35 protein-coding genes are annotated in these 42,780 nt (G+C 71.7%); 21 read left to right on the forward strand and 14 right to left on the reverse strand.

Going from position 1 to position 42,780, the window contains the following annotated elements; genetic code table 11:
* Positions 1–45: 45 nt before the first annotated feature.
* Positions 46–723: a TetR/AcrR family transcriptional regulator gene (locus QYS60_RS15725; protein WP_003939139.1), complete on the reverse strand. Its 678-nt coding sequence runs from the start codon at positions 721–723 to the stop codon at positions 46–48.
* 273 nt (positions 724–996) lie between these two features.
* Between QYS60_RS15725 and QYS60_RS15730 the strand changes: the two genes are divergently transcribed.
* The 3 genes from QYS60_RS15730 (at position 997) to QYS60_RS15740 (ending at position 4,269) form a co-directional block, all read left to right on the forward strand.
* The gene (locus QYS60_RS15730) at positions 997–1,995 is read left to right on the forward strand and encodes a DUF3152 domain-containing protein (protein ID WP_371383630.1); all 999 of its coding nucleotides are present in this window, start codon (positions 997–999) and stop codon (positions 1,993–1,995) included.
* Positions 1,996–2,139: 144 nt separating this feature from the next.
* Positions 2,140–3,321: an adenylyltransferase/sulfurtransferase MoeZ gene (moeZ, locus tag QYS60_RS15735; RefSeq protein WP_040784276.1), complete on the forward strand. Its 1,182-nt coding sequence runs from the start codon at positions 2,140–2,142 to the stop codon at positions 3,319–3,321.
* A 93-nt stretch (positions 3,322–3,414) separates the two neighbouring features.
* On the forward strand, positions 3,415–4,269 hold the full coding sequence (locus QYS60_RS15740) for a TIGR02569 family protein (RefSeq protein ID WP_371383613.1): 855 nt from the start codon (positions 3,415–3,417) through the stop codon (positions 4,267–4,269).
* 11 nt (positions 4,270–4,280) lie between these two features.
* On the opposite strand, the gene QYS60_RS15745 is transcribed toward QYS60_RS15740, so the two are convergent.
* The gene (locus tag QYS60_RS15745) at positions 4,281–4,946 is read right to left on the reverse strand and encodes a FadR/GntR family transcriptional regulator (protein ID WP_371383614.1); all 666 of its coding nucleotides are present in this window, start codon (positions 4,944–4,946) and stop codon (positions 4,281–4,283) included.
* A 56-nt stretch (positions 4,947–5,002) separates the two neighbouring features.
* On the opposite strand from QYS60_RS15745, the gene QYS60_RS15750 reads away from it, so the two are divergent.
* The 7 genes from QYS60_RS15750 to QYS60_RS15780 all read left to right on the forward strand — a co-directional run bounded on the left by QYS60_RS15750 (position 5,003) and on the right by QYS60_RS15780 (position 14,460).
* Positions 5,003–6,304, forward strand: coding sequence for an MFS transporter (locus QYS60_RS15750; protein WP_371383615.1), 1,302 nt, complete (start codon positions 5,003–5,005; stop codon positions 6,302–6,304).
* 96 nt (positions 6,305–6,400) lie between these two features.
* Positions 6,401–7,861 (forward strand): MFS transporter, encoded by a 1,461-nt coding sequence (locus QYS60_RS15755; RefSeq protein ID WP_371383616.1) that lies wholly within the window; start codon positions 6,401–6,403, stop codon positions 7,859–7,861.
* 44 nt (positions 7,862–7,905) lie between these two features.
* Complete coding sequence (nirB, locus tag QYS60_RS15760; RefSeq protein WP_371383617.1) at positions 7,906–10,419, forward strand: nitrite reductase large subunit NirB; 2,514 nt, start codon at positions 7,906–7,908, stop codon at positions 10,417–10,419.
* A 56-nt stretch (positions 10,420–10,475) separates the two neighbouring features.
* A complete protein-coding gene (nirD, locus tag QYS60_RS15765) occupies positions 10,476–10,898 on the forward strand; it encodes a nitrite reductase small subunit NirD (RefSeq protein WP_289377653.1) in 423 nt (140 codons plus the stop codon).
* The gene (locus QYS60_RS15770; protein WP_371383618.1) at positions 10,895–12,052 is read left to right on the forward strand and encodes a uroporphyrinogen-III synthase; all 1,158 of its coding nucleotides are present in this window, start codon (positions 10,895–10,897) and stop codon (positions 12,050–12,052) included. The genes nirD and QYS60_RS15770 overlap by 4 nt, the downstream gene beginning before the upstream one ends.
* Positions 12,053–12,097: 45 nt before the next feature.
* Positions 12,098–12,802 (forward strand): sirohydrochlorin chelatase, encoded by a 705-nt coding sequence (locus QYS60_RS15775; protein WP_371383619.1) that lies wholly within the window; start codon positions 12,098–12,100, stop codon positions 12,800–12,802.
* Between the two features lie 101 nt (positions 12,803–12,903).
* Positions 12,904–14,460 carry an FUSC family protein gene (locus tag QYS60_RS15780; RefSeq protein ID WP_371383620.1) on the forward strand — a complete coding sequence of 519 codons (1,557 nt, stop codon included), beginning with the start codon at positions 12,904–12,906 and terminating at the stop codon, positions 14,458–14,460.
* A 10-nt stretch (positions 14,461–14,470) separates the two neighbouring features.
* Here QYS60_RS15780 and QYS60_RS15785 read toward each other — a convergent pair whose 3' ends face one another.
* Both QYS60_RS15785 and QYS60_RS15790 read right to left on the reverse strand, forming a co-directional pair.
* On the reverse strand, positions 14,471–16,207 hold the full coding sequence (locus QYS60_RS15785) for an NTP transferase domain-containing protein (RefSeq protein ID WP_371383621.1): 1,737 nt from the start codon (positions 16,205–16,207) through the stop codon (positions 14,471–14,473).
* 45 nt (positions 16,208–16,252) lie between these two features.
* Positions 16,253–16,381: a hypothetical protein gene (locus QYS60_RS15790; RefSeq protein ID WP_006942753.1), complete on the reverse strand. Its 129-nt coding sequence runs from the start codon at positions 16,379–16,381 to the stop codon at positions 16,253–16,255.
* 61 nt (positions 16,382–16,442) lie between these two features.
* Between QYS60_RS15790 and QYS60_RS15795 the strand changes: the two genes are divergently transcribed.
* Positions 16,443–17,879 (forward strand): PLP-dependent aminotransferase family protein, encoded by a 1,437-nt coding sequence (locus QYS60_RS15795; RefSeq protein WP_371383622.1) that lies wholly within the window; start codon positions 16,443–16,445, stop codon positions 17,877–17,879.
* 6 nt (positions 17,880–17,885) lie between these two features.
* On the opposite strand, the gene QYS60_RS15800 is transcribed toward QYS60_RS15795, so the two are convergent.
* The 3 genes from QYS60_RS15800 to QYS60_RS15810 are packed head-to-tail and all read right to left on the reverse strand — an operon-like array spanning position 17,886 to position 19,507.
* Positions 17,886–18,182: an MGMT family protein gene (locus tag QYS60_RS15800; RefSeq protein WP_003937346.1), complete on the reverse strand. Its 297-nt coding sequence runs from the start codon at positions 18,180–18,182 to the stop codon at positions 17,886–17,888.
* Positions 18,183–18,959: an alpha/beta fold hydrolase gene (locus QYS60_RS15805; protein WP_371383623.1), complete on the reverse strand. Its 777-nt coding sequence runs from the start codon at positions 18,957–18,959 to the stop codon at positions 18,183–18,185. It abuts the gene before it with no gap.
* Positions 18,956–19,507: a winged helix-turn-helix transcriptional regulator gene (locus QYS60_RS15810; protein WP_371383624.1), complete on the reverse strand. Its 552-nt coding sequence runs from the start codon at positions 19,505–19,507 to the stop codon at positions 18,956–18,958. Before QYS60_RS15810 ends, QYS60_RS15805 begins: the two co-directional genes overlap by 4 nt.
* A 52-nt stretch (positions 19,508–19,559) precedes the next feature.
* Between QYS60_RS15810 and QYS60_RS15815 the strand changes: the two genes are divergently transcribed.
* From QYS60_RS15815 to QYS60_RS15825, 3 genes are all read left to right on the forward strand, one after another.
* Positions 19,560–19,970: a PaaI family thioesterase gene (locus QYS60_RS15815; protein WP_289377646.1), complete on the forward strand. Its 411-nt coding sequence runs from the start codon at positions 19,560–19,562 to the stop codon at positions 19,968–19,970.
* A gap of 94 nt (positions 19,971–20,064) precedes the next feature.
* Positions 20,065–23,388: an ATP-dependent DNA helicase gene (locus QYS60_RS15820; RefSeq protein ID WP_289377645.1), complete on the forward strand. Its 3,324-nt coding sequence runs from the start codon at positions 20,065–20,067 to the stop codon at positions 23,386–23,388.
* Positions 23,385–26,750 carry an ATP-dependent helicase gene (locus QYS60_RS15825; protein WP_371383625.1) on the forward strand — a complete coding sequence of 1,122 codons (3,366 nt, stop codon included), beginning with the start codon at positions 23,385–23,387 and terminating at the stop codon, positions 26,748–26,750. Before QYS60_RS15820 ends, QYS60_RS15825 begins: the two co-directional genes overlap by 4 nt.
* A gap of 9 nt (positions 26,751–26,759) precedes the next feature.
* On the opposite strand, the gene QYS60_RS15830 is transcribed toward QYS60_RS15825, so the two are convergent.
* Positions 26,760–27,152 (reverse strand): hypothetical protein, encoded by a 393-nt coding sequence (locus tag QYS60_RS15830; protein ID WP_289377643.1) that lies wholly within the window; start codon positions 27,150–27,152, stop codon positions 26,760–26,762.
* A gap of 103 nt (positions 27,153–27,255) precedes the next feature.
* Between QYS60_RS15830 and QYS60_RS15835 the strand changes: the two genes are divergently transcribed.
* Together QYS60_RS15835 and nudC are read left to right on the forward strand one after the other, a co-directional pair.
* Positions 27,256–28,323 carry a TrkA family potassium uptake protein gene (locus QYS60_RS15835; protein WP_289377642.1) on the forward strand — a complete coding sequence of 356 codons (1,068 nt, stop codon included), beginning with the start codon at positions 27,256–27,258 and terminating at the stop codon, positions 28,321–28,323.
* 26 nt (positions 28,324–28,349) lie between these two features.
* Complete coding sequence (gene nudC, locus QYS60_RS15840; protein WP_289377641.1) at positions 28,350–29,252, forward strand: NAD(+) diphosphatase; 903 nt, start codon at positions 28,350–28,352, stop codon at positions 29,250–29,252.
* A 5-nt stretch (positions 29,253–29,257) separates the two neighbouring features.
* Here nudC and QYS60_RS15845 read toward each other — a convergent pair whose 3' ends face one another.
* On the reverse strand, positions 29,258–29,869 hold the full coding sequence (locus tag QYS60_RS15845; protein WP_371383631.1) for a TetR/AcrR family transcriptional regulator: 612 nt from the start codon (positions 29,867–29,869) through the stop codon (positions 29,258–29,260).
* A 103-nt stretch (positions 29,870–29,972) separates the two neighbouring features.
* Here QYS60_RS15845 and QYS60_RS15850 point away from each other — a divergent pair, with 103 nt between their 5' ends.
* Complete coding sequence (locus QYS60_RS15850) at positions 29,973–30,815, forward strand: SDR family NAD(P)-dependent oxidoreductase (RefSeq protein ID WP_371383626.1); 843 nt, start codon at positions 29,973–29,975, stop codon at positions 30,813–30,815.
* Between the two features lie 36 nt (positions 30,816–30,851).
* Here QYS60_RS15850 and QYS60_RS15855 read toward each other — a convergent pair whose 3' ends face one another.
* Complete coding sequence (locus tag QYS60_RS15855; RefSeq protein ID WP_040782890.1) at positions 30,852–31,106, reverse strand: mycoredoxin; 255 nt, start codon at positions 31,104–31,106, stop codon at positions 30,852–30,854.
* Between the two features lie 114 nt (positions 31,107–31,220).
* Here QYS60_RS15855 and QYS60_RS15860 point away from each other — a divergent pair, with 114 nt between their 5' ends.
* Positions 31,221–33,353 (forward strand): ATP-dependent DNA helicase UvrD2, encoded by a 2,133-nt coding sequence (locus QYS60_RS15860; protein ID WP_371383627.1) that lies wholly within the window; start codon positions 31,221–31,223, stop codon positions 33,351–33,353.
* 384 nt (positions 33,354–33,737) lie between these two features.
* Positions 33,738–34,016: a WhiB family transcriptional regulator gene (locus QYS60_RS15865; RefSeq protein WP_003937333.1), complete on the forward strand. Its 279-nt coding sequence runs from the start codon at positions 33,738–33,740 to the stop codon at positions 34,014–34,016.
* 16 nt (positions 34,017–34,032) lie between these two features.
* On the opposite strand, the gene QYS60_RS15870 is transcribed toward QYS60_RS15865, so the two are convergent.
* The 3 genes from QYS60_RS15870 to QYS60_RS15880 all read right to left on the reverse strand — a co-directional run bounded on the left by QYS60_RS15870 (position 34,033) and on the right by QYS60_RS15880 (position 37,851).
* Positions 34,033–35,364, reverse strand: a complete 1,332-nt coding sequence (locus tag QYS60_RS15870; RefSeq protein WP_003937332.1) for an AarF/ABC1/UbiB kinase family protein — start codon at positions 35,362–35,364, stop codon at positions 34,033–34,035.
* Between the two features lie 46 nt (positions 35,365–35,410).
* The gene (locus tag QYS60_RS15875) at positions 35,411–36,259 is read right to left on the reverse strand and encodes a TOMM precursor leader peptide-binding protein (protein WP_371383628.1); all 849 of its coding nucleotides are present in this window, start codon (positions 36,257–36,259) and stop codon (positions 35,411–35,413) included.
* A gap of 95 nt (positions 36,260–36,354) precedes the next feature.
* Positions 36,355–37,851: a zinc-dependent metalloprotease gene (locus tag QYS60_RS15880; RefSeq protein WP_371383629.1), complete on the reverse strand. Its 1,497-nt coding sequence runs from the start codon at positions 37,849–37,851 to the stop codon at positions 36,355–36,357.
* Between the two features lie 88 nt (positions 37,852–37,939).
* On the opposite strand from QYS60_RS15880, the gene QYS60_RS15885 reads away from it, so the two are divergent.
* Positions 37,940–38,965 (forward strand): PDZ domain-containing protein, encoded by a 1,026-nt coding sequence (locus QYS60_RS15885; protein ID WP_040782872.1) that lies wholly within the window; start codon positions 37,940–37,942, stop codon positions 38,963–38,965.
* Positions 38,966–38,974: 9 nt separating this feature from the next.
* Here the strand turns inward: QYS60_RS15885 and QYS60_RS15890 are convergent, their stop codons facing one another.
* Positions 38,975–39,580 carry a PPA1309 family protein gene (locus QYS60_RS15890; protein WP_040782869.1) on the reverse strand — a complete coding sequence of 202 codons (606 nt, stop codon included), beginning with the start codon at positions 39,578–39,580 and terminating at the stop codon, positions 38,975–38,977.
* Positions 39,581–39,736: 156 nt separating this feature from the next.
* On the opposite strand from QYS60_RS15890, the gene QYS60_RS15895 reads away from it, so the two are divergent.
* The gene (locus QYS60_RS15895) at positions 39,737–42,733 is read left to right on the forward strand and encodes a UPF0182 family protein (RefSeq protein WP_289377636.1); all 2,997 of its coding nucleotides are present in this window, start codon (positions 39,737–39,739) and stop codon (positions 42,731–42,733) included.
* The last annotated feature ends 47 nt before the right edge of the window (positions 42,734–42,780 follow it).

Raw genomic sequence — 42,780 nt, forward strand, 5'->3', positions numbered from 1 at the left:
GGCCCTTCCGTCGTTTGCGGGCGCGACCTCGGTCGGCGCCGTCGGTCATCGCCGGCGCAGCTCCGGCTGCAGCGGCACGTGTGAGAGACCACCCCAGGCGAGCGCGACCGTGGTGTCGACGGCGTCCTCCTTGGGGATCGGCCGGGCGGCCTCGAGCCAGTAGCGGGCCGTGAACTGGCTGGTGCCGACGAGGCCGACCGCCAGGATGCGCGCCCGGTACGGGTCGAGTCCGGAGTCGTGGCTCACCAGGTCGAACACCGCGTCGACGCACGCCTCGGTGGCCTGCTCCACGCGGTTCGCCACCTGCGGTTCGCCCATCAGGTCCGACTCGAACACGAGCCGGAAACCCTGCGAGTCGTTGTCGACGAAGTCGAAGAACGCCTGCACCGCAGCGCGGACACGCTGCCTGTTGTCGGTGGTCGACCGGAGGGCCTGGCGGACACCGGAGATCAGGCTGTCGACATAGCTCTGCAGCACCGCGCAGTACAGCTCGAGCTTGCCGGGGAAGTGCTGATACAGCACCGGCTTGCTGACCCCGGCACACTCGGCGATCTCGTCCATGCCGGCCGCGTGGTACCCGCGGGTGACGAAGACTTCGCTGGCTGCAGCGAGGAGCTGGACCCGGCGCTCGTCTCGGGGCATCCGGGCGCCGCGTCGAGTGCCGGTGCCGTTGCCCGAGGTGGTGGCGCGGCCGGACGATGTCCGGGCTGCGAGTTCGGTCATGTCGCTCCCAATCCGAGATATTCGTCGAAGTGATGCCTACCACTACGACGTGCAATCGTCTCTGCACGTTACAGGCCGGGGGGCCCCGAGGTGCCGCGCACCCCTACCCACGAGTATCCCAGCCGAAGCGCTATTGTGCGCGGCGTCACAGCGGCGCGGCGGCGTCGTGCGCCGCTCTTCGCGACTCGGCACGCCCGGCGACGGCCGTGTGAGATTCTGGCTCCCGTGACCGAGCGAGCAGGAGCCGACGTGGCGGACACACCGCGCCGCCCGGTGCGCAGGCCGCACCGGACACCCGAGGACCGGCCGTCCGACCGGCGCCGCACCCGCGCCCCTTCCCACCAGCCCCTGCGAGCCCAGTGGGATCCCGTCTCGGGGGAGGACACCCGCCCGCGCGCACCGCGCCCGGATCGCGGGGTGCGCCGGCAGAGCCGGCTCGGGCGATTCGTCGCGACCTACGGGTGGCGGGCCTACGCCGTTCCCGTCCTCGCGATCCTCACGGTGATCGTCGTGGTGGATGCCCTGCGCACCGGCGGCGATCCGCCCGAGGCCGCGGCAACCGGGGACACGGTGGCCGAATCCGGCGCCGTGGTGGGCGTGCCCGCACCGGTCGCCGACGGCACGTTCCCCGCCGATCTGCCGTCCGGTGCGCTCCCGGAAGGGGGGCCGTTCACGGCGGCCGGAACCGGCGCCTGGCGGGTGGTGCCGGGAACCAGCGGTCAGGTCGGCACCGGCCGCGTCTACACCTACACGGTGGAGATCGAGGACGGCGTCGACACCACCGGCTACGGCGGCGACGCGGCATTCGCGCGGATGGTCGACGAGACCCTGGCCAACCCGAAGAGCTGGATCCAAGACCCGGCGTTCGCATTCCGGCGCGTCGATCAGGGTGAACCCGATTTCCGGGTGTCGCTGACCTCCCAGATGACGATCCGGCAGGGCTGCGGGTACGACATCGAATTGGAGGTCTCGTGCTTCAATCCCGGTCTGGGCCGGGTCCTGCTCAACGAGCCCCGCTGGGTGCGCGGTGCCGTCGCTTTCCAGGGTGACATCGGCTCCTACCGGCAGTACCTGATCAACCACGAGATCGGGCATGCCATCGGCTTCGCCGCCCACGAAGGGTGCGGTAGCGACGGAGGCTTGGCACCGATCATGATGCAGCAGTCGTTCGGCACCGCCAACGACGACATCGCCGGGCTCGACCCCGAGGGCGTCGTCCCCCGCGACGGTCTGACGTGCAGGTTCAATCCGTGGCCGTATCCGCGAGCGTGAGGATGGGCCATCCGTGAGCATGAGGATGGGACAATCGGGGAACCGCCCGATCGAGCCGGCCGAGGAGCTGTCGTGACGTCACTGCCACCTCTGGTGGAATCTGCTGCACTGCCACCTCTGGTGGAATCTGCTGCACTGCCACCTCTGGTGGAATCTGCTGCACTGCCACCTCTCGTGGAACCTGGTGCGGACCTCACTCGCGAGGAGGTGGCCCGCTACAGCCGGCACCTGATCATTCCCGACGTGGGCGTCACGGGGCAGCGGCGGCTGAAGAACGCGAGGGTGCTGTGCATCGGTGCCGGCGGCCTCGGTTCGCCGGTGCTGCTCTACCTCGCCGCGGCCGGGGTCGGCACTCTCGGAATCGTCGAGTTCGACGACGTCGAATCGTCCAACCTGCAGCGGCAGGTGATCCACGGGGTCGCCGACGTGGGCCGGCCGAAAGGGGAGAGCGCCCGCGACACGATCCGGAGGATCAACGACAACGTGGCGGTGCGGCTGCACCCGGTCCGGCTCGACCGCACCAACGCCGTCGAGCTGTTCGAGCAGTACGACCTGATTCTCGACGGCACCGACAACTTCGCGACCCGCTACCTCGTCAACGATGCGGCGATTCTCGCCGGCAAGCCGTACGTATGGGGTTCGATCTTCCGGTTCGAGGGACAGGTGTCGGTGTTCTGGGAGGCCGCGCCGGGCGGGCGGGGACTGAACTACCGGGACCTGTACCCGGAGGCGCCTCCGCCGGGAATGGTCCCCTCCTGTGCGGAGGGCGGCGTCCTCGGGGTGCTCTGTGCGTCCGTCGGCTCGATCATGGCCACCGAGGCGATCAAGCTGATCACCGGCATCGGCGAATCGCTGCTCGGACGTCTGATGATCTACGACGCTCTCGCGATGAGTTACCGGACGGTGACGTTGCGCCGCGATCCGGGACGGGTGCCGGTGACGGAGTTGGTCGACTACGAGTCCTTCTGCGGTGTGGTGCCGGACGATGCCGATGCCGTCGCCGAGTCGACGATCACCCCGACCGAACTGCACCGGCTGCTCGAGTCGGATCGGGAGATCGAACTGATCGACGTGCGCGAGCCGGTCGAGTGGGACATCGTCCACATCGACGGGGCGCGGCTGATCCCGAAGGACCGCATCCTCTCCGGCGAGGCGCTGGCGGAGCTGCCGCAGCACAAGCCGATCGTGCTGCACTGCAAGACCGGGATTCGCTCGGCCGAAGCGCTCGCCGTGCTGAAGAAGGCCGGCTTCGCGGACGCCACGCACCTGCAGGGCGGCGTGCTCGCGTGGGCGCAGCAGGTGGACCCGTCACTGCCCGTGTACTGAGGGAACACGGCGAGATAACGATGCGGGAATGCTGTCCCGAGGTAACGGAGTGCCTTCCCTGAACGCGGCGGCGCCGACTGTACGGTGTGCCCCGTGAGCCCCCTCGAACCCCCGCAGCACGTGCGCTCGACCTTCGGCCTCCGCGACGTCGAACCGGTCCCGCTCGGGGCGGACTGGGACGGTGGCTGGCGCTGTGGCGACGTCGTGCTCTCGCCGGTCGCCGACCATGCCCGTGCAGCGTGGTCGGCGAAGGTGCGCGAGAACCTCGACGTCGATGGGGTCCGACTGGCGCGGCCCGTCCGCTCCACCGACGGCCGCTACGTCGTCTCCGGCTGGCGCGCCGACACCTACATCGTGGGCACGTCCGAACCGCGGCACGACGAGGTGGTGGCGCTGTCGCTCCGGTTGCACGCCGCCACCGCGCAGCTAGAGCGACCACGTTTCCTCATGCAGCCACCCGTGGAGCCGTGGGAGGACGTGGACGTGTTCGTCGCCGCCGACCGTGCGGCATGGGAGGCGGTACCGCTGCGCACTGCCCGCGCCGCCGGCGCCCCCGAAACCGTCACCCCCGACGGACGCAAGAGCATCGATCTGATCAACCAGCTCGCGACGTTGCGCAAGCCGGTCCACCTGCCCGATCAGCTCGTGCACGGCGACCTGTTCGGCACCGTGCTGTTCGCCGGTAGCGCCGCACCCGGCCTGACCGACATCACCCCCTACTGGCGGCCCGCGTCCTGGGCGGCCGGCGTGGCCGTCGTCGATGCGCTGTCGTGGGGCGGGGCCGACGACGAGCTCATCGGGCGCTGGGAGGACCTGCCGGAGTGGCCGCAGATGCTGCTGCGCGCGGTGATGTTCCGGCTCGCCGTGCACGCGCTGCATCCGCGTTCGACGGAGGAGGCGTTCCCGGGACTGGCGCACACGTCGGATCTGGTGCGCCTGCTCCTCTGAGCCTTCCTCCCCTAGGCGTCACCGCCGCGCAGCTCCCCGAACATCGCGAGGGCGGCGGCCGTGGCGCGGCCCGGGTCTCCTGCGACGACGGCGAGCACCAGTTCGCGGTGTTCGTCGTGGAAGCCTGCGCCGGTCTCTTCGACGCGACGGCGGATCGTCTCCTCGATGACGGGTATCAGTGAGTCGTAGAACTCGAGATACACGGTGTTGTGGCTGGCCGCGACGATCGCGCGGTGCAGGGCGACGTCGGCGGCGAGGGCGGCGGCCGAACGCGGGTCCGCCCACGCGCGCATCCGCGCGTCGAACAGTTCGGTCAGGTGCGCGGCGTCCGCCTGGGTGCGGCGCTGCGCGGCGAGGGCCGCGGCGGTGACGTCGAGCGCCTGCCGTAGTTCGAGCACGTCCTGTTCGTGGGCGTCGGCGAAGTAGCTGCCGAGTGCACTGCCTACTTCCGAGGTGGCGACGACGTAGGTGCCCGAACCCTGCCGTCGCTCGAGCAGACCCGAATGCACGAGTGCCTGGACGGCCTCGCGCACGGTGTTGCGGCCCGTGCCGGTCAGCTCGGCCAGGGTGGGTTCGGTGGGGATGCGGGTGCCCACTGCCCAGGCGCCGGTGCGGATGTGGTCGCGTAGCTGCTCGGTGACCTGGGCGACGAGACCGGTGCGTCGCACGGTGCGCATGGGGGCTCCTTCCTGCATCCGGAAATTGCCTTCGACGATATACATCGGGTCATCCTATGATTTGCCCCGTGGTTGTCACCGGTGCCGGATCCTCGTCCACGTCCCTGCTGCGGGGACGTCTCCTCGTCTTCGTCGCGATCGTGATGTCCGCCCTCACGCTGCGCCTCGCCGTGACCTCGTTCAGTCCCCTCGCCGAACAGATCCGCGCCGAAATCGGCTTCGCACCCGCCGTGGTGGGCGTCTTCGGCATGGTGCCGACCGCGATGTTCGCGGCGTTCGGTCTCCTCACCCCGGCCATCGCACGGCGGGCCGGACTCGAGGCGACGGCCCTGATCGCGATGCTGGCCGCCGGAGTCGGCATGGCAGCCCGCGCGCTGACCCACGAGACGTGGACACTGCTCGCGTTCTCCGCGCTCGCCCTCGCCGGGATGGGCGTCGGCAACGTGGTGATCCCGCCGCTGGTCAAGCGGTACTTCTCCGATCGGCTCGCCGTCGTGAGCACCGTCTACATCGTGGGCGTCCAGATCGGCACCGCACTACCCGCCCTGGCCGCGGTCCCCGTCGCGGAAGCCGCGGGGTGGCGCTGGTCGATCGGTCTGTGGGCGGTGTGGGCGTTCGCCGCGGCGGTTCCGTGGATCGTCGTCCTCCACCGGGCCCGGGGTTCGAAGCCGGTCACCCGCGACGCGGCCCCTTCCGACCCTGCACCCGGCCGGGTGTGGCGCTCGCCCGTTGCGTGGGGGATGGCCGGCATGTTCGGCATGACCTCGCTGATCACCTACTCGATGTTCACCTGGATTCCCGCCGTACTGCTCGACGCCGGAGGCAGCGAAGCACTCGGTGGCGCGATGACCGCGCTGTTCTCCTTCGTCGGTCTGGCGGCCTCGTTCGTCGCTCCCGCCGCATGCGCCCGCATGCGGGATCCGTTCCCGCTGGTCCTCGTGTGCGTGGTGAGCTACGCGGTGGGTTTCACCGGTCTGCTGCTCGCACCGCTCACGGCCACCGCCCTGTGGGTGCTGGCGATCGGCGTCGGGCCGACCACCTTCCCCATGGCACTGACTCTGATCAACCTGCGCACCCGCACCCATGCGGCGTCGGCGGCGCTGTCCGGGTTCACGCAGGGCCTCGGGTACACCGTCGCCTGCGCCGGACCGGTCCTGGTGGGGGTGCTGCGCGCGACCACCGGCGGCTGGACGGTTCCGTTCGCGTTCCTCGGCGGCGCCGCGCTCGTGGTCCTGATCGCCGGCCGGGTGGCCTGCCGGCCCCGGTACGTCGAGGACTCCTGGGGCGGCTCCGGCGCCGAGCCGTACCCCGCGCCTACCCGTGGCGACGACCTCACGGAGCCCTCCTGCCGCAGGTGAGCATCTCTTGACGCGGCAGTCACCGAGGGCAGCACCGCGGCAACACCCGTTTCCTAACTTGGGTCCATCGATACCGACCCGAGGAAGGGGCATGGGGTGGCCGCAACGACCGGAATATCACCGACCGAAGGCCTGCGTGCAAAGTTCGCCCGCAAGCACCGCATCGAACACTGGGACGCCGAGGACACGGCGGCGTGGGACGCCGGCGGCAAGGAGATCGCGAAGCGGAACCTGATCTGGTCCGTCCTGGCCGAGCACGTCGGCTTCTCCGTCTGGTCCATCTGGTCCGTGATGGTGCTGTTCATGCCGACCGACGTCTACGGCATCGATGCCGCCGGCAAGTTCTTCCTCGTCGCCGTGCCGACCCTGGTCGGTTCGCTGCTGCGCATCCCCTACACGGTCGCCACCGCCCGGTTCGGCGGTCGCAACTGGACGGTGTTCAGCGCGCTGGTGCTGCTGATCCCCACCGTCGCGACCCTGTACCTCATGCTCAACCCCGGCTTCTCGTACACCACCTTCCTGGTGGTGGCCGCGATCGCCGGCCTCGGCGGCGGCAACTTCGCGTCGTCGATGACCAATATCAACGCCTTCTATCCGCAACGGCTCAAAGGCTGGGCGCTGGGCCTGAACGCGGGCGGCGGCAACATCGGCGTGCCGGTGGTGCAGCTCGTCGGACTGCTCGTCATCGCCACCGTGGGCAACACCGAACCGTGGATCGTGTGCGCCGTCTACCTGGTGCTGTGTGCCTTCGCCGCCCTCGGCGCGGCCCTGTTCATGGACAACCTCGGTGATCAGCGCGCCGACCTGCGCGCGATGGGGGAATCCCTGCGGTACCGCGACTCGTGGATCCTGAGCTTCCTCTACATCGGCACCTTCGGCTCCTTCATCGGTTTCAGCTTCGCGTTCGGGCAGGTGCTGCAGATCAACTTCCTCGCCGGGGGCGCGACCGCTGCCGAGGCCGCTCTGCACGCAGCGCAGATCGCGTTCGTCGGTCCGCTGCTCGGATCGATCGCCCGGCCGCTCGGCGGCAAGCTGGCCGACCGCATCGGCGGAGGCCGGATCACGCTGTACACGTTCGCGGCGATGGCCCTCGCGGCCGGACTGCTCGTCACCGCCGGCACCCTCGACGACGCCACCGCCGGCGCCGCCACCGGCGGCATCATGGTGGCCTTCGTCCTCGGATTCATCGCCCTGTTCCTGCTCTCGGGCATCGGCAACGGCTCCGTCTACAAGATGATCCCCTCCGTCTTCGAAGCCAAGGCACAGAGCCTCGACTCGCTCGACAGGGCCGGGAAGGCCGCGTGGGCGCGCAGCATGTCCGGTGCCCTGATCGGCTTCGCCGGCGCCATCGGCGGTCTCGGCGGCGTCGGGATCAACCTGGTGCTACGCGCCTCCTACAGCAGCGAAGCCAAGTCGGCGACCATGGCGTTCTGGGTGTTCCTCGCCTTCTACCTGGTCTGCATCGTCGTCACCTGGGCCGTGTTCCTGCGCCGCCCCAGCGCTCCCACCGGGCCGACGCCCGAGCGCGACGTCACCACCGTGGCCGTTCGCGCCTGACCGCGCCCCGGCCGCACCCGCACCCCAAGGAAGAAGGAAACGGTATGAGCCACAAGTCTGTCGTCGTCGTCGGGCACGGCATGGTGGGCCACCGATTCGTCGAAGCGCTGCGCACCCGTGACGAGAACGACCTCTGGTCGGTGACGGTCCTGTGCGAGGAGCCGCTGCCCGCATACGACCGCGTGGGACTGTCCTCGTACGTCGGTTCATGGGATTCGAAGGAACTCGCCCTCGCCGGCAACGAGTACGAGGGCGACGACCTGGTCGATCTGAGGATCGGCACCCGGGCCGCGGCCGTCGACCGCGCCGGGCGCACCGTCACCACCGACACCGGCGAGGTGATCGGGTACGACGCGCTCGTCCTGGCCACCGGCTCGTACCCCTTCGTCCCGCCGATTCCCGGCAAGGACCTGGCCGGGTGCTTCGTCTACCGCACCCTCGACGACCTCGACGGCATCCGGGCCGGCGCGCAGCAGGCCGCGCCGGGCGCGGTCGGCGTCGTCGTCGGTGGCGGACTCCTCGGGCTCGAGGCGGCCAACGCGCTGCGGATGCTCGGCCTGACGCCGCACGTCGTCGAGTTCGCGCCACGGCTCATGCCGCTGCAGGTCGACGAGGGCGGCGGTGCCCTCCTCGCCCGCCTCGTCACCGACCTCGGCCTGACGGTGCACACGGGCGTCGGCACCGCCGGGATCACCGAAGGTCCCGACGGGTTGCGGGTGGAACTGTCCGACGGATCGGTGATCGACGCGGCGCTGCTGGTGTTCTCCGCCGGGGTGCGCCCCCGGGACGAGCTGGCCCGGGACGCGGGGCTCGAGCTGGGACCCCGCGGCGGCATCCGCACCGATCTCGGCTGCCGCAGCACGACCGACGATGCGATCTTCGCCGTCGGCGAGTGCGCCGCCGTCGACGGCACCTGCTACGGACTCGTCGCGCCCGGCTACAGCACGGCCGAGGTGGTGGCCGACCGGCTCCTCGGCGGCGGCGCCGAGTTCCCCGGAGCAGACCTGTCGACCAAACTGAAGCTGCTGGGGGTCGACGTCGCGAGCTTCGGCGACGCGCACGCCGAAACCCCGGGCGCCCTCGAGGTCGTGCTGTCGGACGCCGCCAAGGGCACCTACGCCAAGCTGGTCGTCTCGGACGACGCGAAGACACTGCTCGGCGGCATCCTCGTCGGCGACGCCTCCGCATACGGGTCGCTGCGGCCGCTCGTCGGCCGGGAGCTGCCCGGCGACCCGGCGGCGCTGATCTCGCCGGCGGGGGAGAAGCCGGGCGCCGGGTCGCTGCCCGACGACGCCGAGGTGTGCTCGTGCAACGGAGTCACCAAGGGGGCGATCTGCGGCGCCATCGCGGACGGCGCGTGCGACATCGCCCAGGTCAAGGCCTGCACGGGCGCCGGCACCACATGCGGCGGCTGCCTGCCCACCGTCAAGCAGCTCCTCGCAGCGTCCGGTGTGGTCATGTCGAAGGCACTGTGCGAGCACTTCGATCAGTCCCGGGCCGAGCTGTTCCAGATCGTGCAGGCCACCGACACCCGCACGTTCTCGGCGCTGATCGCCAAGTACGGGCGGGGGACCGGCTGCGACATCTGCAAACCCGTCGTCGCCTCGATCCTCGCCTCGACCGATTCGGATCACATCCTGGGCCGGCAGCAGGCGGCGCTGCAGGACACCAACGACCACTTTCTGGCCAACATCCAGAAGAACGGTACCTACTCGGTGGTGCCGCGGATGCCCGGCGGTGAGTGCACCCCCGAGCAGCTCATCGTCATCGGCGAGGTCGCCCGCGACTTCGGGCTGTACGTCAAGATGACCGGAGGACAGCGCATCGACCTGTTCGGCGCGCGGGTCGAGCAGTTGCCGCTCATCTGGAAGCGCCTCGTCGACGCCGGCATGGAGTCCGGCCAGGCCTACGGCAAGTCGTTGCGCACCGTCAAGAGCTGTGTGGGATCCACATGGTGCCGGTACGGCGTGCAGGACTCGGTCGGCATGGCCGTCGACCTGGAGCTGCGCTACCGCGGCTTGCGCTCCCCGCACAAGCTCAAGTTCGGTGTCTCCGGGTGCGCACGCGAGTGCGCCGAGGCCCGCGGCAAGGACGTCGGGGTGATCGCGACCGAGAGTGGCTGGAACCTGTACGTGTGCGGCAACGGCGGCCAGTCGCCCAAGCATGCGCAGCTGCTCGCCGGTGGTCTCGACGACGAGACGCTCGTGAAGTACATCGACCGGTTCCTGATGTTCTACGTGCGCACCGCCGACCGGCTGCAGCGCACCGCGCCCTGGCTCGAGGCCCTCGACGGCGGTCTCGAGCACCTGAAGGCGGTGGTGTGCGAGGACAGCCTCGGCATCGCGGACGAGCTCGAGGCGGCGATGGCCAGGCACGTCGCCGGATACCGTGACGAATGGGCCGGCGTCCTGGAAGACCCCGAGAAGCTGTCCCGGTTCGTGTCGTTCGTCAACGCCCCGGACGTGGCCGACCCGACCGTACGGTTCGACGACTCGGGCAAGCGGAAGGTGCCGGTACTGGTCGGAATGCCCTCTTACCGCGAGGGAATCTCGGGTTAACCCCCGAGAAACACCGGCCCCGGAGAATTCCGTCCGTAGTTCCAAGGAGGACATTCATGACCGTCATCGAGACGCACACACCCGAACGCGCGTCGCGCGCCACCGTGTACGACGGGCGTCTGGAGTGGACGTCGGCCTGCCCGCTCAGTCACCTCATCCCCGGTCGCGGCGTCGCCGTGCTGCTGCGCGGCGGCGAGCAGGTCGCGCTGTTCCTGCTCGACGACGGCACGTTGCGGGCAGTGGGCAATTTCGACCCGTTCGGCCGGGCCGCGGTGATGTCGCGCGGGATCGTCGGTGACCGCAGCGGCGAGCCGACCGTCGCCTCGCCCCTGCTCAAGCAGGTTTTCTCACTGGACGACGGACGCTGCCTCGACGACCCGTCGGTCCGCCTGCCCGTGTACGACGTGCGGGTGTGGGCCGGTGTCGTCCAGATCCACAGCCTCGTGCCCGTGCACCGCGGTTACGGCGAGCGTTCGTGAGCGAGGACACCGCGCCGCTGCACGGCTTCACAATCGCCATCACCGCGGCCCGCCGTGCCGACGAGTTCGCCACCCTGCTCACCCGGCGCGGGGCGGAGATCGTCCATGCGCCCGCCATCCGCATCATCCCGCTGGCGGACGACACCGAACTCGAGCGGGTGACGCGCGACATCCTTCGCACCCCGCCGGACATCACCGTGGCCACCACGGCGATCGGCTTCCGCGGCTGGATGGGGGCCGCGGACGGCTGGGGCCTCGCCGAGGAGCTCGGCGAGGCCCTGGGCGGCAGCCGCATTCTCGCCCGCGGCCCGAAGGTCACCGGCGCGATCCGCGCAGCCGACCTGCGGGAGGAGTGGTCCCCGGCGTCCGAGTCCTCCGCCGAGGTGCTCGAGCACCTGCTGGCCGAGGGCGTGGAGGGAGTGCGGGTCGCGGTGCAGCTGCACGGCGCCCGGACCGAATGGGAGCCCGGTGCGGATCTGTGCGAGGTGCTGCGCGACGCCGGTGCCGATGTGGTGGCGGTGCCGGTGTACCGGTGGACCCCGCCCGACGATCCCACGGCGATGGACCGGCTCATCGAGCAGATCGCCGACCACAGCATCGACGCGGTGAGCTTCACCAGCGCACCTGCCGTCGCATCGTTGCTGCAGCGTTCCAAGGCCACCGGCATGCTCGAGGCCATGCTGCGCGCTCTGCGCACCGGCGTCACCGCGGTGTGCGTGGGTCCCGTGACGGCCGCACCCCTGGTCGAGCTGGAGGTACCGGTCTCGGCGCCGGGCCGGGCACGGCTCGGATCCCTCGCCCGCCACCTCGCCGAGGAGTTGCCGCGGCGCGCCCACCGCATCGAGGCGGGCGGGCACGTGCTCAGCGTCCGCGGCCGCTGCGTCGTGGTCGACGGGGAGATCCGCTGTCTGGCGCCCGCCGCGATGGCGTTGATGCGGACCCTGGCCGCCCGCCCCGGCCGGGTCGTCTCACGCGAGGAACTGCTCGCTGCGCTGCCCGGGGGCGGGGGCGACACCCACGCGGTGGAAACCGCGGTGGCGCGGCTGCGGTCCGCGCTCGGCGCTCCCGCGATCGTGCAGACCGTCGTCAAGCGCGGCTACCGGCTCGCGGTGGATCCCGCCGGCTGCGCCGACAAGGAATATCCGATCGGCTAGGGACCTCGTCTCCGGCCGACCCGTTCCCGACCAGGAGTTGTGACCATGACCGACCCGGCTCTGCTGCTCGTCGCCCACGGCACACGCAATCCGCGCGGCGTCGAGACGATCGCGGCCGTCGCCGATGCCGTCTCCCGCGAGGTGGGCACCACCCGCGTCGCCTTCGTCGACGTCCTCGGACCTTCCCCCGCGGAGGTGCTGCGCGGCTCGGGGCGACCCACCGTGCTGGTGCCCGCCTTCCTCGCCTCCGGCTACCACGTGCACGCCGACGTGCCCCGAGAGGTCGCCGAGAGCGGACATCCCGCCGTGGCGGTCACCCGCGCACTCGGACCCGACCCCGTACTCGCCCGCGTGCAACTGCAGCGGCTCGCCGCGGCCGGCTGGAGACCCGGGGACGCCGTGGTGCTCGCCGCGGCCGGCTCCTCCGACCCCCGGGCCCGCCGGGACGTGCGCCGGGCCGCGGAGATGGTCTCGTCCCTCGCGGGCGTCGCGGTGCGCGTCGGGTACGTCGCCACCGGAGCCCCGCGTGTGCCGGACGTCGTCGCCGAACTGCGCGCCGCGGGTGCGCGGCGGGTGTTCGTCGCGTCGTACCTGCTCGCCGACGGACTGTTCCATGCCCGCCTCGCCGACGCGGGTGCCGACGGCGTGGCGGCACCGCTCGGGGTACACGAGGCCGTGGTGCGCCTGGTGGCACAGCGGTACCGGTCCGCGGCCGCGGCGTTGCTCCCCGAGGAGCCGCTGCGCGGGTGAGCTTGCCGACACGGCGCCGTCGACGAGGGCTGCGCCCCGTATCGTCGATCCTCGTGTCCGAAGCAGTGACAGAGGCAGGAGCAGGGTCCGGAAAGGGTGCCGTGTGTGCTCCTCCGATCCCGGCGCCGGGACCGGCCCGGACCCTTCTCCTCGGTGTGCCGCGGCGGGGCCGGCGGTGGCCCGGTGCCCTGCGCGCTGCCGCCGCGGTGGCGCTACCCGGCCTCGCGGGTCTCGCTCTCGGGCACGGTCCCGTCGCCGCGACCGTCGCCCTCGGGGCGTTCGCCGTCGTGTACGGCGAGGGCCGCGCCTACCGCGCGCGGTGGAAGGTGGTGCTGTTCGTCGCGGCGGCACTCGTCGCGCTGGCCGGTGTGGGCGCCGGGGTCGGTGTGCTCGTGCAGACGGGTGCGCCGGAAACGTGGCTCCTGCTCGTGGCGGTCATGACCGCCGTCGTCGCGGTGGGTGCCTTCCTGGTCGACGCGTTGCGGTTCGGTGCCCCCGGTGCGTTCCTGCCGCTGCTCACCCTGGAGATCGCGGCGGCGCTGCCGAGCGCCGGCGTTCCGGTCGTCGCGGTCGTGTCGTGGACCGCGGTCGGTGCGGGCACGGCGGTTCTCGTGTCGATGTCCGGCGTGGTGCTCAGGCCCCGCACGCCCGAGCGTGTCGCGGTGGCGGCGGCGGTGTCGGCCGTCGACACCTGCTTGCGCGCGCCGGCGGCGCTCGGCCCGCGGCACGAAGCGGTCCGGGCACTGCACGCCGCGTGGATGTGCCTGCATGACGGGCGGATCGGCGAGAGCGATCATCCGCTGGCCCGGACGCTCCGAGCGGCGCACCTGCGGCTCGCGACCCTCGTCGCGGGCGCCGACGAGGGCGCCGCCTCCGAGACCGACGACCTGCGGCCGCAACCGCCGCTGCCGCGTCCGTCGGTGCGATACCGGCTCGCGCGGGCAGCTCGGCCCGGCAGCCGATCCTGGACCATCGTCGTGCGCCTTGCCGTGGCCGGTCCCGTCGCGGGCGCACTGGCGCTCGCCGGCGGTGTCGGACGACCGGACTGGGCGGTGATCACGGCGGCGATGGTGCTGCATCAGGGACCCGACCGGGTGCTGGGCAGCTACCGGGGTCTGCACCGGTTCGCCGGCACCGTCGTGGGCCTCGGCGTGCTGGCCGCGGTCGTGTGGGCCGCGCCGACGGCCGTGGGGGTCGTCGTCGTGGTGGCGGTGCTGCTGGCCGGAACCGAGGAATACCTCGTCCGCAACTACGGCGTGGCGATGGTGTTCATCACGCCGCTCGCGCTGCTGCTCGGGAGCGGTGGGGTGCCGCACAACTTCACCGTGGTGGCTCGCGACCGGTTGCTCGAGACGGTGATCGGTGTGTTCGTCGCTGTCGCGGTGCTGTGGTTCGTGCTGCCGTCCGCGCATCGCCGCGTGCTGCGCTTCGCCGACGCGCGGGTCGCCGAGACGGTCGCCACCATCGTGCACGCACGCGCGGCGGGGGAGCGGACGGCACTGCCGGAACTGTGCCGCGACCTGGAGTTCGATCTGCACGCCGCGACGACCGCGGCGATCGTCGCGGCCCACTCCGAACCTGCCTGGACCCGCGACCGGTGGCCGGAGCACCGGCGGCTCCACGAGACCGGATACCGGGTCCTCACACATCCGGGCTGACCGGTGCCGGTCACTGCGGCAGCGGCACCAGCTCCACCCGATCGCCGTCCGCCGCGCCGGGTGGCACGAGCGCGATAGCCCGCCGCCCGATCAGCCCCGCCAGGTGTGCGGTGCGGATCGCGTTGTCGCACAACCACAGTCCGTTGCCGGTCTGTCTCGCCGGGAGCAGTCGGGTGATGTCGCCGCTCACCTGTGAGGCATTCGCCAGCGGCGCGGTCCACGGTGGCTGCGGCCGGCGACCGGTCAGACCGTCGACGACGGCGGGCAGCATCACCAGCAGCGTCGCGACGGCCGCGACCGGATTGCCCGGCAGGCCGAGCACCACGCGGCCGTCCGGCAGCACGGCTGTCACCTGGGATCCTCCCGGCTTGCACCGGACCCGCTCGACGACGAGCGACGCGCCGGCCCGCGCCAGCGCAGACCGCAACTGATCCGCGGCCCCGCCGCCGGTCGCCCCGGCCACGACGATCACGTCGACGCCGGTGGCCTCGCCGAGCAACCGGTCGAACCCGTCGCCGGTGTCGCGCAGGTGGGCCTCCCCGGCGACGACAGCCCCGCACCACTGCACGAACGCCGGCAGGACGGGACCGAGCGAATCTCGGGTCTGACCCTCGCGCAGCGGCCCGTCGCGGCGGATCTCGTCGCCGGTGACGACCACGTGGACCCGCACCGGGCCGCGGACCTGCACGGCGGTCACCTCGCCGCTCAGCGCAGCGGAGATCACCGCCGGGCCCAGAGCGACACCCGCCGCGGCGAGTTCGACGCCGGGCGCCCAGTCCTCCCCGCGCCGGCGCGCGTCGTCGCGCACCGGGGCACCAGGTATCCGGGTGACGGTGCCGGCGGTCACCTCGACGTGTTCGTCGCGCACCACCGTCGTCGCGCCGGGCGGCAGGTAGGCGCCGGTGGCGATCCGCGCGGCCTGGCCGTCGTGCAGACCGAGCGGCTGCGTCGCGCCGGCCCGATGGACCTCGGTGCGCAGCAGCCACGGGCCGTCGCCCGCGACGGCGTATCCGTCCATCGCCGACACCGCGGCGCGCGGCAGCGCCTCGGCGGCGACGAGCGGTGCGGCGAGGGTCGCGCCCGCCGCCTCCTGCGGCGCGCGGGTGCGGACCGGCAACCGCGGCAGCGACTTCCGGATCTCCGCGCGCGCGGCGTCGGGGTCGGCCGCGACCAGCCCGGAACGGGCGGCGCGGGCCTGCGCGAGCTCCTGCGGTGTGTCGCAGTCCGCGGTCCCCGCCACCGGGACCGTGACGTAGCGCTCCGGCAGCAGGGCCTTCATCGGCTGATTGGCCGGATCCGACCCCAGCGCGGCGAGGTGTCCGGCGAGCGCGGGACCACGCCACGCGGCGAGCAGGAACTGGATCCGCCCCGAGTTGTCGATCGCGAACGCCGCGTCGGATCCTGTGTTGCCGCGCAAGGCCTCGACGAGTGCGGTGACCGTGTCCGCGGTGAGGAACGGCAGGTCGGCGGCGAGGGTCAACACCACCGACTCGTGGACACCCGCGGCGGCGAGCGCGGCAACCGGCCCGGCCCCGGCGGGCCGCTCCTGCACCTGGATCACCGCGGGGTCGAGATCGTCGCGCCGTGGTCCGACGACGGTGACCCGCCGGCACCCGGCCACCGCGGCCAGGGCGATGTCGAGCAGTCGCCGGCCCCCTACGACGAGTGCGGGCTTGTCGACACCGCCCATGCGGGTCGCGCGCCCACCCGCGACGATGACGGCCTCGACGTCGGTCAGCGAACTCATGAACTCATGCTGCCCGACGCCGGTCGGCGGGATGTGCCGGGGCGGTCAGTCGGGCGTGTGGTGACTGCGCGGCGGACCGCCGATCCCGCACCGGCCGCCCTGCGCGGTGTCCAGCACTGTCCAGGTGGCCGCCGCCAGGCTGAGCGCGGTGAGGAGAACGACCAGGAAGATCATGGTCCTATTCTCTCGGTTCGGTGGACCGGAGAGTTCGGTCCACCGTGCGAAAGTGGACTGCATGAAGGACGTGTCCGCCACCCCGTCCGCGGCGCGGGTCGCGGCGCTGCTCGGCGAGCTCGGAGCCGACCGCGGTCCGCTGTACCGAGCCGTCGCCGCCGCGCTGCGCCGGCGCATCGCCGACGGCCGGCTCCCGGTCGGCACGCGCCTGCCCGCCGAGCGGGCGCTGGCCGACGCGCTCGGCGTCAGCCGCGTCACGGTGGCCGCCGCCTACGGCGACCTCCGCGACGACGGCTGGGCGCGCACCCGGCACGGGGCTGGGACATTCGTCGCCGCACCCGACGGCCGGACGCCGTGGGGCTCCGCGCTCGGCGCCCCTGTGCCCGGCGTACTCGACCTCGGCAACGCCGCCCCGGAGGCGTCGTCCCTGCTGACTGCGGCCTACGCCGCCGCCCAGCGTCGGCTGCCCGACCTGCTGGCCGGTCACGGGTACGCACCGACCGGCCTGCCCGAGCTGCGTGCCGCCGTCGCGGCGCGGTACACCGCCCGCGGACTGCCCACCGACCCCGAGCAGGTGCTGATCACCGCCGCCGCGGCGGACGGGCTGGACGCCGTCCTGCACACCGTCGTCGGGGCGGGCAGGCGGGTGCTGCACCAGCATCCGAGCCACCCCGGCGCTCTCGAGACGATCGCGGCGACCGGTGCCCAGTCCGTCGCCGTGCCCGTCGACGTCGACGATCCCGACATGATCGTCGTCGAAGCCGATCGCGCCGCGCGTCAGCATGCACCCACCGTCGCGTACCTGATGCCCGACCATGCCAATCCGACCGGGGCGAGCCTGAGTGTCGCTGCGCGGCGGTCCCTTTCCGCGACCCTGTGGCGGCACCGCGTCCTGACCGTCGTCGACGAGGTCGCCGCGGAGCTGTCGTTCGCCGGCGATGACATCGAGCCGTTCGGGGCGCCGGTCCCGGACGCGGCCACCGTGCACGTCGGCTCGTTGAGCAAGGTGGTCTGGGGCGGCATCCGGATCGGCTGGGTGCGCGGCGACCGGGCGACCGTCGCGCGCGTGCGGGAAGTGCTGCTGCGGCGCCAGCTCGGGGTGTCGATCCTCGATCAGCTCGCGGCCGTGGAGTTGTTCGCGCGGTGGGAACGGATCCTCGACGAGCGTCGCGCCGGGCTGCGCGCCCGTCAGGAGGCGCTCGCCGCGGCCGTCGCCGCACGCCTGCCCGGGTGGCGGTTCGTGCCGCCCACGGGTGGGTTGTCGCTGTGGTGCCGGCTGCCGGACGGCATCGGTTCCACCCGCCTCGTCGCCGCCGCGGAACGGCAGGGACTGGTCCTGCTGCCGGGCACCCGATTCGGCACCGGCCACGCGTTCGACGACCATCAGCGCCTGCCGTTCACCCGGCCGGTCCCGGAACTGCTCGCCGCGGTCGAGATGCTGGCCGGGCTCGGCGCGGCCGTCCTCGAGCCCCGGCGCGGGGTACCACCGCTGGTGTGAGCCGGTTCAGAAGCGGTGTCGCGCCGCCGCGAGATCGACCCGGCCGTCGCGGATCGGCACTCCCTCCTGGCTGAGCCGGGCGAGCTGCCGATGGGCCAGGTGCGCGGCCGGACGCCCGGAGGCCGGGACCACCCGGTGCCACGGCAGGTCCGCGCTGTCGGTCCGCATGATCCAGCCCACGGTGCGCGGGCTGGACAGGCCGGCCGCCGCCGCGACGTCGCCGTAGGTGGTCACCCGGCCCTCGGGAACGGAGGCCACCAGCTCCCGGACGCGTTCGACGTCGGCCTCGCTCGTCGCCGGCATCTACAGGAGCTTCCGGACGAGGGTCGCGGTCTCCTCCGGGCGCGCCTGTTCGATCATGTGGTCGCAGTCGAGCTCGAGTGTCGTGAGGTTCGTGTCGAGCCGGTCGGCGAGGGCGGCCCGGAACTCGGCGGTGACATACGGCGGCTGCACCTTCGCGGCCCGCGCGACGATCGTGGGCAGGTGCGCCGGTGGTAGGACGAACTCGCGGGCCAGCTCACTCCACGACGCCACGAGGGCGGGAACGCACAGCCGCCAGTTGACCCGGCCGGAATCGAGGGTGATCAGGTGCTCGGCGAGTTCGGCGTCGAGCCGTGCGGGATCGACCTCACCCCAGGAACCGTTCGTCTTGTCGGCGCGGGCCTCGGCCGCGTCGGTGTAGTCGGGGTGCTGCACCGTCAGCTCCGCGATCTCGAGCATGCGCTCCGGCGGCAGCCCGATCGCCGGATCCAGCAGTACCAGTCCACGTACCCGCTCGGGCGCAGCCGCCGCCAGATGCACGGCGAGGGCACCGCCGAAGGAATGCCCGACCACCAGCACCGGACCCGAGGCGTGGGCATCGAGGACGGCGAGCAGGTCCCGCACGTGCGTCTCGAAGTTCCACGGCGGCGTCCACGGGGAGCGGCCGTGTCCCCGCAGGTCCGGCGCGATGACCCGGGCCTGGGGCAGGTGCTCCGACGCGAGGTGCTCCCAGCGCCGGCCGTGACCGGTGAGGCCGTGCAGGGCGAGCAGCTGCGGACCGTCGACCGGACCGAACAGGTGGGTGTGCAGTTCGTTCACCCGTCGATTGTGTCAGGGTCGCGGCCGGTTCCGATGGCAGCCGATGCGCTCGCGCGGGACCGGTGCGGCGGTGCCGGCCGGTCGGCGGGGACGGGCCGGGCTCCCGGACCCGGGGTCGGTTCGGTCTCGCGGGCGGTCAGTCCGGCCGTGCCGGCGGGAACGACCACCGCGGCGACGGGCCGGCCGCTCACCCGGTCCCGAACCACCACGGGGGGTCCGTCCTCGTCGGCGCAGTAGCGGTCGCCCCACTGGAGCAGGGCGACGAGGACGGGAAAGAGGTCCATACCCTTGTCGGTGAGCCGGTACTCGTTGCGGGTGCGGTGTCCGGCCTCTCGGTACGGCACCGGACGCAGGATTTCCGCGGCCACCAGTTTGCGCAGGCGGTCGGCCAGGATCGGCTCGGACATCCCGACGTGCCGCCGCATGTCGTCGAACCGGCGCACGCCGTTGAACGCCTCCCGCAGGACGAGCAGGGTCCACTTCTCGCCGATCACGTCCAGTGTCCGCTGCACGGAACAGTTCGCCGTGTCCGTCTCCAACCAGCGCATGCATCGAGGCTAGACCCTTGCTAACTGTAATTTCAGAAGTTAGCGTGGCGTGATGGACACCACCTCTACCGATCTCCCCACCGGCAACGCTTTCCTGCAGGCCGCGGGCCTCGTGCTCGACGAGGTCTCCGGCACCCGGGTCACCGGACACATCGATCTGAGCCGAGACCATCACACTCCGTGGGGCGTCGTGCACGGCGGTGTCTACACCACCGCCGTCGAATCCGCGGCCAGCGTCGGGGCCAGCGCCGCTGTCCAGGACCGCGGCCAGTTCGCGGTCGGGGTGCACAACAGCACCGACTTCCTGCGCTCGAGCACGGGTGAGCGCGTCGACGTCGTCGCCGAGCCACTTCAGCAAGGCCGCGTCCAGCAGCTGTGGCTCGTCACCGTCACCGCCACCGAGAGCGGCAGGACCCTGGCGCGCGGTCAGGTCCGGCTGCAGAACGTTCCGTTGCCCGGCTGACTCGCTGCCGCGGCGGTGCAGGAGTCGCCGCTGCGCGGCGGGGCAGCAGTCGCCGCTGCGCGGCGGTGTCGGTCCCGTCTGCTGGAATGGCCGCATGACCGACGCCGACCTCCGCCCCGACGCCCGGCCGCAGCAGGTCGAGGTGCGCCTGGTGCCGAGGCCGGACGAGGCGCCGCCGCAGCGACAGTGGCCCGAGGACGTGCAGCGGGTGTTCGCGGACTCGCCGCCCCTGCCGCAGTGGCGGCCGTGGCAGGTGCTGGGCGGTCCCGGGACGGGAAAGACGTCGCTGCTCGTGGACCTGGCCGTGGCCCGCATCGTCGCCGGCGCCGACCCGGAATCGGTGCTGGTGCTCACCCATTCGCGACGCGCCGCGACCGAGGTCCGCGAAGCGATCACCGCCGGGTTGCTGCACGCGGGGATGGCTGCCGGCGGTCCCCGTGCCACGAGGGAACCGCTGGTGCGCACCGTCCACTCGTACGCGTTCGCGGTGCTGCGGCTGCAGGCGTCCACACACGGCAACCCGCCGCCGCGCCTGATCACCGGCGCCGAGCAGGATGCGGTCCTGCGCGAGTTGTTGCGCGGAGACCTCGACGACGGCGCGGGAATGTGGCCCGAGCGGCTGCGGCCCGCGCTCGGCATGACCGGCTTCGCGGTGGAACTGCGGGACCTGATGCTGCGCGCCAACGAACGCGGTCTCGGCCCCGAGGACCTGATCGACCTCGGGCAGCAGCGGTCCCGACCGGAATGGGTCGCCGTCGGCGAGTTCGCGGCCCGGTACGAGCAGATCATGCTGCTGCGCGGTGCCGTCGGCATCGAGGCACCCGAGGCCACCGCGCCCGCGCTCGACGCTGCCGAACTCGTCGGTGCCGCCCTCGCCGCGTTCGTCACCGATCCGGACCTGCTCGCGCGGGAACGCGCCCGGATCCGGCACCTGCTCGTCGACGACGCGCAGCATCTCGATCCGCAGGCCGCCCAGCTGGTGCGCGTCGTGGGCCTCGGCACCCGCACCACCACCATCGCCGGTGACCCGGACCAGGCGGTCTTCACCTTCCGCGGTGCCGACCCGGCCTTTCTCACCTCGCTCGCCGACGACGACCCGAGCCGCCGCGTGGTGCTGGGAACCAACCATCGCGCCGCCCCGGACGTGGCGGAACTCGTCGGGCGGATCACCCGACGGCTCTCCGGCCTGCCGCCCCACCGCGGCGCACCCGCCGTCCCGACGGACGATCCGGGAAGCGTGCGGGTCCGGGTGCTGTCGACGCCGGCGAAGGAGGCCGCGCTCGTCGCAGACACGCTGCGCCGCGCCCACCTCGTCGACGGGGTGCCGTGGTCCCGCATGGCCGTCGTGGTGCGGTCGGTGCCGCGTTCGCTCGCTCCGCTGCGGCGGGCCCTGCTGGCGGCCGGGGTGCCGGTGACCACAGCGGCATCCGAGCTGCCGCTGGCCCGTCAGCACGGAGTCGCCGGTCTGCTGCTCGTGCTGCGGGCGCTGTCCGGGCTGCCGTTCGGCGGGGAGGAGGCGCTCGCCCTGCTGTCCGGTCCCGTCGGCGGAGCGGAACCGGTCGCGCTGCGCCGCCTGCGCCGGGGTCTGCGCCGGGTCGAACTCGCCGCCGGTAGCGACCGTGACTCGGCCGAACTGCTGCGGCTGTTGCTCGTCGACGACGAGAGCGAGGACGCCGAACGGCTCGTGCGCGGCCTCACCGATGTCGAAGCGGCACCGCTGAGGAAGGCGCAGTCCGTGCTGCGCAAGGCACGGGATGCCGCGCGCCGCGGCGGCGGGATCGAGGACGTGCTGTGGGAGGCGTGGCAGGCCACCGGTCTCGAACGCAAGTGGACCGCGGCATCCGAACGCGGCGGGCCTGTCGGCGCGCAGGCAGACCGCGACCTCGACGGCATCGTGGCGCTGTTCGACGCCGCCGCCGACTACGTCGACCGGCTGCCGCGCGCCCAGCTCGCCGGATTCGTCGACTATCTCACCGAGCAGGAGATCCCGGGTTCCGTCCGCGCCCGCCTCGTCGCGCAGGCCGAGGCGGTCACCGTCGTCAGCGCGCACTCGGCGGCCGGCCGGGAATGGGACGTCGTGGCGGTCGCAGGCGTGCAGGAGGGACTCTGGCCGAGCCTGCGGGCCCGTGGCACCCTGCTCGGTATCGAGACGCTGATCGACGCGGTCTCCGGGGCCGACGGCGGCGACGGCGCGACGCGGCTCTCGCGCACCGCGCCGCTGCTGGCCGACGAGCGCCGTCTGTTCCTCGTGGCGTGCAGCCGCGCGCGACGCACCCTCCTCGTCACCGCCGTGGAATCGGTCGGCGGCGACACCGACATGGTGCGGTCCCGGTTCGTCGACGAGCTGGTGGGTGCGGCCTCCGACGACGAGGTCGACGAGCCGGGGGAGGACGTCTCGGTACTGCCGGAGGAGACCCGCACCCGCGTGCTCGCGCTGCCGACCCTCGTCGCCGAACTGCGCAGCGTCGTGTGCGACCCCGTGGTGGCCCGCGACGATCCGGAGCGGCAGCGCCGGGCGGCGGCGCAGCTCGCGCGGCTCGCCCGGGCCCGGGTGCGGGGCGCGCACCCGGACCAGTGGTACGGCACCGCCGAGCCCAGCACGCAGCAGGAACTGTGGGACCCCGGAGCCGACGCGGTGCCGCTGTCGCCGTCGACGGTCGAACAGCTCACCACCTGCCCGCTGCGATGGATGTTCGAGCGGCACGGCGGCTCCGACGGCGACAACACCCACGCTGTCGCGGGGAGCCTGGTGCACACGCTGGTGCAGGCACTCGCCGGACGGATCCCGCCCGACCAGGTGGAGCGGGCGCTCGAACGGGCTTGGGACTCGGTCGATCTCGGCTCGCAGTGGTACGCCCGCCGCGAACTCGAGCGCACCCGCGCCATGCTGGACACGTTCTCGGCGTGGCTGCGCGGTACCCGTGGCGAGCTCACCGAGGTCGGTGTCGAGATCGCCGTCGACGGCATCCTCGAACCCCGGACCGAGGACGAGCCGCGGGTGCGGCTGCGCGGCCGGATCGACCGGCTCGAGCGGGACCCCGACGGGCGGCCGGTGATCATCGATGTCAAGACCGCGCGCCATCCCGTCACCAAGGAGGCGGCGCAGGATCACGCGCAGCTGGCGGCCTACCAGGTCGCCGCCGCGGCCGGCGCGATCGACGGGCAGCCCGCCGCCGACCCCGGCGGGGCACGGCTGGTGTTCGTCGCCAAACCGCACAACAAGGAGGGCGCCACCCAGCGGGTGCAACCTCCGCTGGACGGCGAGACACTCGACCGTTGGCGTGACGTGATCCACGAAGCAGCCGCGGCCACCCGGGGACCGCAGTTCCTGGCCCGGGTCAACGACGGGTGCCGGCACTGCCCGGTTCTGTCGAGCTGCCCGGCGCACGACGAGGGCAGGCAGGTGACGGGACAGTGACACCACCGACGGTGACCGCGGCCGAGCTGGCCGCCGCGCTCGGGCAGTTCCCGCCGACCGACGAGCAGGCCGCGGTGATAGAGGCGCCGCTGCGGCCCACGCTCGTCGTCGCCGGTGCCGGGGCCGGCAAGACCGAGACGATGGCGGCGCGCGTCGTCTGGCTCGTCGCGAACGGTTTCGTCGACCCGGAACAGGTGTTGGGCCTGACGTTCACCCGCAAGGCCGCCCAGCAGCTCACCACCCGGATCCGCCGGCGGCTGGCGAAGCTCGCCGGTTCGCCGCTCGTGCGCGATCTCGATCCCACCGGCGGGCTACGGGCCCGCATCCTCGCCGGCGAGCCGGAGGTGGGCACCTATCACGCGTACGCCGGGCGACTGCTCGGTGAGCACGGGCTGCTCTTGCCCATCGAACCGTCGGCGACGCTGCTGTCCGAGACCGAACTGTGGCAACTCGCGTACCGCGTGGTCAGCGCCTGGGACGGCGACCTCGACACCGACCGCGACCCCGCCTCGGTCACCGAGTGCGTGCTGGCGCTGGCGGGGCAGCTCGCCGAGCACCTCGTCGAGCCGGACGACCTGCGCGTCGCGCACACCGAGCTGGACAAGCTCGTGCACACCCTGCCCGCCGGTCCCAGGCAGCGCGGGGGGCCGTCGAAGACCCTGCTGAACATCCTCGAGGTGCAGCAGTCGCGGATCGAACTGCTGCCCCTGGTCGAACGATTGGCGCAGACGCTGCGCCGCGAGGGCGCGCTGGACTTCGGCAGCCAGATGTCGCTCGCGGCCCGGATGGCGCGCGACCACCCGGAGGTGGGCCGTGCCGAACGGGCCCGGTTCCGCGTGGTGCTGCTCGACGAGTACCAGGACACCGGCCATGCCCAGCGCGTCCTGTTGTCGTCGCTGTTCGGCGGTTCGCCGTCCGGCAGGGTCGAGGATCCGATGCCCGCCGTCACCGCGGTGGGTGATCCGATGCAGTCGATCTACGGATGGCGTGGCGCGTCCGCGGCGAATCTGCCCCGGTTCTCGACGGACTTCCCGCTGGCGGACGGCAGCCCCGCACCACGGCTCGAGCTGCTCACCAGCTGGCGCAACCCTCCCGAGGCCCTGGAACTGGCGAACCTGGCATCGGAGCCGTTGCGGCACAAGGGAGTCCAGGTAAGCGTGCTGCGGGCCAAGCCCGAACCCGTCACCGGTGACGTCCGGCTCGCCCTGCACGCCGACGTCGAGGCGGAACGGGAATGGGTGGCGGAGCGGATCGCCGCCGAGTACGCGGCCGCCCGGGAGGCCGGGGCGTCGCCGCCCACCGCGGCGGTACTGGTGCGCCGCAACGCCGACGCCGCGCCGATCGCCGAGGCGCTGCGCGCCCGCGGGCTGCCCGTCGAGGTCGTCGGTCTCGGCGGCCTGCTGCACACGCCCGAGGTCGCCGACGTGATCGCGATGCTGCGGTTGGCCGCGGACCCGGCGGCCGGCAGCGCGGCCGTGCGGGTGTTGACCGGGGCCCGCTGGCAGCTCGGCGCCGCCGACCTGCAGGCGCTCTGGCGGCGGGCCGGTGAACTCGCCATCGGTGGCCGTTTCGGCGTCGGCGGCTCGGTCACCGACTCGGCCGCGCTCGCCGAGGCGCTCGACAGCGCACTGCCGGGTGAGCAGTCCGAGCAGGCCGGGATCGCCGACGCACTCTCCGATCCCGGACCACCGCAACGTTATTCGGAGTTCGGATACGCGCGTATCGTCGCGCTCGGCAAGGAACTGGCGTCCCTGCGGGAGCGGCTGGGCCAGCCGCTGACGGAACTCGTCGCGGAGATGGAACGGGTCCTGGGCATCGGCATCGAGGCGCAGGCCAGGGCCGGCAGCGACGGCGGAGTCGGCCGGGAGAACCTCGACGCCTTCGCCGACGTGGTCGCCGGGTATGCGAGCCGGGGTTCGGCGACGCTGACCGGACTGCTCGCCTATCTCTCCGCCGCGGAGGAGATCGAGGGCGGACTCGCCCCGGGCGAGGTGCAGGTCGCCACCGAGCGGGTGCAGGTGCTCACCGTGCACTCGGCCAAGGGCCTCGAATGGGAGGTGGTGGCGGTTCCGCACCTGACGGCGGGGGTGTTCCCCTCGTCGACGGCGGGCAGCACATGGCTCGGCGCCCTCGGCGAACTGCCGCCGTCGCTGCGCGGCGACCGGGCACTGCCGGACGAGAACAGCGAAGGTGTCCCCGTCCTCGATCTCGACGACGTCTACGACCGAAAGTCGCTCGAGGACCGCATCGACACCCACAAGGACGCCCTCAAGCACCGGAAGCTGGACGAGGACCGGCGTCTGTTCTACGTCGCGCTCACCCGCACGGAACGAAGCCTGTTCGTCTCCGGTCACCACTGGGCCGAGTCCGGAACGGAGCCGAAAGGACCGTCCCCGTTCCTGTCCGAACTGCACGAACTGGTAACGGAGCGACCCGGACTCGGGAGTATCGAGATCTGGGCTCCGGCGCCGGAAGCCGGCACCGAGAACCCGATGACCGCGGATCCGCACACGGCCGTGTGGCCGCGCGACCCTCTCGGGCTCCGGCGTCCCTTCGTCGAGCAGGGCGCGGCCCTGGTCCTCACGGCGCTCGAAGAGCCCGAACCGGCGTCTCCGGCGAACCCGGACGACGACCCCGACGACTGGGCCGCGGACGTCGACGCGCTGCTCGCCGAACGGGCCCGGCGTGCCGAGCAGCGTGCCGAGGTGACGCTGCCCGCGCAGATGTCGGTCAGCCAGTTGGTGGATCTGGCTGCGGACCCGGCCGCCCTGGCCGCGCGACTGCGCCGCCCGTTGCCGTTCCGGCCGAACCCGCTGGCGCGGCGCGGCACCGCCTTCCATGCCTGGCTCGAACGCCGGTACGGCGCCACACGCCTGCTCGATCTCGACGAGCTGCCCGGCGCGGACGACGCCGGCGGCGACGAAACCGAACTCGACCGGCTCCAGGAGGCGTTCCTGCGGTCGCGGTGGGCTCAGCGCAGCCCGGTGGAGGTGGAGGTCCCGTTCGAGACCTCGCTGGCCGGGGTGGTGATCCGCGGCCGGATCGACGCCGTGTTCGAGGACCGGGACGGCGGCTGGACGGTCATCGACTGGAAGACCGGCGCCGAACCCGACGAGGACCGGCTCGAGGCGGTGGCGATGCAGCTGGCCGCGTACCGCCTGGCCTGGGCGCAGCTGATGGCAGCCCGCACGTTCCGCGCGACCGGCCGGCCGGCCGAGCCGCCGCTCGGCAAGGTCCGGGCCGCCTTCCACTACGTACGCTCGGGACGGACCATCGCACCCGAGGACCTGCCCGGAGCCGAACGGCTGGACCGGCTGGTGCGCAGCGCCGGTGCCGACCGCCCCTCGGCCGGCGAACGGTAGCGGCCGAGGTCAGCGGCGCGGCGCGTTGCGCCGGGCCGTGAACGCCTGGGCGATCAGGGGCAGCTGCAGAGGCAGCCGGGCCACCGCGATCGCCTTCGCGGCCGGGGAGAGCCGCTCGCTCCGCAGCCATGTCACGGCCATCTGCACGTTGGCGGGGAACACCGCCACCAGCAGTGCCGCGGCCAACGCCCCGCCGAGCCGGCGGGTCCGCGGAATCGCAAGTGCCGTCCCCACGGTCAGCTCGGCGACTCCGGATGCGTACGTGTAGGTCCGCGGCGAACCCGGCAGCGCTGTCGGCACGATCCGGTCGAAGGGTCGAGGGGAGGCGAAATGCGCGGTGCCCGCGCCGAGGAGGAGCGCGGACAGCCGCAGCGCCGCGCGCTGGGACGGGTGTGTGGACATGCGCGCCACACTAGCGGCCGACGCGTAGGCTGCGAGCCGATGTCAGCAACGAGAACGTCGGTGACCGCATCGACGGAGCCGAGAACACCGCGGGAGAGCCGCCATGCCGGGTAGGTTACGGGGCCGCTTCAGCCGTTCCGACGTGCTCACCGAACGCCCGGACTTCGCACTGGTGGGCATCCTGCGGGTGCCGCAGTTGCAGACCAGTCCGAGCCGGGCCATCACCCGCCGCGTCGGATATGCGGTGGCAGCACTGGCGTTCGCCGTGCTGGTGGTCTATCTGGACCGGGACGGCTATCGCGACGCCCAGGGTGATGCGCTGTCGCTGCTGGACTGCGTCTACTACGCAACCGTCTCGCTGTCGACCACCGGGTACGGTGACATCACCCCGATCACTCCCGAGGCGAGACTGATCAACGTTCTGGTCATCACGCCGCTACGGATTTTCTTCCTCATCGTCCTGGTCGGTACGACGCTCTCGGCACTGACCGAGAGTTCCCGTCAGGCGTTCAAGATTCAGCGTTGGAGGCGCCGCGTGCGTAATCACACCGTCGTCGTCGGATACGGCACCAAGGGCCGCACCGCCGTGGATGCGATGCTGGGCGACGGGGTTCCGCCGTCGGAGATCGTCGTCGTCGACACGGATCCGGTGGTACTCGAAACCGCCGCGGGACAGGGCCTGGTGACCGTGCAGGGTTCGGCGACGAAGTCGGATGTGCTGCGCCTGGCCGGGGTTCAGCATGCGGCCGCGATCATCGTCGCCGCCAACCGGGACGACACCGCGGTGCTCGTCACGCTCAGCGCGCGCGAGATCGCTCCGAGGGCGAAGATCGTCGCGGCCATCCGCGAATCGGAGAACACGCATCTGCTGCGTCAATCGGGCGCGGACTCGGTGGTCATCTCGTCGGAGACTGCGGGCCGGTTGCTCGGCATCGCCACCACGACGCCGAGCGTTGTGGAGATGATCGAGGATCTGCTCACCCCGGAGGCGGGATTCGCGATCGCCGAACGCGACGTCGAACCGAACGAAGTGGGCGGCTCGCCCCGCCACCTGTCCGACATCGTGCTCGGCGTCGTGCGCGACGGCCGCCTGCTGCGCGTGGGGTCCCCCGAGGTCGACGCCGTGGAGGCGGACGACAAGCTGCTCTACATCCGGCGGGTGTCGGGCTGAGCCCGCGCCGCCGCTAGGGTGCAGTCGTGAGCCGTTTCCAGCTGTCCGACACCCCCTTGCTCTCCCGTGCGGTCGTCGACCGCGCCGAGGAACTGCGGGGCGACGCCGCGGCCCTGCACGACGGTTGGTCCCGGGCCCAACTGCTCCGGGTCGATCGTCGCGGGCAGGTGCCGGTGGACGGCGACGCCTTGGTGTTCGCCGCGGCGGTGGAGCTGGGACCCGAGCCGGTTCCCGGCGCGGTGTTCCTCGGTGTGCGCGGCGACCGGCACGTGTGGGCGGTCCGGGTGCTCGCGCAGACCGGAACGGTCGCCGATCTGCGCCGGGTCGGGGAGCGGCTCGACGACGCCGACGCGGGTCTGATGGTGACTGCGGTGGCCCTGCTCAACTGGCACGACAGCGCGGGCTTCAGTTCACTGGACGGAGCGCCGACCGAGCCGACCCTGTCCGGCTGGTCGAGAATCAGCACCAGCACCGGTCACGAGGAGTTCCCGCGTACCGACCCGGCAATCATCTGTCTCGTGCACGACGGCGCGGACCGGGTCCTGCTGGCGCGACAGCCGGTGTGGCCGGAGCGACGGTTCTCCGTGCTCGCCGGGTTCGTCGAGGCGGGGGAGTCGCTCGAGTCCTGCGTCGTGCGGGAGATCCGCGAGGAGGTCGGCGTCGAGGTGCGAGACGTGCGGTACCTCGGCAGCCAGCCGTGGCCGTTCCCGCGGTCGGTGATGATCGGGTTCTCCGCCGTCGCCGATCCGGAGCATCCGCTGGCCTTCCTCGACGGGGAGATCGCCGAGGCCCGCTGGTTCAGCCGCGACGAGGTGGGGGCCGCGCTCGCGCTCGGCGACTGGGCTTCCCCGGCCGACGCCCCGTTGTTGCTGCCGGGATCGATCTCGATCGCCCGGGGCATGCTGGAGGGTTGGGTCCGGGGGACCTGAACCGGTCAGGACCCCGGCCTCGGCAGGTCGGTGAGCACGGTCTCGACGAGGTGATCGGTGTATTCGTAGGTCAGCGGACCGGAGCGCAGCAGCCAGCGCTGGGCGACGGGGGCGAAGAGGGTGTCGACGACGGCGTCGAGATCCACATCGGGGGACAGCTGACCCTGTCGCTGCGCCGCGCGCAGCCGCTCCTTCTTCATCTGCCGCATCGGCTCGTCGAGACGACGGGAGTATTCGGCGGCCAGGGACTCGTCCTCGAGTACGGCGACGGTCAGCGCGCGCAACGGCCGTTCGAACCGGGGATCGTTCAGTTCGTCGACGGTGGCGCGCAGCACCGCCCTCATGTCGGCGACGAGATCGCCCGTGTTCGGTAGGCCCTGCGGGTCCTCCGGTTCGCCGCCCACGTTTGCGTTGAGGTAGGCGTCGAGCAGCACCGATCCTTTCGACGACCACCACCGGTAGATGGTCTGTTTCCCGACGCCGGCTCGGGTAGCGATCGCCTCGATGCTCGACTTGCTGTAGCCCACTTCACCGACCAACTCCACCGCGGCGGTCAGGATCGCTGTCCGGGCGGCGTCGCTGCGGCGGGTGCTTCTCGGCGGCATGGAACACAGCATAGCCATACCGAGACGAGACGGACCGTCTTGACTAGGGGGAACGAGGGTCGCATACTCACATGACGAGACGATCCGTCTCGTCTAGATTTGAGGAGGCGCCCGCATGGTCGAGCAGCGGATATGGCTGGTCACGGGGGCAAGCCGAGGGCTTGGCCGAGCGTTCACCCGGGAGGCGCTCACCGCAGGAGACCGGGTGGCCGCCCTTGCCCGCACCGCAACCGCCGTGCCCGAGTTCCGGGACGACGAGCGGGTGCTCACCGTCGACGTCGACGTGACCGACCGGTCGGCGGTGTTCGCGGCGGTCGATCGGGTTGTCGACCACTTCGGGCGCCTCGATGTCGTCGTCAACAACGCCGGGACGATGTGGACGGGCTTCGTCGAGGAGTTCACCGAGGAGCAGGCACGCGCTCAGATGGAGACCAACTTCTTCGGAGCGCTGTGGGTCACGCAGGCGGTGTTGCCGGCGCTACGCCGGCGCCGGGGCCGGCTGCTGCAGATCTCCAGTATTGCGGGGATCGCGGCATTTCCCACCACCGGGTTGTACAGCGCGAGCAAGTTCGCACTGGAAGGACTGAGCGAGGCGGTCGCTGCCGAGGCCGCACACTTCGGGGTCGCCGTGACGATCGTCGAACCCGGCGGATACTGGACGGACCTGTACAAGGACATGCCCGCCACTGCTCCGCTCGACGACTATGCGGCGCTGCGCGCCGAGATGGCAGCGACGTCGGCCGCCGGCGGCGTCGACAGCGAGCCGGCGCTCGCCGCGGCCGCGGTCCGGGCAGCCGTGGACAGCGACGCCCCGCCGAGACGGTTGATCCTCGGCAGCGTCGTCTACGACGCCGCGGTCGGACTCGCGCAGGACCGCATCCGGGACTGGGCGGCATGGGAGAAGGTCAGCCGGGCAGCCGAACACGCCGTGCCGGCCCCGCCGGGATACACCACCTGAGCTCCTCGGTGCTCCCGGCGGATGCGGTGCCGTCGGCTAGAGACCGAGCGCCTGCTTGACCGCGGACAGCGGGGGATTGGTCGCGGTGCTGCCGTCGGCGTACTGGACGGTGGGAACGACGTGGTTTCCGTTGTTGACGCTGCCGACGAACTCGGCGGCCGCCGGGTCGGCTTCGATGTCGATCTCGGCGTATCCGATGCCGTGCTCGTCGAGCTGGAGCTTGAGGCGACGGCAGTAGCCGCACCAGTCGGTGGTGTAGAGCGTCAGGGCAGGAGCGTCGGTCGTAGTCACGGTGCGCACAACAACCACCGTCTGCGCGCTGTTCCGTCCCCCGGCGAAATGTGTTCTCCGCCACAGGCGGTGTGGGCCGGATGCCTGTCACCACGTCCTGCCATGATGGAGCCCATGCGCGCAGAGACATCGGTGGAGGGGCTCGATCCCCAGCAGGCCGCGGCGGTCCTCGCGCCGCGGGGCCCGGTGTGTGTCCTCGCAGGCGCAGGTACCGGGAAGACCCGGACGATCACCCGCCGCATCGCGCACCTGGTGTCCCGCGGGCACGTCGCGGCCGGCCAGGTCCTCGCAGTCACGTTCACCGCGCGCGCCGCCGGAGAGATGCGCGGTCGTCTGCGCGAACTCGGCGTGGGCGGCACGGGCCCGCAGGTGCAGGCGCGCACCTTCCACGCCGCCGCTCTGCGGCAGCTGCGCTACTTCTGGCCGCAGGTGGTCGGCGACACGCCGTGGCAGCTGCTCGACCGCAAGTTCGCGGTCGTCTCCCAGGCCGCGCACCGGGCCGGGTTCGCCACCGACACCGACACCGTGCGCGACCTGCTCTCGGAGATCGAGTGGGCCAAAGGATCGCTCGTCGCGCCGGAGGACTATCCGGCCGTGGCGGCCCGCGCCCGGCGGGAACCTCCCGCCGACGCTGGGCGGGTCGCCGCCGTCTACGCCGGCTACGAGTCGCTCAAGGTGCGCGACGACGGCATCTACCTCGATTTCGACGACCTGCTGCTGCACACGGCCGCCGCGCTCGAGGAACACACCGCCGTCGCCGAGGAGTTCCGCGACCGCTACCGCTGTTTCGTCGTCGACGAGTACCAGGACGTCACGCCCCTGCAGCAGCGAGTGCTCGACGCGTGGCTCGGCGACCGCGACGACCTCACCGTCGTCGGTGACGCGAACCAGACGATCTACTCGTTCACCGGTGCCACCCCGCAGTACCTTCTCGACTTCTCCCGCCGGTTCCCGGACGCGACCGTGGTCCGGCTCGAACGTGACTACCGTTCCACCCCGCAGGTCGTGTCCCTTGCCAACCGGGTCATCGGCGCGGCGCGCGGGCGCATCGCCGGGACCCGGCTCCAGCTCGTCGGCCAGCGCCCGCCCGGACCGGAGCCGGCGTTCGCCGAGTACGACGACGAACCCGCCGAGGCGCGGGCCGTCGCCAAGGCGATCGCCGAACTGCTGGGTTCGGGGGTACCGGCCGCCGAGATCGCCGTGCTCTACCGCATCAACGCTCAGTCCGAGGCCTACGAGCAGGCGTTCACCGAAGCCGGTATCCCGTACCAGGTCCGCGGCGGCGAGGGCTTCTTCACCCGGGCAGAGGTGCGGCAGGCGGTCGGGGCGCTGCGTCAGGCGCAGGCCCGAGACGACCTGCCCGAGGGCGCCGATCGCGGTGCCGCCCTGGTCACGCTGGTGCGGGCGGTGCTCGCCCCGCTCGGGCTGAGCGACACCGAACCTGCCGGTGCGCAGGCGCGTGAACGCTGGGAATCGCTGCGGGCGCTGGTGCAGCTCACCGAGGAACTCCTCGGGCACGAGCCCGACCTCGATCTCGACGGCCTGCTGCGCGACCTCGCGGCGCGGGCGGAGGCGCGGCACCCACCGACGGTGCAGGGCGTCACACTTGCGTCGCTGCACGCGGCCAAAGGCCTGGAATGGGACGCAGTCTTCCTCGTCGGGCTCACCGACGGGACACTGCCCATCGTGCACGTCGTCGGTGACAGCTCCACACCGCCCGACGAAGCCGGGATCGAGGAGGAGCGCCGACTGCTGTACGTCGGGGTGACCCGCGCCCGCGTGCACCTGCACCTGTCGTGGGCGCTCTCGCGTACCGAGGGCGGTCGCCGGTCGCGGCGGCGATCACGGTTCCTGCACGGTCTGATCCCCGACGATTCGCCGGCCTCCCGGATTGCGGTTCCCGCGTCGCCGAAGCGGAAGCGGCCGCAGTGCCGCGTGTGCGGCAAGCCCCTCATGGGATCGTCCGCGACCATGCTCGGACGCTGCGAGGGTTGCCCGTCGAACCTGGACGAATCGCTGCTGGTGGCCTTGAAGGACTGGCGCCGGGAGCGGTCCAAGGAGATGAAGGTCCCCGCGTACGTGGTGTTCAGCGACAACACGCTCATCGCGATCGCCGAGCAGCGGCCGGGCGACGACCGCGCCCTCGTCGCCATCCCCGGTATCGGGGCGAAGAAACTCGAGCAGTTCGGAGCGGACGTGCTCGCTGTCGTGCGTGGGGAACGCGCGGCCGACACCCTCGATTTGTAGCGGTTCCACGGATGCGGCAAAACCGCAGGTAGAAAATGGGTTGTGCGATCGACGGCCGAGTTTCTAGGCTGGAGGTCGATGTCACGGGAAAGGCCCGTGCGCGGACGACGTCAGGAGGTGGCCCCGATGCTCGGCTTCGATGCAGCTGCAGTGGTGGTCGCCGCCCCCGTCGCCGGCGCCCCCGTCGCCGCCGGTGCGTGCACTCCGCGCGTCGCCCGCGTGCGCGCAGCCGCCCTTTCGTCCGTGTCCCGAAGCCACCGAGGTCAGCCCCGGTAATCTTCGATTCGCCTTCCGGCCACGGACACCGCCCAGCGGACCGTGGCCTTCTTCGTCTTCTGCCCGGTTCGCCCCTCGCATCCGAACCAGACAAAGGAGACATCCATCGTGCAAACCGCAACGCTCGACGTCGACCGAACGACGCGCGTGCGCGAGTTGCCCTGCCGCGGCGACGACCCGGATCTGTGGTTCGCCGAATCACCGGCCGAGTTGGAGCGGGCCAAGACGCTGTGCGGCCGGTGCCCGATCCGAGCCCACTGCCTCGCCGCGGCACTCGACCGAGCCGAGCCGTGGGGTGTGTGGGGCGGCGAGATCTTCGAACGGGGCGTCGTCGTCGCCCGCAAGCGCCCGCGGGGGCGCCCCCGCAAGGAACTCGTGTGCGCCTGACCGGGTTGCCGGGACGTCAGTCCACCGGGTCGGTGAATCCCGGCAGCCACTCCGACAGGATCCGCATGTAGGGGGCGTGCGCATCCAGCTGGGCGCAGATGCCGACCGAGCCGAGGAGTACGCGGACGATGTTCGCGTACTCCGGCGGCAGGTTCAATGCCCGCGCGGTCCGGAAGTTGGATCCGGAGAAGTCGGTGGCGGTGCCCGCCGCCTTCTGCAGCCAGGCCCGGGTGAAGTGGAAGGACTCCGTATGGATCGGGTCGGTGAACGGGCGCAGGTAGTCCGCGATCTCCTGCTCGGTGACCTCCCTGCCCGGCAGGACGAACCGGTTCTCGTAGAGCAGAGTGGTCAGCTCGTCGAAGCGTTCTTCGAGGGCCAGCCGCACCATCCGGCCCAGCACCGGTGGCAACCCGTTCGGCATCGCGGCCGTGGCACCGAAGTCGATGACGCCGAGCCGGCCGTCGTCGAGCAGCATGAAATTGCCCGGATGGGGGTCGCAGTGCAGCAGTCCCACCTGCGCCGGGGAGGCGAAGTGGAATTCGGCCAGCAGCGCGCCGGCCCGGTTGCGCTGCTCGCGGGTACCCTCCGCGATGATCGTGGAAAGCGGTGTCGCCGTCAGCCATTCGGTGACGAAGACCTTCGGGGAACTGGCGACCACCCGCGGCACGACGAACCGAGGATCGTCGCTGAACACTCTGGCGAAGGCCCGCTGATTGTCGGCCTCGATCCGGTAGTCGAGCTCCTCCTCGGTGCGGGCGGTCAGCTCGTCGAGCACCGCCCGCACGTCCGTGCCCGGCATCACCGTCGCGAACAGACCCGCGAACCGCGACAGGGTGCGCAGATCGGCGCGCAGCGCCTCGTCGGCACCCGGGTACTGGACCTTCACCGCGACCTCGCGGCCGTCCGCCCACGTCGCCCGGTGGACCTGTCCGATGCTCGCCGAGGCGGTGGGGACGTCGTCGAACGAGGCGAAGCGTTCCCGCCAGCCGGCGCCGAGCTGCTGATCGAGGACACGGTGGACCGTCTTGGCAGGCAGCGGCGGAGCGGCCGACTGCAACTTCGTCAGCGCCTCCCGGTACGGTTCGGCGAACTCCTCCGGTACCGCGGCTTCCATCACGCTCAGTGCCTGGCCGACCTTCATGGCTCCGCCCTTGAGCTCTCCGAGCACCGTGAACAGCTGCTCGGCCGCCTTCGCCGCGAGCTCCGCATCGATCTCCTCGCGGTCCCCGCCGGCCAGACGCCGGCCGAACCCCACCGCGGCACGACCGGCGATCCCGAGGGGGATGCTGGCGAGCTTGGCGGTGCGGGAACTGCTTCTCCGGGGGATTTCGGCCACGCCCCCCATCATGCCTGACGCCGTCCTCCCGGCGCGGGGCGCCGGGGGCGACCCCGCTTCACGCGGGCGGGGCTGCGCACCCACACTCCGGGTGCCGGTACCAGCGCCGCGACGCGAGCCGATGACTGCGCAGGTCCAGCTCGAAGGTCCGGTCCAGTGTCGCGGGCGCCGCGGTCGTGAGAATTGCGTCGAGCTCGCCGAGGGCGAGAGCTGCGGTCGCCAGCACCGCCGGGGGCTCCGCACAGCCGACGCGGTCGCACAGTTGAGCCGCGAGCTGCGGCCAGTGCGGGTCGAGGTCGGTGCGGGTGAGATCTGCGCATCGCAGACAGCTCGTGCGACCCGGGACGACGAACGGCCCGACGATGCCACGGCCGTCGCGCAGCAACACGGGCAGGTGCGGCACGCGGTGCCGCATCAGCTCCCGGACGAGCCGGGGGTCGGGGACCAGTGCGTCGGCGAGGAGCACGCACTGCACGTCCCATCGGGCCACGTCACTGTCGCCGGTATAGGCGGCGGACCTGCTCAGCCGGGTGCCCGAGACCGTCAGGTGGGCGACCAGCGTATCCGCCAGGGGTCCGCGCCCGTGCACCCGCACCCGAGGAGCCACCGGTACGGTCCCGCCCGGATCCCGGACCGCGCCGACGGTGGTCAATTCGTCGAGCAGGACGGTGACGGCATCGTCCGCGAGCCCGGCCCGCGCGGTGCGGACCAGAATCTCCGCACGCGACGAACGCCCGTCGAGCAGATTCAGCACCGTCGACAGACCGAATGCGTCGAGGTCTTTGCCGGGCGAGAGGACTGCGGCGGTGTCGGGACCCCACCCGAGCTGGACCGAGCCGTCCGGGCGGCGGAGCACTTCGAGGGCAGGATCGAGCGCCGGTCCGGGCTGGTGCGTGGCCGTGGTCATGCCCGCCAGTCTGCGGCAACCCGGACCGCGCCCCGGGGTGCTCGAGGCCGGTTGTCCACAGGGAAGAACCGGGATCTACCTGCGCCGAAGCGTGCTCAGGCGGATTCGTCGGGATCGGTGGACTCGCCGGAGTCGCCCTTCTCCCGCTCGGCGCGTTCGCGTGCCTCGGTCTCGCGCAGCTGCGCGATCGGATCGTCGAACGTGGTCGTTTCGCCGCCGATGATCCGATCGAGGAAGGCGGCCGGGTTGTCCAGGTCCGACGAGTCCGGCAGCAGGTCCGGATGGGCCCACACCTTGTCCCGTGCCTCGGTCCCGGCATCGGCGGTGAGGCGGCGCCACAGGGCGGCGGCCTCGCGCAGTTTCCGCGGCCGCAGCTCGAGACCGACGAGTGTGGCGAAGGTCTGCTCGGCGGGGCCACCGCTCGCGCGGCGGCGGCGCAGGGTCTCGCTCAACGCGGCCACCCCGGGCAGCCGGTCGCCGAGGGCATCGGCGACCACGGTCTCGACCCAGCCCTCGACGAGGGCGAGCAACGTCTCGAGGCGCTCGAGGGCCTGCTTCTGCTCAGGGGTGGTCTGCGGCTCGAACGCCGCGCCCTTGAGCAGTTCCTCGATCTTCGACGGGTCCGTCAGCGCCGTGGGGTCGATGCCCTGGGCGAGGTCCTCGATCGCGGAGAAGTCCATCCGGATGCCGCGCGCGTAGTCCTCGACGGTGGACAGCAGGCGCGATCGCAGCCACGGCACATGGCTGTAGAGCCGCTGGTGTGCCGCTTCTCGCGCGGCGAGGAAGACGAGAACTTCCTGTGCCGGCTGCTCGAGCCCCTCACCGAAGGCATCGATCGCGGCGGGCATCAACGCCGCGGTGCCCGCAGGACCGAGGGGAAGACCGATGTCGGTCGAGGTCAGAACCTCTTTGGCCAGCTGTCCGAGCGCCTGGCCGAGCTGGGATCCGAACGCCAGGCCTCCCATCTGGGAGAACATCCCGAGCATCGGCCCGGCCATCGTCCGGGCCTCTTCCGGCAGACCCTGGACCCACATGCCGTTGACCTGCTCGGCCACGGGATCGCACAGCCGTTTCCACGTCTCGAGCGTGTTGTCGAGCCAGTCCACGGGCGTCCAGGCGACGGTGCGGGTCGCGCCGGCGGGCAAAGTGGTCGCGCCGTCGAGCCACAGCTCTGCCAGGTGCGCGGCGTCCCGGACGGCGTCCGCCGACCCGGACGAGACCGGCGTGACGGAGCCGATCTGCTGGCGGGCGAGCTTGGCGGCCACCTCGTAGTTGACGGGTCCCGAACCGCCGGACCCCATTGCGCTGCCCATGCCGCTGAGCATCTGACCGAACTGCGTCAGCATCTGACCGAGCGCTGCCGGGTCGAAGCCCTGCGCTCCGAACGGGTTGTCGCCACCCGCCCCGAACGGGGCACCGCCTGCGCCGGGCACACCGAACCCGAAGGGAAACCCGCCGGGGGTGCCGCCCTGGGACCCGCCGCCTGCCGCGCCGGCACCCTCGGCACCGGATCCCTCGGCGCCGGAACCGGAATCCTTCCTGCGGTCCGGGTCGTCGTCGGGATTCGAGAATCCGAAAGGCGTGTCGCTCATGCCGTCAACGGTACAAGGCCCACCGCGCAGCGGTGGCCCCCGCGATCACGCTGACCGCGAACACCGCCGCTCCGGATACCCTGGCCGGGTGAATCGACGGCTCGTGACGATCCTGGCGGTGCTGTTCCCCGCGCTGCTGCTGGTGACGGTGGCGCTGAATGTGAAGGTGCCCTACGTGGCGCTCGGTCCCGGCCCGACGTTCGACACCCTCGGCGAGATCGACGGCAAGGCGGTCGTCGCCATCGAGGGCACCGACACCGACCCGACCACCGGCGAGCTCGTGATGACGACGGTCGGTGTCAGCGACCGGCTGACCGTGGCGCAGGCCCTCACGGCGTGGCTCGGCAGCCGGTACGGAATCGCCCCGCGCGAGCAGATCTACCCGCCCACCGCCACCCGGGAACAGGTCAAGGAGGCGGACGCCGCCCAGTTCGAGCAGTCCGAACGCAGCGCGGAACTCGCCGCCCTGCACCATCTCGACCTGCCCGTCGTCCTGCGTGTCGCCCGGGTCGGCGAGTCCGGTCCCTCCGCCGGGGTGCTGCGCGAGGACGACCGGCTCGTCACCGTCGACGGGGAGCCGGTGACCACCGCCGGCAGCGTGCAGCGCGCCGTCGCCGCCGTCGCCCCTGGTACGCCGGTCGACGTCGGGATCGTGCGGGACGGTGTCGAGCAGACCGTCACGGTGACCGTGGGCGCCCGCCCCGACGATCCGGAGGAGGGTTTCCTCGGCATCAGTCCTGAGGAGGTGCCGGACGTGCCGTTCGACGTGACGTTCAACCTCGCCGATGTCGGCGGGCCGTCGGCGGGGCTGATCTTCAGCCTCGCGGTGGTCGACAAGCTCAGTCCCGGCGAACTCAGCGGCGGCGCCGTCGTCGCGGGGACCGGCACCATCGATTCCGACGGGGCCGTCGGCCCGATCGGCGGCATCACCCACAAGCTCGTCGCGGCGTCGGAGGACGGCGCCACGGTGTTCCTCGTGCCCGCCGACAACTGCGCGGAGGCGCGCAGCGCTGCTCCCGACGGGATGCGGCTGGTCGAGGTCGAGACCCTCGAGGGTGCGATTGGTGCGCTCGGCTCGCTCGCCGACGGGGGCGACGCGCCGAGCTGCGAGTAGACGCGGGCGCTAGTCGTCGCCCGGTTCGAGGGTCGCGTACAGCGCGGCTACCACGTTGGGCGCGAGGTTGTCGTAGGTCCGCAGTTCGATCCCGGCGAACGGGTCGTCCTCGTCGGTGGGCCGCAACTGCAGTAGCGACAGCGACGGACCGTCCCGCAGCACCGCCGCGATCAGTCGCGCATCGCGCCGTTCCGGATGGCCGTGCGCCGCGACGCGGGCGGCCTCGTCGGCGGCGTGCGGATCCGCCAGCAACGGGACCAGCGCGTCGTCGAGATCCGACTCCGCGCTCGGTGGCAGCACCACGATCTCCTGCACCAGGGCACAGCCGGCGACGGACTCGGGCCAGCTGGTGGTGGCGAGGAACTCGTCGAGGGCGGGACTGCCGCCCTCGACGTCCTCCGGGAAGGCGTCCTGCTCCACCGGGGTGTACTCGTGGCCCGCGTCGAGCTGGTCGAGCAGCGTCGGTTCCGAGGCCGCCAGCAGGGCCGTCGGCACCAGCGCGAACATCTGTGGTGGCTGTCCCCAGCCACCGGCGTCGACGAAGTCGACGATCTCACCGACGCACCGGCGCAGGGCGTCTTCGGACGGGACGGGATGACTGTCGCTCACGGGCATATCCTTGCACCGTCGCCCGGTCTCGTCGCCGCCGCGGCGTGGTGGCGGCCTCGTTCCGTAGAGTGGGGCGAAACGGTCACCACGAGTGCCGTGGGTGACAGTCGAGGTGAACAGCTGCGGCGCGTCCGCGTCGCCGGAGAATTGGGAGTGTGGCACGTGGGCATGAGGCCCCCCACCGGAGTACCTTCGCTGTCGAAACGCAGCAAGATTCTGCTGAGCCTGGCCGTGGTGGCCGCGGTGCTGCTGCTGGTCGGTCCCCGACTGGTGGACGCCTACACCAACTGGCTGTGGTTCGGCGAGGTCGACTTCCGTGACGTGTACGTGAAGGTGCTGCTGACCCGGATCGTCTTGTTCGTCGTCGTGGGTCTGTTCGTGGGCGCCGTGGTATGGCTCGCCATGCTGCTGGCGTACCGATCGCGCCCCGTGTTCGTGCCCGCCTCCGGGCCCAACGACCCCATCTCGCGGTATCGCACCACGGTGATGTCCCGGCTGCGCACGTTCGGCCTCGGCATCCCGATCGTGCTCGGTCTGCTGTCCGGCCTGATCGCGCAGGCGAGCTGGGTGACCGTGCAGATGTTCTTCAACGGCGGCTCGTTCGGCACCACGGACCCGCAGTTCGGACTGGACGTCGGCTTCTACGCCTTCGACCTGCCCTTCTACCGGTTCCTGCTGAACTGGATGTTCGTGGCCGTCATCCTGGCGCTCTTCGCCGCTCTGGTCACCCACTACATCTTCGGCGGTATCCGGCTCGCCGGCCGCGGCGGCAGTCTCACCCGCGCCGCCCGCATCCAGCTGGCCGTGCTGGCCGGCATCTTCGTCGCGCTCAAGGCGGTCGCGTACTGGCTCGACCGGTACGCACTGCTGTGGAGCGGGCGCAAGGAGCCCACGTTCACCGGTGCGGGATTCACCGACATCAACGCCGTGCTGCCCGCCAAGCTGATCCTGATGGCGATCGCCGTCATCTGCGCGGCGGCGTTCTTCGCAGCGATCGTGCTGCGCGACCTGCGTATCCCGGCGATGGCGACCGCGCTGCTGGTGCTCTCGTCGATCCTCGTCGGAGCCGTGTGGCCGCTGGTGGTCGAGCAGTTCTCCGTCCGGCCGAACGCCGCCGTCAAGGAGGCCGAGTACATCGAGCGCAACATCGCGGCGACGCGTCAGGCCTACGGCATCACGGACGAGACCGTGGAGTACCAGGACTATCCCGGTGTGGGGAGCACGTCACCGCGCAATGTGCCGGCGGACGTGACCACGATTGCCAACACCCGTCTGCTCGACCCCAACGTGCTGCCGCGTACCTTCACCCAGCAGCAGCAGCTGAAGAACTTCTACGGGTTCCCGCCGTCGCTGGACATCGACCGGTACGAGATCGACGGGCAGCGCGAGGACTACATCGTCGCCGCCCGTGAACTGTCGCCGTCGAGCCTGACGGGTAACCAGACCGACTGGATCAACAGGCACACGGTGTACACCCACGGAAACGGCCTGGTCGCCGCCCCCGCCAACCGGGTGAACGCCGCTGCCAGCGAGTCCGCCGAGGAGGCCGCCAACAGCAACAGCGGCTACCCGGTGTACATGGTCAGCGACATCGCGTCGCTCGAGTCCGGAGACCAGGTGATCCCGGTCGAACAGCCGCGGATCTACTTCGGTGAGGTCATTGCGCAGGAGGAGCCCGACTACGCGATCGTCGGTGCCGCCGAGGGCGAGGCCCCGCGCGAATACGACACCGACACCGCGCAGTACACCTACACCGGCTCGGGCGGCGTGTCGATCGGCAACTGGTTCAACCGCCTCGCGTTCGCCTCCAAGTACGCCGAACGCAACATCCTCTTCTCGAGCGCGATCGGCAGCGAGTCGAAGCTGCTGTTCAACCGCGATCCGCGGGACCGGGTGACGAAGGTCGCACCGTGGCTCACCGCCGACGGCGACGCCTATCCCGCGGCCGTCGACGGCCGCATCGTGTGGATCGTCGACGCCTACACCACGCTCGACAACTACCCGTACGCGCAGCGCAGTTCCTTGGAAGGTCTCGTCGAGGACAGCGTCGACCAGAACACCGGCCGGCTGCTGCCCCGCAAGGAGGTCTCCTACATCCGGAACTCGGTGAAGGCGACAGTCGACGCGTACGACGGCACCGTGACCCTCTACCAGGTCGACGACCAGGACCCGGTCCTGAAGGCGTGGATGGGTGTCTTCCCCGATGCGGTGACCTCGCAGGATCAGATCTCCGACGAGCTCCGCTCGCATTTCCGGTACCCGGAGGACCTGTTCAAGGTGCAGCGCGAGATGCTCGCGAAGTACCACGTCGACGATCCGCGCGAGTTCTTCACCAACAACGCGTTCTGGTCGGTGCCGAGTGACCCGACGGTGGAGACGACGGCGAATCAGCCGCCCTACTACGTGCTGATCGGTGACGAGGAGACGGCCCGCCCGTCGTTCCGGCTCACCTCCGCGATGGTGGGCTTCAACCGGCAGTTCCTGTCCGCGTACATCTCGGTGAACTCGGATCCGGACAACTACGGCAAGTTCACGATCCTCCAACTACCGACCGACACCCAGACGTTCGGTCCCGCACAGACGCAGAACGCGATGATCTCCGACACGCGCGTCGCGTCGGAACGCACCTTGCTCGAGCGGTCCAACCGGATCCAGTACGGCAATCTGCTGACGCTGCCCATCGCCCAGGGCGGCATCCTGTACGTGCAGCCGATGTACACGGAACGCAACTCGGCGACGGGAAACACCTCCACCTTCCCGCAGCTGTCCCGGGTGATCGTCAGCTATCGCGAGCCCGGGCCCGCCGGTGGCGTACGGATCGGCTATGCCCCCACCCTTGCCGCGGCGCTGGACCAGGTCTTCGGTGGCGGCGTCGGTAGTGCGGCCACCGCACCGGGTGGCGAGTCGACGCCCCCGGCACCGGCCGAGGGGGCACAGGGGACACCGCAGGACGGTCAGGCTGCGGCACCGGCTCCCGCTCCGGCACCGAACCCGGCGCCCGCGCCGGCGCCGGCGGATCGGACGGCGGCAGTCGCCGAACTCGACGCGGCACTTGCCGAGCTCAGCGCGGCGCAGAGCACCGGCGATTTCGCGGCGTACGGCCGAGCGCTGGAACGGGTGCAGGCCGCCGTGGAGGCGTACCAGTCCACCGGCGGCTGATCCTGCCGTGACCGGAACGGGGCCCCGCGCCCATCGTGCGCGGGGCC

It is taken from the genome of Rhodococcus sp. GXMU-t2271, assembly GCF_041414735.1.
Taxonomy (GTDB): domain Bacteria; phylum Actinomycetota; class Actinomycetes; order Mycobacteriales; family Mycobacteriaceae; genus Rhodococcus; species Rhodococcus indonesiensis.

Coding starts and splice junctions, on each gene's coding strand:
- QYS60_RS15750 (WP_371383615.1), top strand. CDS start 5,003: ATGATTTGCCCCGTGGTTGTCACCGGTGCCGGATCCTCGTCCACGTCC.
- QYS60_RS15820 (WP_289377645.1), top strand. CDS start 20,065: ATGACCGACGCCGACCTCCGCCCCGACGCCCGGCCGCAGCAGGTCGAG.
- QYS60_RS15845 (WP_371383631.1), bottom strand. CDS start 29,869: ATGCTGTGTTCCATGCCGCCGAGAAGCACCCGCCGCAGCGACGCCGCC.
- QYS60_RS15810 (WP_371383624.1), bottom strand. CDS start 19,507: ATGCGCTGGTTGGAGACGGACACGGCGAACTGTTCCGTGCAGCGGACA.
- QYS60_RS15835 (WP_289377642.1), top strand. CDS start 27,256: ATGCCGGGTAGGTTACGGGGCCGCTTCAGCCGTTCCGACGTGCTCACC.
- QYS60_RS15800 (WP_003937346.1), bottom strand. CDS start 18,182: ATGCCGGCGACGAGCGAGGCCGACGTCGAACGCGTCCGGGAGCTGGTG.
- QYS60_RS15815 (WP_289377646.1), top strand. CDS start 19,560: ATGGACACCACCTCTACCGATCTCCCCACCGGCAACGCTTTCCTGCAG.
- QYS60_RS15890 (WP_040782869.1), bottom strand. CDS start 39,580: ATGCCCGTGAGCGACAGTCATCCCGTCCCGTCCGAAGACGCCCTGCGC.
- QYS60_RS15860 (WP_371383627.1), top strand. CDS start 31,221: ATGCGCGCAGAGACATCGGTGGAGGGGCTCGATCCCCAGCAGGCCGCG.
- QYS60_RS15880 (WP_371383629.1), bottom strand. CDS start 37,851: ATGAGCGACACGCCTTTCGGATTCTCGAATCCCGACGACGACCCGGAC.
- QYS60_RS15790 (WP_006942753.1), bottom strand. CDS start 16,381: ATGATCTTCCTGGTCGTTCTCCTCACCGCGCTCAGCCTGGCGGCGGCC.
- QYS60_RS15875 (WP_371383628.1), bottom strand. CDS start 36,259: ATGACCACGGCCACGCACCAGCCCGGACCGGCGCTCGATCCTGCCCTC.
- nirD (WP_289377653.1), top strand. CDS start 10,476: ATGACCGTCATCGAGACGCACACACCCGAACGCGCGTCGCGCGCCACC.
- QYS60_RS15795 (WP_371383622.1), top strand. CDS start 16,443: ATGAAGGACGTGTCCGCCACCCCGTCCGCGGCGCGGGTCGCGGCGCTG.
- QYS60_RS15785 (WP_371383621.1), bottom strand. CDS start 16,207: ATGAGTTCGCTGACCGACGTCGAGGCCGTCATCGTCGCGGGTGGGCGC.
- QYS60_RS15850 (WP_371383626.1), top strand. CDS start 29,973: ATGGTCGAGCAGCGGATATGGCTGGTCACGGGGGCAAGCCGAGGGCTT.
- QYS60_RS15830 (WP_289377643.1), bottom strand. CDS start 27,152: ATGTCCACACACCCGTCCCAGCGCGCGGCGCTGCGGCTGTCCGCGCTC.
- nirB (WP_371383617.1), top strand. CDS start 7,906: ATGAGCCACAAGTCTGTCGTCGTCGTCGGGCACGGCATGGTGGGCCAC.
- QYS60_RS15775 (WP_371383619.1), top strand. CDS start 12,098: ATGACCGACCCGGCTCTGCTGCTCGTCGCCCACGGCACACGCAATCCG.
- QYS60_RS15725 (WP_003939139.1), bottom strand. CDS start 723: ATGACCGAACTCGCAGCCCGGACATCGTCCGGCCGCGCCACCACCTCG.
- QYS60_RS15870 (WP_003937332.1), bottom strand. CDS start 35,364: ATGATGGGGGGCGTGGCCGAAATCCCCCGGAGAAGCAGTTCCCGCACC.
- QYS60_RS15745 (WP_371383614.1), bottom strand. CDS start 4,946: ATGCGCACCGTGCGACGCACCGGTCTCGTCGCCCAGGTCACCGAGCAG.